This window comes from Paenibacillus baimaensis, from assembly GCF_025567575.1.
In genome coordinates this window covers 173,014-219,779 of sequence record NZ_JAOQIO010000110.1, presented here as the reverse complement: position 1 = coordinate 219,779, position 46,766 = coordinate 173,014, and the positions used below count along the sequence as shown (strand labels likewise).

The window sequence follows — 46,766 nt, the reverse complement described above, 5'->3', positions numbered from 1 at the left end:
GCCCTTCAGCGCCAATGGTACTTGAACCGCAGGGTTCTGGGAGAGTAGGACGTTGCCAAGCACGATGAAGCAGTTGATCTTAGTGATCAGCTGTTTTTTTGTATTTGGGTTTGTATTTGCCTTCGATCTAAGAAAGAACAAAGCAAAATAGTCTCGATCCGTAGTAATAACGGACCGAGACTATTTTGCGTATAGTATTTTCAGTTTTACTGAATGGAACGTCCACCGATCCAGACCCGTTCTAACTCGAACTCTGAATTAACGAGCAGTACATCAGCCTGCAAGCCAGGCTGTAAGCTGCCGGTAATCTGATCTATGCCAAGCTGTCTAGCCTGATTACCACTGGCCATTAGACTCGCATGCTCGACGCTGACACCAACCTGATGAACAACAAAGCGGAATGCATCGATCATCGTTAAGGTACTGCCAGCGAGACTATTGCCTTCTTTCAATCGAGCTACACCGTCACGAACAATAACAGCAAGTCCACCAAGTTCATATTCTCCGTTGCCCAGACCGGCTGCTGACATCGCATCAGTGATCAATAGTACGCCGTCTGGTCCTTTGGCTTGCACGAGCAGACGAATAGCTGTGGGGTGGACATGATGTCCATCTGCAATGACTTCCCCAAGAATAGCCGGATTCGACATAATAGCGCCGACAGCGCCTGGTTCCCGATGGTGCAGCCCACGCATAGCGTTATAGGTATGGACGGCTTGACTTAACCCGTGCTCAATAGCTGAATTGACTTGCTCGTAGTTGGCATCGGTATGACCGAGTGCAGCAATAATGCCATGCTCAACCAAGGCTTCAATGTATTCAAGAGCACCTGCTGTTTCAGGAGCCAAAGTCTGCATACGGATAAGCCCAGGAAAACGCTGAGTCCAATCCGAGAGCCAATCCGGTTGGGGCGGTACGATAAAGGCAGGGTTTTGTGCACCACACCAGTTGGCATTAATAAAGGGACCTTCCAAGTGAACGCCAAGCAGTTGAGCATAAGGCATTGTCTGATTACGGTATGAACCTATCCGCTGCAATACATGGTCAAGCTCCTCTTTGGCAGCAGTTACAGTCGTAGCCAGCATGGTGGTGGTACCATTCATGCCGTGGAAGCGTGTAATCGCATCGATGCCTTCAGCATCGGCATCCATGAAGTCATGGCCATAGCCGCCGTGCACATGCATATCTATAAAACCGGGCAGCACCCAGCTCCCGTGTGCATCTATTTTTTCTGTATCTGCTCCAAGCTTACTTGAGTAGATATCATATTCCTGTTCAGTTCCGATTGTATGAATAAGGCCGTTAACGAGATGAATCCAACCTTTTTGCAAAGTGATTTGAGGGGTTATGATTGCAGCATTATAAATAAAAACATCGGGTTGGGATAGGGTCATTACAATAACCTCCCTGCTTCGGAATCCAGAAGTACGACGAGATGTGGATGTGTTTGCAGCAGGGATGCCGGACAATCGGTAGTGATGGGACCTTTCAGAGCGCGTTGAACGATCTCGGCTTTGTCGCCACCTTTGACGATGAGCAGGATCATTTTGGCTTTCAAAATCGTACCTACACCCATAGTTAATGCATGTGTCGGTACCTCGTCGATAGAATCAAAATAACGGGCATTTGCCTTGCGCGTTTCCTCGCGAAGCTCCACAATATGTGTGCACCCGGTCAAGGCATGGTCAGGCTCGTTGAAGCCGATATGTCCGTTGTGTCCCAGACCCAGCAACTGGAGATCAATTTGGCCCGCTTGCTCAAGCAGCTTATCATAGCTTTGGCATTCCGCTTCAAGATCGGCTGCATTGCCATCAGGAATGTGGGTTTGGCTGCGCTGCAGCTGAATCAAATCGAACAAATGAGTATTCATATAATTGTGGTAGCTCTCCTGGTGATTCTCAGGCAGCCCGACATATTCATCGAGATTAAAGGTTGTCGTATCCTTAAAACTGACTATTCCTTGTTGATAGCTTTTAACGATTTCCTGATAAATGCCTATTGGCGTACCACCGGTAGCAAGCCCCAATACAGCTCTTGGATTGGTTTGTACCATGCCGATGATAATGCCTGCACCGGATTCATGTAATTTTTGATGAGAATCGAAGGTTAATATATGCATAGTAGTGGTGCTCCTTTGTTAACGGTATTTGCGGACCATTTGGTATGAAGTTTCGAGCCGTGGGACGAACTGGTCAAATTGTTGACTCAACAAGCCTACAAATAAAATATCAACGACGTGCAGCTGAGCAATTCGGGACGCCATGTCACCACGGCGCATGCCTTCCTCAAGTGTGGATGTGAACAGGCAAATATCTGCAAGTGAGGTAAGCGCATGGGTGCCGAATTTGGTAAGTGAAATCGTGGTAGCTCCGTGCTCAGAAGCACATTTTAACGCGGCGATGGTTTCTGTAGTTTCCCCGGAATAGGAGATGCCAATGGCGACATCGCCTTTGGTCAGGTTGGATGCAGATGTCACCTGCATATGCGGATCGGAAAAGGCGACACTGCGCTTGCCAATCCGTATCAGCTTTTGATAAAAATCTTGTGCTACCAGCCCTGATGTAGCTACACCATAGAGATCAATTTGCCTAGCAGCGGCAATTGCATCGATCGCTCTCTGAAGCTGCTTCATATCGAGCAGGCGAGTTGTATCTGTGATGGACCGCACATGATTTGCCTCCATCGCCGCGACGATATTGCTGAGCGAGTTGTCGGCGATGATGTCCTGATACGATTGGGCGGCTGCTGGTGGTTGGGCGAGCTCGGCTGCCAGCTTGATTTTAAATTCGGTGAAACCGGCAAAGTGAAAAATCTTGCAAAAACGCGATATGGTAGCTGTACTGCTGCCCGAGTCTTGGGCCAACTGCGTAATTCCGATCTGAGTCATACTGGCTGAATGGTCAATAATATATGCGGCGAGTTCTTTTTCTTTGCGGCTCATGGAGCCCATTTGTTCTTGAATAGCGCTTAAAATTCCCGGCATAGTGACCCTTTCTTTTTGAAAATAATTTACTTAATATTTATTTATTAAAGAAAATAATTTACATATTTACTATACCGAATTAAGATCATATTTTCAAGTGAAAAGTTGGAAGGGACGCTGTCTGACTAGGTATCGTATGCAAATTGATGGTATGCTATATTAGTGTTCTCAGTTCCATAGAAAATCGTGCATAACCAGCTTATTATAGTAGGGAATCAAGTATTAGAAAGGAATGAATGTTCGTGGCCACCCTATTGATCGTCGATGACGATATTCATATTCGTGAGTTAATTAAGGTATATTTACGGCAGGAAGGTTTTGATGTTGTAGAGGCAGGCCATGGTAAGGAAGCTTTGCAGGAGATGGAGAGGACCCGAATTGATCTCGTTATTCTGGATATTATGATGCCGGAGATGGATGGATGGGATTTGTGTGTCGAGCTGCGCGCAGCATATCCGAATCTGCCGCTGCTCATGATAACGGCCAAGGGCGAGACCGGTCACAAGGTAAAAGGATTTCAACTGGGTACCGATGATTACTTGGTAAAACCGTTCGATCCGGAGGAGCTGGTTGTACGAGTTAAGGCCTTGATGAAAAGATACCGGATCGTAGCTTCGCAAAAGGTGCAGTTCGGAGATATTGAATTAAATCGGCAAAGCTACGAAATCATTATCAATGGGGTAAGAACCACACTGCCGCTAAAGGAATTCGAGCTGCTGTTCAAGCTGTTTAGTCATCCTAATCAAATTTTTACGCGTAATCAGCTCATCGAACAAATCTGGGGGATGGATTACGAAGGGGATGACCGGACTGTCGATGTCCACATCAAGAGAATCAGGGAGCGTTTCCCAGAAGCTGGTGACAATTTCAGTATCGTGACGATTCGCGGGTTGGGCTACAAGCTTGAGGTAAGGTCATGATTAAAACGTTGTATGTACGTGTGGTGCTTACTTTTTTGGCGGCTGTTCTGTTCGGGTTGGTATCGGCGTTTTTTTTGTCATCTTTAATTTATACGAACCTGGTTAGGGAAGAGATCCAGGATACGATGATGAGAAATGGTAAGGACGTGGTACATACGTTGAACTTGCTGCAAAAAGATAAAACCGATGAATATTTGACTAGTGTCAGTCGAATAATTGATTTTTATATTACTCTATATGACGATGACAAACATAAAAGCGTGTATGGGGAAACCGAGCCCAAAGAAAAGGTGGATATTGCTGAGCAGGTGGTCGATCTGGTGCGAGGCGGAGAGATGTACCGAAGCGAGACCGGTTTTCCCGATCAGATCTTAGTGGGCATTCCATTCCAGATGGATTCGATGCGTTATGCGATATTTTTTCAATATTCAAGGCACAACAAGGAAGGTGCGCTGCAGAAGGTGGTTGGTACTTCGTTACTAATTACGCTGATGATGGGAAGCTTGTTCATTTTCGTGGCTGCACGTTATGTGGTTAAACCGTTGAGGGTGATGACTGAGGCGACCAAACGGATATCCAAGGGTGATTTTAATATGGATTGGAAGCTGAGAAAGCGTAAGGATGAGCTGGGAATGCTTGCACAAAGCTTTAGTGAAATGGCTCTGGAGCTCAAACAGCTGGAACAGATGCGGCAGGATTTTGTATCCAATGTGTCGCATGAGATTCAGACGCCGTTAACGTCGATTTCCGGGTTTTCAAAGGCACTTCGCAGCAATAAAATGCCGGAAGAGGAGCGGTTGTACTATCTGGAGATCATCCAATCGGAGAGTGAGCGCTTGTCGCGTATGAGCGAAAATTTGTTAAAGCTGGCTTCGTTGGAATCCATGCATCATCCTTATCAGCCGCATACCTACGACTTGGATGAACAAATTCGTCATGTGATTGTTGCTTGCGAGCCACAATGGTCTGCGAAAGGAATCGAATTTGAGTTGAATATGCCCAGTATCAAAATATGTGCCGATGAGGATTTACTCAATCAGGTGTGGACGAATTTAATTACGAATAGCATTAAATTCTCGCATCAAGGCGGATGGATCCATATCCAGGTAAAGCAAACCACAAATGAGATCACAGTCAATATCTCTGATCAAGGGATCGGGGTTTCCGAGGAAGATCAGGTGCGAATTTTTGAGCGCTTCTACAAAGCGGACAAGTCACGGACAGGCGAGCATAGCGGCAGTGGTCTTGGTCTGGCAATTGTTAATAAAATAGTGCTGCTGCATGGAGGGAAAATCAGTATTCAGAGTGCGCCAGGTAATGGCTCATCATTTTCAGTTACTTTGCCAAGTATGCCAATCGCGAGTATCGGGCATTAAATCGATAGCGGTAAATGTAATTAATTAAAATATTTAGGATATGAATACTTTGCAATATCAAAGATTAATGCCATGGAGCAAGCTCTCCATGGTTTTTTTGCATTTGGTAGAGAAAGAAAGCGCTACCGTTCATATTGAGTTCATATTGGTTATGTATGCTTGGCTGCAGATAACAACGAAATTAGTCGTTTTGCTAGTTAACTTAGCTTGCGCTAATTGATGTCAGTCATACATTTCGTTAGAAAAATCACTGTTAATGCGAACGAAATCAGTTTTACTACAGAAAAAGCTCAGCTTACATTCATGCTGATGCAAGACTCACAGGAGGGAAACCCATGAACAAGCTTACAAGCTTCTCAATGAAAAATGTGGCGGCGATTTTGATTATAGTCGCTATTCTGTTAGGTGGAGGGCTGTATTCGGCTTATACGATTAAAGTTGAAAATATGCCGAACATCTCTTTTCCGGTAGTATTGGTTTCCACGACCTATCCGGCATCCCCTACAGACGTGATGAAGGAGGTCACGAAGCCGATTGAGGATAAGATTTCCAATGTTGAAGGCCTGGACACATTAACATCCACCTCCAGCGATAATATTTCAACGGTCATCGTTCAATTCGAGCAAGGAGTAGATATCGATAAGAAAAAGCAGGAGATTGAGAGTCTCGTTCAGGAAGTGAGACTGCCTGCAACGGCGGAAAGACCTAAGGCTTCCACCTTCGGTTTTGCTTCGATTCCGGCCTACTACTTGGCCATTTATGCCGACAACGGGATGAGCCAGACCGAGCTTGATAAAATTTATGAGGATCAAATCAAGCCGGGCTTGGAGTCTATACCTGGTATGGATCATATCGATTCGATTGGTGCGCGAGAAACCTCACTTGATATTGAGCTGGACGCCGATGCGCTTACCAGTTTCGGATTAACTCCCGTTCAGGTGAGCACGACTTTGAAAAACACATTGGCTAACGGTGCCATCGGAACCGTGGATTTTAACGGTAATACGAAGGTAGCTCGTGTAACAGGTAACATCGATAGTCTGTATAACCTGGAAAATATGGAGATCGCCGCAGGCAATGGCAGCACATTGATGCTGAAGCAGGTAGCGAAGGTTCAGGCTGTGACCGATTCAGAATTTATTGCACGTCTGGATAATAAGCCTGCACTTGGGATTCATTTATTTAAAACAAGCAATGCGAACGCAGTCGATTTTTCGGATGCGACCGACCTGTTGATCAAGAAATGGGAAACGTCTATTCCTGATATAACTTTTAAGTCGGTATATAACAGTGCCGATGAAGTTAAGGAATCGATTAGCGGCATGTTAAAGGAAGGTATAACAGGAGCTTTATTGGCCTCCTTGATGATTTTGATCTTTTTGCGAAATGTAAGAATGACGCTGATTGTTCTTGTGTCGATTCCTTTATCGATTATGATCACATTGCTCGTTATTTCGCAATTCGGGATCACCTTGAACACGATGACGCTCGGAGGCATATTTATTGCGGTAGGCCGGGTCGTCGATGATAGCATTGTCGTTATCGAGAATATATATGCATCGCTGCAGAAGGCACAGGAGCGTAACGAATCGGTCATCAAGCTCGCAACGAAGCAGGTAGCGATGGCGATTACTTCATCAACGCTTGCAACAGTTGGCGTATTTGCTCCAATCGGGATGGTAAGTGGTATCGTGGGTGAGCTATTCCGACCTTTTGCAATCACGGTTGCTACTGCAATGCTGGCTTCTTTGCTGGTAGCCTTGACAGTAATCCCGATGATGGCCAAGCTGCTCGTGCTTAATAATAACAAGATTGTCCATCACGACGAAAACAAAAAAGGCAGATTCATGACACTGTACGAAAAGATCTTGAAAGCATGCTTGTCCCATCGCTTTAAAACATTAATTATTTCAGGATTGTTGTTTGTCGTATCGATAGCTGCGATTGTTCCGAATTTGGCTGTCAGCTTCATACCAAGCAGCGGTTCCGAACGCCAGATGTATTTTCAGGTCAAGCTGCCTAATGAAACCTCGATCAATGGAACCGATCAGATTTCTAAGGAATTGGAAGCAATGATGCAGGAAGCCAAGGATAGCAAGGGTCAGCCGCTGTTTACGTTTGTTGAAGCACTTGTAGGCTACGGTGGTGGTAAGGATCAGGTAGCCAATATGGCCGAGATTTATACGGAGGTTAATGCCCAGGCCGATCCCGATGAAGTGAAAAAGGATTTCAAGGAACGTATTCTGTATGAGCTGCCGAAAGGATCAGAAGTAACGCCCAAATCGCTGGCTGGTGGTGGCGGTGGTGTCTCATCAACTGATTTCTCGTACTCCTTAAAAGGTGATAATCAACTTTTATTACAAGAAGCAGCCGTCACAATCAAGCAAAAACTGGAGGAGTATCCGGAGCTGAGCGAGGTTGAAGATTCACTCAGTGATTCCAAGACTCAGGTGCAAATTACAGTTGACCAAAGTAAAGCTAGAACCTTTGGACTCAGCACCTCACAGGTTCGTGATACCGCAAGAAGCTGGATTATGAAGGACCAGCTTGGAGATATCCAGTTCGACAATGTAACTTATACAACAACTGTACAGCTATCCAAAGCAGATAAAAATTCAATCGAAAAGCTGGGAAAAATCCCGCTCAAAACAGCTCAAAACTCAACGATTTATTTAAATGAGGTTGCGAAGCTGACGGAGGTTGAAGCTCCGTTGTCCCTTCAACGTGAGAGTAAGGAGCAAGTACTGAAGATCACAGCCAAGATTGATTCGGTCAATAAATCGGCGGTCAGTACGAAGATATCTAGTGAGCTTGGCAAGGTGGCACTGCCTGATGGCATATCCCGCGAAGTTAAGGGAGTAAGCGCCGATATCAATAAGAGCTTCTCACAATTGTTTGTAGCTATGGCAGTAGCTATCGCTGTCGTATATCTCGTAATGGTATTAGCCTTTGGTAATGCGGGTGCTCCATTCGCGATTCTGTTCTCCCTACCGTTGGCGGCAATTGGCGGGTTGTTGGGATTGTTAATCACCCGGCAGTCGCTCGATGTGACCTCAATGATCGGTTTTATGATGTTAATCGGTATTGTCGTTACCAATGCCATAGTGCTTATCGACCGCGCCCAGCAGCTGCGTGAGGAGGGATACACTGTACGCCATGCGCTTGTAGAGGCAGGGATGGTTCGGTTCAGACCGATTATTATGACAGCAGGGGCTACGATTATGGCGATGATGCCTTTGGCACTTGGATTGACAAAAGGCACATTGATTTCAAAAGGTTTGGCCGTTGTTGTAATTGGGGGGCTGACGACATCCACGATTCTAACGCTGGTTGTTGTGCCAGTCGTTTATGAGTTAATTGAATCGAGCAAAAAGCGTATGGGTCAATGGAGGCAGCGCAAGCCAAAATCAAAAGCTAATACAACTATAGAGATGTAAGGGAGAGAAGGGATATGAATAATCAAATGTCAAAGAAAAGCTTCGGCAGTGGCTCAAGGACCGTCGGCATTCTTCTAGTAGTCACCGCATTGGCGGCGGGGTGCTCAAGCCCGGCACAGCCGCAGGCAGCGGCAGCCGTGCAGTCGCAGAACAGACCAGTTAAAGTAGCTGCCATTGTACAGCAAAGTATGGGTGATCCCAAGGAACAAATCGCGGATGTCAGCGCCGCAGTACAAATTGATGTCATACCCAAAGCCGACGGACAGGTTTTGGAGGTTTTGAAGAAAAAGGGTGAGCTTGTTAATCAGGGTGATGTTATTGTCCGTCTGGATGCTAGAGATGCCCGACTGCAAATGCAAAAGGGCGAGCAATCACTTAAAGGTGCGGAGGAATCACTTCGCAAATCGATTGAAGACCAGAACAACAGCCGGGTTGATCTGCAAAGCTCGCTGGTCAAGGCTAATGAGCAATTAAGTAATGTGGAAAAGGACTATAACAAAGCTCGCAATGACTTTGAGGCCGGTACGGTGACCAAACGTCAAGTGGATCAGGCGGAAACGCTCGTGACTAACGCGCGGCTGGATGTGCAATCTGTTCAGAACAAGCTGGATGCCCTAGATAAAACCAACCCGATTGCCTCTCAGGAATCACAGGTAGCGACAGCGCGGCTAAGTGTAGAGGACGCGGCCAATGCTGTCGGCAATTATGAGATCAAGGCGCCAATTACGGGTGTTTTAACAGATCTGACAGCTGAGGTGGGTATGAATATGTCCCGTACTGCCAAGATTGGTCAGGTACAACAGCTTGACCCGCTCAAAATCAAAGCCGATTTGACAGAGTCAGCAGCCAAGCTGGTTAATAACAAGCAGGAGCTCACCTTCTATAGTGCAGATAACCCTGCCAACAAAAAAACAGCCAAGGTGACGTTCCTTGCCAATCAGATGAACAGCACGACAAAAGCTTTTCCGATTGAACTGGATTTGGCAAATCCGGATGGTTCGATCAAGCCCGGCAGCCGTGTTCAGCTGCAATTGACCAGTCCTCAGGAGGAGCAGGGGCTTGCTGTTCCAAGCTTGAGCATCGTCAGAGAGGGCAATGAAGCCTTTGTTTTCATACTGAATGGTGATCAGGTAGAGAAACGTGCGGTCAAGCTTGGACGCGTCAAAGATGCATTTCAGGAGGTGTTGGAGGGTGTGAAAGCAGGAGAATCTGTAGTTGTTTCCGGTCAGCATCAATTGAAAAATGGGCAAAAGGTTGAAGTTGCCAAGTAACCAAACCGTTAGAAATCCGTAAAAGCAATTATAGAATGATAAAGATAGAGATAGATAAATAGATAAATATACAGAGGAAGATATGAAAAGGTAGAAAAACGGAATACGGATTAACCAGTCAATATTCATACAGAAGCCCATATGTCGGAACACGGATTTAATCAGATTGAACAGAGCAGTAAGGATAGAAGTCAGCAGCGTCGATTTCTGTCCTTGAACTTAGAGGAGGCTATACAAACATGAGAAAGAACTTAACTGCAGCACCGAAATGGAAAACTACGCTCGGCAGCACCTTGCTGTCCATGTCTTTAGTCATATCAGCTGTCCCTTCAATGGCACTGGCAGACGCTGTACCTGTACAGGAGTCAGGAACACAGGTACAGACACAAGTACTTACGCCAACTGCAGCCGCCTATCCGTTAACAGACTCGATTCAAGCGAGCATAAAAAGCTTGTCCATCAGTAAATCAGCTGAGGGCACACGTATTGGTACGGTTGTCCGTCTTCATAATAATACGACTCAGATGAAGCGGGTTCCCGATTATGAAATTCGCGTCCAAGCTTCTGACGGCAGCGAATATAAGGTTACACCTAGTGCATCCAACCCGAAGTCGATGCTGGCGATGGAAAATGTGGAGCTAACGGGTATGGTTACAGTAGACCGTCAGGACGATATTACGTTAACAGGAATGTCTTTTGTGGAAGTGGATGAATATGTGTATCCCAAACAGGAAACAGTTCGGTTGAGCCTGCCCATAACGTCCGTGTGGAATGCCGCCAAGCCTGATATTACCGATCCTGCTTTTATAAAAGCGTGGGGAGATACGTTTATGGTTCCTGAATCTCCATCTCCAATTAAATTCACAACGACCAGTTTGACCGAGCAGACGGATGAAAAGGGTGTGCATACCCAGGTCGTAACTCTGCTGGCAGAAAATCCGGGTACAGCTAGTGAAACGGTGCCTGGCTTCCGTTTGGATGGCAAAGCTGGAGATCAAATTTATGCCGGTAAACGAGCTGATGCGAATCCAATTGTACTGGCCGCGGGTGACCGCAAATATATTCAATATTTGATCCCGACAGATAAAGGCATCAAGCTGCAAAGCTTGCTGATGATGACGACAGAAACTTTTGCGGCTTCCACCGGAACTGCCGGAGCAGGAGCAGCAGGGGGTTCAGCGGGTACCGCTGCGGCAACACCGTCCAGCACGCCTGGGTTTGATGTCGGACGCTTGAAAATCGAAGTGGCGGCAGATGCTGTTGCTTTACCTAACACGCTGCCTGCATACGCAATAGGCACTCCGATTGCCTTCGATCCATTGAACCGTTTATTGGATTCCAGCACGCAGGTCTCTTTAATGGAGCTTCATATGCATGAGAATACAGGGTCAGGCTTTAAAAGCGTAGTCGCCAAATTCAGATTGCAAAATAAAAGCGATCAAACCGTTACACTTCCCGCTTTTCAAACAGAGCTGGTAGGCAGCGACGGCTCCAGCTATGCAGGTTCTCGCCAAACGGCAACAGCAGCTAATTTGATGCCGAACCTGAGCTATGTAGTGAGCTATTCGTTTATGGTTCCAGCCTCGGAGAAGGGTGAACAGCTTGGTATCAAGCTGCTGGACAATCTGACTTCTGCACCTTACAGTACGACGATTGCCGGATTCCAAACCGCTGTACAGATCGATGATGTGGATAGCTCCGTGATGGCGTTCTATCCATTTAATGTCACACTAAACGATTGGACGATGTCTGCATATACCAATGCCGGATTACCTGTAACCTATTCATATAAGATGAAGATGAATTTGACTGTGGACCGAGTTGAGGATGTCGTCGTTGATGACAACTTCCCGAAATTCACTATTGAGCTTGTTGATGGGTTGGGTCGGACACTCGGTTCGCAATCGGTACCGTTCACAGGAACCGACATGCTGATCAGCGGCGAGCAGACGATTCAGATCAGCAACATCAAGAGCGAGCAGCAGGAATATCCATTGACCATTAAATTATATGAAACTATTGAGACGCCTAATGGTGTGGCCAAACGGCTTGTGAAGACATTACAGCAGTAAGGTACAGCACCAAATTAAATGGAATTTATATGGAAAATATGTACATCCCTCCTTGCATACTGCGAAGAGGGATGTATTTGTGTATATTCAGGAGTCTACAAACCAAATTCACATAGGAAATGTATGAAATTTAACAATGGAAATACAGATTTCTTTCTAAAAATAAGATAAACTAGATAGTAGATATCATTAACAATAATCATCATTAATAGTTTATATAGAAAGAAGGAATGACAGGGCTATGCGTACATACTTGGGTTTCAAATTCAAACGGAGGTTAGCGGAAACATTGGTTTTGAAAGAGGCAATGGCCATTATTGGCTGCCTGATTGTTGTATTGGCAGGGGTGATGCTGTTATATGTGGACAAGGCACAGGCTGTGGCAGGCACTTCTGTCAGTTCGCCTACGGTTTCTACCTATCCGGAAACGATACTTGCAGGAAATAACAATACATGGGACTTTCAATTTACAGCCACAAACGCATTGAGTAGCAGTAGTGTGATTACCGTTAATTATCCAGCAGATTTCAAAATTAATAATGATGAGGATCATAAATATATTAATTTTGCTACTAATCAAATCTATCAGTATATTCCTATCGTTACGGTTAACGATTTGGCAGCAAGCTCCATTGTTGTTAGCGGACAGCAGTTACAAATCCAGATTGCAAATGTTGTCTCTGCCGGATCTGTAGTGAAATTGTCTATTATCAAAGAAGCATTATCGAATCCTGCGACAGGGGGTACCAAAAATATTCTCCTGTGGACTTCGTCGGATATAGATCCTGTTAGTATTCCGGTAACCATAGAAAGCAGTTCATTAGCAGTCGTTCTGAGCAATCAGTACGAGGGCGCACGGAACGTAAGCTATAAGCTTACCTACAGGACTCGGGAAACAATAGATTATGAAAATCCTATATATCCGGTGCTTCCGTCTGATTTAATTAGTGCTCTGTACTCCATGGACCCATCCATGGTAACTCTGAACGGTATCGCGGTAAACGAAATCTATGATGGTGACGGCATAATTATGATTTATCCTAGTTCTGCTACCCATATTGAAGCAGGCCAGACTGTAACTCTGGAATTTACTGCGGAAGCAGGTTTGACCAATCCGCTAATCGAAGATGTGGCGGATACTACACAAAAGATAGGAATAAAATTTGAAAGCGGCTTGTACGAGTGGGCAGATATTACATATATCGAGGATAACATAGCTCCCACAGGATCTATAGCCGTTCATGGCATAGCTGCGGGGGGTACAACTTTCAGTCGCTCTATCCTGCTTGATTTGTCAGCTACAGATGTTGGTTCAGGAGTAGTTGAATATGTGTTATCGGAGACTGAGTACTTTTCTTTCCAGAATGTTTTAGAATATAAACCTCTGGAATCGCAGGTTCCTTATCAGGCCCCGTATACTCTTTCAAATGGAACAGGTCCCAAAACCATTTATATTAAATATTACGATGGTGCCGGAAATTCAAGTGAAGCTAGTCAAATCACGGTTAATTATGATGATAAGCTTAGTTTTGGAAGCTTGACGGTAAAGGATGATAACTCTGCAAATGTGGCTTTAAGTCCTACATTTTCAAATGCACAAAATGTATATGATGCAGTGGTAAGTCCTGTAACAAATACACTCAAAATCAACATTTCCAAGTTAGCAGCAGCTAATATAGGTTTGGGTGATTCAAGAGCGGTTTATACACCTGTGAATGCTACCAATGGGGAAATCACTTTTTCCAATCTGACATACGGCAGCAACGATTTGAACATTCGAGTTTCAGGTTCGGAAGGTTATAATGACTATCATCTAGTTATTTTCAAAGAAGGACCTGTTCTGCAGCATGCGAACAACACGACTGTTATCAACAATGGTAGCATCCTCTCATTGGGTGGAAAAAAATGGATAGTAACGGATTCAAATAAGCGGCAGTTGACTCTTCTTGAAGCGTATAGAGGTTGCGCTTATGGATATGAGTCCAGTGAATGCGACTGGGATGGTTATGGTTCTGAATGGAGCTCAGAAGGTGAATTGGTAAATGACGGATATCGATTTGATCCTCAGCGCACTTACAGTATTGCACATTACTTGAATCATTCATTTTTAAATAGTCTGGGCAACGGAAAAAATCTTATTTCCTTGTATCCATTTGATAATACAATCTATTCGACAGGGTCAGTATCCAGATGGAGTGATGAGCATAGAGTCATGGCAGCGGTAGGGCTGCTATCGATACCGCAGTATCAATCATTAGCAGGGACTGGCGTGTTGAATCGGTTTTTGGGTTCGGATTGGTTTTTGATGAATCCTGCTCATGCTGGTAGTAATATCTATATGTATAGTGTTGACTCTGAAGGCTTTCTGGCAAGTAATTGGCAAAGTAAGAGAGTTCACCCTGTTGTTTATTTGAAGTCTGGCTTATTCGTCAGCGGAGGTAATGGAGAAGAGGCCAATCCATATACGCTACCAAGTAGTGCAAGTATTGAATCGATCAAGCTTCAAACTACTGCTTTAGGCTACTCAGACACTGTCGAACCACCAGTTTTTAGTTTAAGTGTCAGCAATGAAATTAAGAATACAGCGCTTGATGTCACTATGACAGATGCAGCAGCAACTGTTGTATTTGACAGTATTGATCAGCCATCAGGGGGAACGGCCCAAGCCTCTGTGACGAATCCGATGACTATTAAGGTTACTGATCTTACAGAAGGGGTTACGACGGTACACGTGCATGGACTTGCCGCTGATAACATATCTAGAAAAAATTATGATATCAAGATTACACGTGCGGCTCCTGCATCGTTCAATAATGCTACTTTAGGCTCGTTGAAAGTTGAAGGCGTAACAATCTCTCCAGATGCCAATAGAAATTTATCTGCGAGTGTATCGAACGCAGTGTACACGACCACGATAACGAACGCTGTTTATGAATTGGGAGCTCGGATAACCATCAAATTGAGCACAGGCGTTGAAGTGACTTTGGGTCAACCAGTCAATTTAAATGAAGGGGCGAATGTGTTTACAGTTGTAGTGACTGCACCTGACGGCACTACTAAACTAACCTACTCATTAACCATCACAAGAGCTGTTAGTGGATCGACTGGTGGTCAACAGGAAGTCGCTGTAACAGCAGCACAGCCGATAGTCACGTTGGCAGGTGGCACTACAATTGATTTTACAGGATCGACTTTTGGGCCTAATGCCAAAGTGTCAGTAACGGAAGTAACCCCGCTGAATACAAGCGGTACAGGTATGGTATCTGCAGGTAAGACTTTGGAGTTCACACTGACAGGGATTATAATTGATCCTTTAAAGCCTGTGAAGTTCACGATTCCTACGAATACCAATGCGAATCGAAGTAAAATAGGCGTCTTCTACTATAATCCATCAACTCTAAGTTGGGAGTATCAGAAAACAGAGATCGATAACACGGGAGTTGCGTCTGTAAAAGTCACACATTTTTCAACATACGGTGTGTTCGAAGCGAATAAAGTAGCGACCCCTACATTGGATTCTTTATACATAAATGACACGACGAAGCAGGTTACTCTGTCTACATCAACATCGGGTGCAGCAATCTACTTTACACTGGATGGCTCGGAACCGACTACAGCAAGCAGCTTGTACAACTCAAGTAACAAGCCTAATTTGTTATCGACCCAGACTCTGAAAGCCATAGCTGTCAAAAACGGAATGGTTACGAGTGAAGAACTCATGTTCCCACGTAGAACGATAAACAAGGTATTAATAGATATTAATAATAAAACTGATCAGAACGGTGACAATAAGTTTGATGAAACCGATGTACGGATGCTCCTGAAACAAGTGGGAGCGGTGCTCATCCAATAGAAATAGAATTTCTTACGAGAATCCGTGGAACCATAGCTTAGGGAATATCCCTGGTCGATGGTTCTTTTTTTGTCTCATCATGACTTTTTCATTCGTCTCCCCAATAAGGTACAATGGATGTATACGACTCATAGTTGGGAGGAATCACTTTGTACCAACGGGATTATTTGATGCGAATGATCGAACAGTTTACGATGACACTGGGTCAGGTGATGTTCAAGCGGCGAAACCAGCAATTTGCGGAAGCGATGGAACTGTTGACACAGGCAATGAAACAGCTACTGGGGCTGAATTCCAAGCTAGTGCTTGCTTTATCTGTGAAGGATCTGATGGCTTTGCTTTCGACTCAAGGTCAATTCGATGCCGGTAAAGGCCTACTGCTCAGTGACATGCTTAAGGCAGAGGGCGATTTACTGGTTGATGCCGTGGAAGAAGCTGAAGGTATGGCATGTTACATGAAGTCACTGGAGCTTTTGCTCGAAATGAGATGGATGCGAGAAGCTTCTGAAATAGAGCAGGAGATGGAGGATCGGATCGAAGACCTGCTTGCTGTCGTCAAGTCTGGAATGATACCGCTGCGGGTTCTGAAGCCTTTGGTCCATTATTATGAGAGTACGGGGCGGCTGGCCAAGGCGGAGGACATGCTATTTTTCATACTGGATGCAGATGTGGACCAGACGCAGTGGATCGATTCTGGCTTGCACATGGTGGAGCGTTGGCAAAAAATGTCGACGGATGAGCTTGCACAAGGCGAGTTGAACGCAGAGGAAGTCCAAGAGACCTATAACCAACTAGTTAAAATGAAGCAAAAAGCGAGCAAGATCGAGAGAATGTAGCAAACTGCTATAGAAATGCGAACTTTTCATATGATTAATTCGTATAATGTTCGTCTTCTCAGGTTGACAGCCGCTCTCTATCCCTGTAAACTAAACACGTAAAAGCTTTCTTTTTTTGATCTAAACTTGTCGAAATAACGAAAATGAAAGGTCGGCGCTTCGGTGTTAGGCCTTAGCTTGCGCTTGGGATTATTTTACCGTCCTGTGGGTCAATGATAGTGATCTTGGTCTGCCGGACTTTTCATATTATACACATTCAAGCTTGCACGTATTTCAAAAGTAACCATTTATGGAGGTCGAAATGTCTGTTCTTGTTGGAGTCATTATGGGAAGTCAGTCGGATTGGGAAACCATGAAGCACGCCTGTGACATGCTGGAGGAGCTGGGAGTTTCTTATGAGAAAAAGGTTGTTTCCGCCCATCGTACGCCAGATTTAATGTTTGACTATGCAGCATCTGCAGTAGAACGAGGTTTGAAGGTTATTATAGCAGGAGCGGGAGGCGCCGCTCATTTACCCGGTATGGTTGCCGCAAAGACGGAGCTGCCGGTTATTGGTGTTCCCGTTAAAACGTCTACGCTGAATGGGCTGGACTCCCTACTGTCTATTGTTCAGATGCCAGGTGGTGTTCCTGTAGCCACCGTAGCGATTGGCCATGCGGGAGCCACGAATGCAGGCTTGCTGGCAGCGCAAATATTGGGAGCGTTCGATCCTGAGCTGCAGCAAAAGGTACGTGAGCGTCGTGAACGGACTCGTGAGAAGATCACAGAAAGCAGCGTGCTGGAATGAGTGAATATGATCGAAGAGACACCAAAAAGATAATACGTCCTGGCAGCACCATTGGTGTGTTAGGCGGTGGACAGCTTGGGCGCATGATGGCACTGGCGGGACGCGCGATGGGCTATCGGTTTATTACACTGGACCCGACGGTGGATTCCCCTTGCGGTCAGGTGGCTGACAGACAGATTGTGGCCGCTTACCATGATATTGAGGCAGCGAGGATGTTATCCGAGCAGTCGGATGTGATCACCTATGAATTCGAAAATGTCGATGCCGAAGTGACTGAGCTTCTTATGGAGGAATCCTACGTGCCTCAGGGCAGCCGACTTCTCTATATTACGCAGCACCGCTTGCGTGAAAAGCAGGCGATTGAATCAGCTGGCGTCAAGGTTGCGCCTTATGCGCAGATTGCGAGCAGTGCACAGCTTCGTGAGGAGCTGCAGCGGTTGGGCACACCTTGTGTGCTGAAGACAGCGACAGGCGGCTATGATGGCAAAGGACAGTGGGTAATACGTTCGATTGATGAAGCTGATGAAGCTTATGAAGAAATCAGCCGGGCTGGAACTGAACTGGTTCTCGAACAATTTATCGACTTTGACAAAGAAATATCCGTGATTGCGGCGCGAAGCCCAAGAGGAGAAGTTAAGGCATTTCCCGCAGCGGAAAATATACATGTGAACAATATTTTGCATCTGTCGATCGTACCTGCCCGCATGGATGAGGCTGTGCAGCAGGAAGCCGAGCAACTGGCCATTCAAATTGCGGAATCATTAAATGTGGTTGGACTAATTGCAGTCGAAATGTTTGTCACACACGAAGGCGAGCTTTATGTGAATGAATTAGCGCCGCGGCCTCATAATTCCGGTCATTATACAATGGAAGCTTGCAAAACCTCGCAGTTCGAGCAGCACATGAGAGCGATTTGCAATCTGCCGCTGGGCTCGACGGAGCTGCTTACACCGGTTGTCATGGGTAACATTCTGGGTCAGCATGTTGAGCCTGCGATGGACTGGATCATGCAGCCTGAATCGGAGCAGGTTGGCAGTGGTATCACAGCAAAGCTACATATGTATGGTAAGCAAGAGGCCAAGGACAATCGGAAGATGGGTCATTTGAACGTGCTTGCACCTTCAGTTGATGAAGCCTTGCAATGGATTGAAGCCTCAGGCATATGGAGTACGAAAGAATAGCTAGCACGAAGAACGGGGGATTAATCAATGATTGAACGTTACAGCAGGCCGGAAATGGCCCGGATTTGGACAGAGGAAAATAAATTTAATGCTTGGCTGGAGGTCGAGCTATTATCTTGCGAGGCATGGGCTGAGCTTGGGGTCATCCCGAAGGAAGATGTAGTGGAGCTGCGCAAAAATGCTGCTTTTGACATCGACCGTATTTATGAGATTGAGCTGGAAACGCGCCATGATGTGATCGCATTCACGCGCGCGGTATCCGAAAAGGTAGGACCTGAGCGTAAATGGGTACACTATGGCTTGACATCGACTGATGTTGTCGATACGGCACTCGGTTACTTGCTGAGACAGGCTAACGAAATTTTGGAAAAAGACTTGCTTAATTTTATTGAAATATTGCGGAATAAAGCAATTCAATATAAAGATACACCAATGATGGGACGGACACATGGCGTACATGCCGAGCCGACAACCTTCGGTTTGAAAATGGCACTGTGGCTGGAAGAAATGAAGCGGAACCTGGAGCGTTTTCGCTTCGCAGCAGACGGCGTACAGTACGGTAAAATTTCCGGAGCAGTAGGTACCTATGCGAATATCGATCCTTTTGTTGAAACCTTTGTATGCGAGAAGCTGGGTACAAAAGCGGCTCCAATCTCGACGCAAACCTTGCAGCGTGACCGTCATGCTGAATATATGGCGACACTGGCGCTGATTGCAACGTCCATGGATAAATTCGCGACTGAAATTCGTGCATTGCAGAAGAGTGAAGTTCGCGAAGTTGAGGAAGCTTTTGCCAAAGGTCAAAAGGGTTCATCCGCTATGCCGCATAAGCGTAATCCAATCGGCTGTGAAAGCATTTCAGGCTTATCCCGCGTCATTCGTGGTCATATGGTCTCAGCTTATGAGAATGTAACCTTATGGCATGAACGCGATATCTCGCATTCGTCTGTAGAACGGATTATTTTGCCGGATGCAACGATTTTGCTGAACTATATGCTGAACCGTTTTGGGACGATTGTGAAGAACCTGACCGTGTTCCCGGAAAACATGAAGCGCAACATGCAAAGCACTTATGGCGTACCGTTCTCCGGACGTGTTATGACCAAGCTGATCGACAAAGGCTACAGCCGTGAGCAAGCATATGATACCGTGCAGCCTCGTGCCATGCAGGCATGGGAAGAGCAGCGTTCGTTCCGCGATATTATTGAGAATGAGCCTGTAATCCGTGAGCAGCTGAGTGCGGAAGAAATTGATGATTGCTTTAACCCAACCTGGCATTTGAAGCATGTTGATACGATATTCAAACGTTTGGGCTTAACCGAATAATAAATTTAGGGGAGGACCACAAACGATGGTCTCAACAAAGGCGATTTCGAGCGCCGAATCTTATCTGAGCGCACCGCTGATCTACAAAGGTAAGGTTCGTGAGCTGTATGATTTAGGGGAGCATTATTTGATCGCGGTAACGGACCGGATCTCGGCATTCGATTGGGTGCTGTCACCTGCAGTGCCGGACAAAGGTAATGTGCTCAACTCTTTAAGTAAATTCTGGTTTGAGCAAACCGCGCATATTCAACCGAATCATGTCGTACATGGCGATGTTGATCAATTGGGCGATATTGTCAAAGACCGTGAGATCATGAAGGATCGCTTCATGGTCACCAAAAAAGCGGAGCGTATTGATATCGAATGTGTCGTCCGTGGTTATATTACGGGTGGAGGCTGGCGCCAGTATATACAAACAGGCGAGATCAATGGACAAAAGCTGCCGAGCGGCTTGCGTAAAAATGAACGCTTCGAGAAGCCGATCTTCACGCCTGCAGCCAAAAACGATGTTGGTCATGACGAAGATATTTCGATCGAACGGATGAAAGAACTGGTCGGAGCCGAATTGACCGAGCAGCTGCAAGCCAAGAGCATTATGCTGTATGAATTCGCTCATCGCTTTTGTGAAGAGCGTGGCATCATATTAGCCGATACCAAGTTCGAGTTTGGACTCATTGACGGAGAAATCATCCTGATCGATGAAATCTTCACACCGGATTCCTCACGTTTCTGGGCCAAAGAAAAGTACGCCTTCGATATCGAAATCGATGGTATGGATAAAGAACCGGTTCGTACGTATCTGTCCAGCACGAATTGGGATAAAAACAGCGAGCCCGACCCGCTGCCCGCCGATGTCGTTGAGGAAACCTCCCGCCGCTACAGAAGCATCTATGAGCTGCTAGTTAAGTGAAAAATTTAAAAGTTCGGTGAATAAGTTCCGCTGCGCGGCCAAAGATTCTTACGATTGCTGTTGTTCAAGGATTTCTTATATTTTATAAGATATTTAGCTGTAGAAATTCTTGAACAAAGGCACCGCTTCGCTATCTCCAGAACACTTTGGCCGCTCCGCTTATGATTCACCAAACTTTTAAACCAAGCTCACAAGCCTCTAATATAAGTATCATAATTATATAGAACATTCTCAAGCAGGCGCTTGCGAAGCGAGTGCTCTGCGCAACATAGAAGATGCTTACAAAGTAGGTCTTCTACGAAAACTAAGTAGATGCTTACGAAGTAAGTTTTCTACGAAAACTCTAAGGAGGATTCATCCCCATGTTAAAAGCAACCGTATACGTCACGATCAAACAAAGCGTTCTCGACCCTCAGGGAGTAGCCGTACAAGGCGCACTTCACTCCATGGGCTTCGGTGAAGTGGATAAAGTACGTGTAGGCAAATATTTAGAATTTGAACTAGGCACAGCTGATCGTGCAGAAGCTGAGCAGCGTGTTAAATCGATGTGTGAAAAGCTTCTAGCGAACACAGTAATCGAAGACTACCGCTACGAATTAGTTTAATCTCTTCAACCCCAGCCGTCAGGCCAACCATCAGCGAGCGAAGCTATGCTGATCTGTTTAAAGCAGTTGATGTTAAAGAGTTAACACTCGGCACCAAAAGTTCAGCGTGTCCCGATAGGGACGGAAGCGCTCATCATAAGCACACAGTATGCGTACGAAACGTATCACCCAAGTCAAGCGTGTCCCGATAGGGACGATAAGCGCCCCGAGAACACTCCAGCTTGCACACGTGCCAAGGGAGTCCAGAGGGCAACGCCCTTTGGGGCCCTCCCTATAGGGAGGGTTTGGGAGGGTAAACTTCGGGTGAATAAAGGGAGGATTAGAGTATCATGAATTTCGCTGTATTGGTGTTTCCAGGCTCCAACTGTGATATCGATTGCTACAAAGCGGTTGAAGAAACGATTCAGCAGCCTGTTGAATATGTATGGCATACCGAAACCGATTTGTCCAAGTATGACTGTATTATTGTACCGGGTGGCTTTTCGTACGGAGATTATTTGCGCACAGGCGCTATAGCTCGTTTTGCTCCTGTTATGACGGCACTTGTGCAAGCGGCTGAGAAGGGCACCTACATTATCGGGATCTGCAATGGTTTTCAAATTTTGCTGGAATCGGGTTTGCTGCCTGGTGCCATGCTTCGTAATAATTCGCTTAAATTCCGCTGTCATGCGGCTATGCTGCAGGTGGACAATAACGAAAATCCGTTTACAAAAGAGTACAACAAAGGTGAGCTGGTTAACATTCCAATCGCTCATGGCGAAGGCAACTACTATTGTGACGATGCTACTCTTGCGGAACTGCAAGCGAACAATCAAATCGTTTTTCGTTATGAAGCAGGCAATAACCCGAATGGTTCTGTGGATGATATCGCAGGCATTTGCAACAAAGCGGGCAACGTACTTGGTATGATGCCGCATCCGGAACGCGCAGTAAAAGAATTGTTGGGTTCGGCGGACGGCAAGCGGATGTTTACATCGATCTTGAGCACTTGGAGGGAACAACATGGCGCAGCAGTTAACGGTTAAGGAACCAAACGCGGAACAAATTGCAGAGCAGAAGCTTTATAAGCAGATGGGTGTCACAGACGCGGAATATGATCAAGTATGCGGATTTCTCGGACGTAAACCGAATTATGTGGAAATTGGCGTATTTAGCGTTATGTGGTCCGAGCATTGCTCCTACAAAAATTCGAAGCCAGTTCTTCGTAAGTTTCCTGTAACAGGGCCACGGGTATTAATGGGTCCAGGTGAGGGTGCGGGGATCGTCGATATCGGTGATAATCAAGCTGTTGTTTTCAAGATTGAAAGTCATAATCATCCGTCTGCTATCGAGCCGTTTCAAGGCGCGGCTACAGGCGTGGGCGGAATTATCCGTGATATTTTCTCCATGGGCGCACGTCCAATTGCTGTTCTGAACAGTTTGCGTTTTGGTAATCTCAAGAATGACCGTGTTAAATATTTGTTCGAGCATGTCGTATCGGGGATTGCCGGTTATGGTAACTGTATCGGGATTCCAACGGTCGGCGGCGAGGTTATGTTTGATGAAAGCTATGAAGGCAACCCGCTCGTTAATGCGATGTGTGTAGGGTTGATCGATCACGATAAGATTCAAAAGGGTGTTGCCAAAGGCGTCGGCAATCCGGTGTTTTATGTCGGACCGGCTACAGGTCGCGATGGTATTCATGGTGCGACTTTTGCATCGGAGGAACTGACTGCGGAGTCCGAAGCGAAGCGTCCTGCTGTACAGGTAGGCGATCCGTTCATGGAGAAGCTGGTATTGGAAGCGTGTCTGGATTTGATTAACTCAGGTATCGTGTTAGGCATTCAGGATATGGGCGCAGCCGGGCTTACTTGTTCGAGTGCCGAGATGGCGAGCAAAGCAGGTAACGGTATGGAATTGTATCTGGATGAGGTGCCGCAGCGTGAGGAAGGCATGACGCCTTATGAAATGATGCTGTCCGAATCACAGGAGCGGATGTTGTTCGTTGTTGAGCCTAAGGATGAGGCGCAGGCTAAAGCGATTTTTGAACGTTGGGGATTGCATTGTGCAAAGGTTGGTAAAGTAACCAATGACGGAGCGCTTAAGCTGTTCCACAAGGGTGAGATGGTTGCGGACATGCCGGTTACGGCATTAGTTGATGAAGTTCCTGTATATAATAAGCCTTCTCAAGTACCTGCGTACTATCTGGCTAATGCTGAGGTGGATACGAATCGGTATGCTGAAGTAACGGATCTGAATGATGCTTTGAAAAAGGTGTTGGCTTCCCCGACTGTAGCCAGCAAGGAATGGGTTTATAATCAATACGATTACATGGTGCGTACAAGCACTGCGGTTCGTCCGGGTTCGGACGCAGCGGTCGTAACGATTCAAGACTCACGCAAGGCGCTTTCCATGTCGACCGATTGCAATGGACGTTTTGTTTATCTGGACCCAGAAGTGGGAGGCAAGATTGCGGTTGCGGAAGCAGCTCGTAACAATGTATGCTCCGGCGGCGAGCCGCTGGCGATTACAGATAACCTAAACTTCGGTAGCCCGGAAAAACCGGACATTTTTTGGCAGCTGGAGAAAGCCGCAGACGGAATTTCAGAAGCCTGCCGCAAGCTGGATACACCGGTAATCGGTGGAAATGTCAGCTTGTACAATGAAAACTCCAAAGGTGCTATTTACCCAACACCTGTTATCGGAATGGTTGGATTGGTTCATGATACCGATCATATTACGACACAAGCCTTCAAAAAAGAAGGCGATGTGATTATCCTGCTCGGCGACACCAAAGCAGAATTAGGCGGCAGTGAGTTCCAATATGTACTCCATGGAGTTACAGAAGGACGTCCGCCTCAAATTGATCTGGATGTTGAGAAAAAGCTGTTAAGCACCGTGCTTGGCGGTATTCAAAAAGGTTTCGTTGCTTCGGCGCATGACTTATCCGATGGTGGCTTGGCTGTAGCTCTTGCTGAGAGCTGCATCAGTGGTAACCTGGGTGCTCAAGTCGACTTCTCTACGGAGCTGCGCAATGATATTGCAATGTTCAGCGAAAGCCAATCCCGTATTTTGCTCAGCGCTTCGCCTGAAAAAGCGGAAGCTTTGAAGCAATGGATTTCCGAACAAGGCGTGCCATATCAGCAATTAGGTCAAGTTCAAGGAACAGAGTTGCATATCCACATTAACGCTAAACCAGTCATCCAGTCACCGGTTGAACAACTACAAAAGGTTTGGAAGGATGCGATTCCATGTCTGATGAAATAAAGACATTGCAGGAGCAGCAGCTATGGACAGGCAATTATTATAATGAAGATATGGGCAGCCGTGACGGGCTGCTCGATAAGCTAGGGGAGGAATGCGGCGTTTTCGGAGTGTATGGTCACTCCGAAGCCGCTTCGCTCTCCTATTATGGTCTGCATGCGCTGCAGCACCGCGGTCAGGAAAGTGCAGGGATCTGTGTAGCAGATGGTGATAGCTTTAAATACCATCGCGGCATGGGACTTGTAAAGGAAGTTTTTAATAATGATAATTTAACCACTTTAACTGGAGCCAACTCCATTTCGCACGTTCGTTATTCGACAGCGGGTGAGAGCAAGCTGGCTAACGCTCAGCCTCTAGTGTTCAAATATCGTGGCGGCGATTTGGCGATAGCCACCAACGGCAATTTGACTAACGCGGCCGAGGTGAAAAGAAAGCTTGAGGACATGGGTTCGATCTTTCAGACAACAAGCGATACCGAAGTTGTAGCTCACTTGATTGCACGCTCCAAGCATACGGAAATTGAACTGGCTGTTAAAGAAGCATTACTGCAGGTGGAAGGCGCGTACGCGTTTTTGTTTCTGACCAAGGATAAGCTGGTTGCAGCTTTAGACCCACATGGCTTACGTCCTTTTGTTATGGGCCGACTGGGCAATGCTTACTTGTTCGCTTCGGAAACCTGTGCGTTTGACGCGGTGGGGGGAACCTACTATCGTGATGTGATCCCGGGTGAATTGCTTGTACTTGATGCGAAAAACGGTTTGGTTGAGGATCGGTTCTCACCGATCAAGCAGCGTGCTATTTGTTCGATGGAGTATATTTATTTTGCTCGGCCCGACAGCGATATGGATTCGATTAATATTCACTCTGCACGCAAACGGATGGGTAAGCAGCTGGCACAGGAAGCGTTCGTTGACGCTGATGTGGTCACTGGCGTGCCAGATTCCAGTATTTCAGCGGCTATCGGCTTTGCTGAGCAAACCGGTATTCCTTACGAGTTGGGCTTGATCAAAAACCGCTACAGCGGTCGGACCTTTATCCAGCCGAGTCAGGAGCTGCGCGAACAGGGTGTGAAAATGAAGCTGAGCGCTGTACGCAGTATCGTTGCGGGTAAGCGGGTTGTGATGATCGACGATTCCATCGTCCGTGGCACGACCTCACTGCGGATCGTCAACATGCTTCGTGAAGCAGGTGCAACCGAAGTTCACGTAAGAATCAGCTCACCGCCTTTTATGAATCCTTGTTATTATGGAATCGACACACCGGACCGCAAAGAACTAATCGCGGCTCAAAAGTCGATCGAAGAAATTCGGGTTGCGATCAATGCCGATTCACTTTATTTCCTTAGTAAGGAAGGCTTGTTAAACTCAATCGGCCGTCCTAAAGGCGATGTGAATCAAGGAAATTGTACGGCCTGTTTTGACAATATGTACCCTACACGGATTACTGAAGAGTCGGAAGTCGGATGTGGGTGCGACTAAGGGTCTGAGTGAGAAAAGTGCAGCGCAGTGCAGTGATTGAAAAACAGTGAATTTGGATTCATACGGACGGTTACTCTGGAAAAGGGATGCCATTCCACCGCTGTTGAAAGAAAGCTACCAGAATTAATTCCTTATAGGAAGCAGCTTTCTTTCAAAGGCGGCCGTTACACTTTCCATGGCATTCCCTTTTCCTCCATACACCTGGATGAATCCAAATTCACATGCACTTCTCTCTCACAGAACCTTGTCTGTGAGTAGAAAGAAGGCGGAGGCATTCACCGTCTCCGCTAGGCTGGCAATACCGGCCAGCCAAGAAAGAACTGGTGTGGCCGTGAGCACGGCCTACCGCGCAACAACTTAACGCGGCCTTAGTCCGGCCCGTCAACTGAACAACTAGCGGGGCTAGTACTGCCCCGCAGCCATTAATAAACGCAGGTTGTGTGGACTGCGTTGAGCCTTTCGAACTTGTGCTTGTAAGATGTGTGCCTGATCGCCTTATAGGCGGAGGGCTGTGTGCTTGCCGGAGAGTTTACGGGACGCCTTTGAAAATGGGTTATCACCACCAAGTCTAATCACAATAACCCATTTTCAAGAGCGGCCGCAGGCAAGCAGCACAGCCCGGAGCCGACCTTAGGCGATCAAGCATGCACTTAATCTTACTCCCACAACTGCGAACAGCCCAACCCTCCCACCAACCAAGTTAAAGGAGTGTAACAAGTGTCGGATGCATATAAAAAGGCCGGAGTCGATATCGAGGCTGGCAATGAAGCAGTAGAACGGATGAAAAAACACGTAAAAACCACATTTCGTCCCGAGGTTTTAACGGAGTTGGGTGGATTTGGTGGGCTTTTTGGATTGAATAAGGATAAGTACGACGAGCCGGTACTGGTATCAGGTACGGATGGCGTAGGAACGAAGCTCAAGATTGCTTTTGCTATGGACAAGCATGATACGATTGGTATTGATGCTGTAGCGATGTGTGTTAACGATATTATTGTACAGGGCGCAGAGCCTTTATTTTTCCTTGATTATTTGGCTTGTGATAAAGTCATCCCAGAAAAAATCGAATCGATTATCAAAGGGATCAGCGATGGTTGCGTTCAGGCAGGCTGTGCATTAATCGGCGGCGAAACGGCTGAAATGCCGGGTATGTATGCGGAAGGTGAATATGATATTGCCGGATTCACGGTCGGTATCGTTGATAAAAAGAAAGTCATCGACGGCTCCACAATCCGTCCGGGTGATGTCGTACTAGGTCTTGCTTCAAGTGGCGTGCATAGCAATGGTTTCTCGCTAGTTCGCAAGCTGTTGTTAGAGGAAAAAGGCTACAGCCTGCATGACACCATTGACGTATTGGGCGGCAAGCTGGGTGATGTGGTGCTGGAACCAACCAAGATTTATGTCAAATCCGTACTTGCTGCATTGCAAAAGGTAGAGCTTAAAGGCTTGGCGCATATTACGGGTGGCGGTTTTATCGAAAATATTCCGCGGATGCTGCCTGCTGATGTCAATGTAGAAATCAATTATGGCTCTTGGCCGATTCTACCGATTTTCCAGCTGCTGCAGGAAACAGGCGCAATCAGCAATAACGATATGTTCCGTACCTTCAATATGGGTATTGGCATGGTAATCATCGTGCCAGAGCAGCAGGCTGCTGAAGCCGCAGCTATTTTTGCTGAGCAGGGTGAGCAGGTGTATACGCTGGGTCATGTAACCTCAGGAGATCGGGTGGTTACGTTTAGCGGAGCCGTTGTATGAGTAAGTCCTTTCGCATTGCCGTGTTCGCTTCCGGGAGCGGGTCCAATTTCCAGGCTATTGCGGATGCGGTGAATGCTGGCAGGCTCGATGTTCACATCGGGCTTCTTGTCTGTGACCGCCCCAAGGCACAGGTAGTGGAGCGGGCGAACAAGCTTGGGATACCTACATTTGTGTTCCGGGCGAAGGATTATGCAAGCAGAGAGCAGTATGAACGAGAGATTGTACAACGGCTAGAGGAAGAGCAGATCGATCTGGTTGTAATGGCAGGCTATATGAGATTGATTACATCTGTGCTTGTCGAGCCTTGGTATGGGAGGCTGATTAATGTTCACCCTTCCTTGCTTCCTGCATTTCCAGGTCTGGATGCTATCAAGCAGGCGTTGAATTACGGGGTAAAAGTAACCGGAGTCACGGTACATTATGTAGATGGCGGCATGGATACAGGACCGATAATTGCCCAGCAAAGCCTGGACATTACTCCGGAGGATACAGAAGAAAGCTTGGCAGCGCGTATACACCCAATCGAGCATGTGCTGCTGCCGCAGGTCATTGCACAGATTGCAGCCGGAAAAATAAAGCTGAACCCATAGCTCCCATCATAAGAATAAGATTCAATGGAGACTCTTTAAAGCTAAAGTCATTTAACCAGTAAACACACGTATCGCCCCATCCCGTGCTTGAGATCTGCAAGCGGTACAGAAGGTTCTGCTGCAGTGTTCATCAATAAGCTATTGAGTTCAAATGTTCCATCTATATAAAGCCAGATAAAGCCAGTTCCACCAATACAGCTGCATAGGAAAGGAATTAAACGATGAGTAACCCTAACGAAATCCATTTGCGCTACGGTATGAATCCGCACCAAAAAGAAGCCAAGATCTACAGCGAGAACGGCAACCTGCCGCTGCATGTTGTCAACGGTGACCCAGGCTTCATCAATCTGCTGGATGCTTTGAACAGCTATCAGCTGGCTCGTGAGCTGCGCTTGGCTACAGGTCTTCCAGCCGCTGCTTCCTTCAAGCATGTAAGCCCTGCAGGAGCGGCTGTATATGCCCCTCTTAGCCCAGAGCTGGCGAAGGCTTACTTTGTAGAAGGCTTGGAGCTGTCTCCCCTGGCAACTGCTTATGCAAGAGCGAGAGGTGCTGACCGGATGTCTTCCTTCGGAGATTGCGCGGCGCTAAGCGATATCGTGGATGCATCCACGGCACGTTTGCTGAAACGTGAGGTTTCCGATCTCGTTGTAGCTCCTGGCTACACGGAAGAAGCTTTGGAGATTCTGCGTTCGAAGAAAAAAGGCGGTTTTTTGGTTCTTGAGATCGATCCGGAATATGCAGCTGCACCTATCGAGAAGCGTAATCTGTTTGGCATGACCCTGGAGCAGCAGCGCAATAATGCCGTGATTGACAGCTCAGTACTGACTCACATTGTAACGAACAATAAAGAGCTTCCAGAAGAAGCAAAACGCGATATGCTGATTGCCCTGATCACTTTGAAATATACGCAATCCAACTCGATTTGCTATACTTTGGATGGACAAACCATTGGTATTGGTGCGGGTCAGCAATCCAGAATTCATTGTACGCGTCTTGCTGGTGATAAAACCGACCGTTGGTTCCTGCGTCAGCATCCGGCAGCTCTTGCCATGAAATTCCGTCCTGGTATTACCCGTCCTGAACAAAACAATGCGATTGATCTGTGGCTGGAGGAGGAAGTAACCTCTTTTGAAAATGCCAGCTGGGAGCAATATTTTGAGGAAGTACCTGTTCGTTTGACTCGTGAAGAAAAGCGCGAATGGCTGAATAAGCTGCAAGGCGTTACCTTTGGCTCGGATGCTTTCCTGCCGTTCCGTGACAATTTGGACCGTGCAAGCCGCAGCGGCGTGAAATACGTCGTTCAAGCAGGCAGCTCGATGCGTGACGAGGAAGTCGTCCAAGCTGCTAATGATTACAACATGGTTATGACCTATTCCGGCGTTCGTTTATTCCATCACTAAAATATACAGCCAGTAAATATGCATACAGCAGATATCGATTTAATTATAAGGGGGATCTATCTACGTGACTGCAAATGATAAGCTTACAGCTGAGCACAACCTGGAGGGTTTGCAACACAATCCGTATCCGGGCCGGGGGATTGTAATTGGTCTGACACCAGATGGCACCAAACTTGTCCAGGTATACTGGATTATGGGGCGCAGCGTGAACAGCCGCAATCGGATTTTTGTCCAAGAGGAGAATGGTTTTCTGCGTACAGAAGCCAAGGATCCTGCGCTATTGACCGATCCTTCACTGATTATTTATTATCCACTCAAGCACACCGAGGGCTCGCACATTGTAACCAATGGTGATCAAACCGATACGATCTATGATGCTTTGCTTGCAGGAGGTACTTTTGAGCAGGCATTGACGACAAGAACCTTTGAACCGGACGCACCTAACTACACACCGCGTATTTCCGGACTAATCGAACTGAACAATCCACAGTGCCAGTACAAGCTGTCCATCTTGAAATCCAATGCAGGCAATCCTGAGCAAACGTTCCGTCAATTCTTCCATTACGAGCAAGCAATTGCAGGCTACGGACATTGCATCCACACGTATTCCGAAGACGGTGATCCATTGCCATCGTTCCAGGGTGAGCCTAAGCTGGTTCCTGTATACGATAATATCGACCAGACCTTGCATGCTTACTGGGATCGGCTGAATGAAGATAACAAAATTTCACTGCTGGTCAAAACCATTCAGCTCGATAATGGCCAAACCGAATTAAAAGTCATTAATAAGCAGTAATCTTGAGCAGAGTCAATAGGAGGGATGTAAAGTGCGGATTTTAGTTGTAGGCGGAGGCGGCAGGGAGCATGCGATCTGCTGGGCACTGAAAAAAAGCCCCAAGGTGCGCGAGTTGTACTGTGCGCCGGGTAACGGAGGCATCGCCGGAGTAGCGGAATGCGTACCTATCCAGGTGAATCAATTCGCGGAAATCGCTGAATTTGCAGTGGATCATGCGATTGATCTCGTCGTTATCGGCCCAGATGACCCTTTATCTGAGGGAATCGTCGATTTCCTTGAAGCAAAGCAATTAACTGTGTTCGGCCCGCGTCAAAATGCAGCGATTATTGAGTCGAGTAAAGTATTTTCCAAGGAATTATTTAAAAAATATCACATTCCAACAGCAGCCTACGAGTCATTTGATAATTACGAAGCAGCGCTGGCCTACCTGCACAGTCAGCAAATTCCGATTGTTATTAAAGCAGATGGCTTGGCTGCAGGCAAAGGTGTCATTATTCCTCACTCCCTGGAGGAAGCAGAGAAGGCACTTCATGATATTATGGTTGCCAAAATCTTTGGCGAGTCCGGTAATCAGGTTGTGATTGAGGAATTTATGACCGGTCAGGAAATGTCGATTTTATCGTTCGTTGATGGCAATGTAGTACGTCCGATGGTCGCTGCACAGGATCATAAAACGGTGTTTGACAATGATAAAGGTCCAAATACAGGAGGCATGGGTACATACTCACCGCTGCCGCATATTGACCCATCTGTTATCGAAGAAGCGATTGAGAAGATCATTAAGCCGACAGCGGCGGCAATGGTTAGTGAAGGCCGTCCGTTCCGCGGCATCCTGTTCGCCGGTCTGATGCTGACTCCGCAAGGACCGAGGACGATTGAGTTCAATGCACGTTTTGGTGACCCGGAAGCGCAGGTCGTGCTGCCGCGGCTCAAAACAGATTTGCTGGACATTTTTCTGGCAGCGATCAATGGTCATTTGGGACAAATGGATATTCAGTGGAGTGACGAAGCCGCAGTATGTGTGGTTATCGCGTCTGAAGGGTATCCGGGTCCTTATCCTAAGGGTCTGCCGATTGAAGGGCTGGACGATGTTCAGGATGCACTTGTATTCCATGCGGGTACTGCACTGAAGGATAACCAGATTGTTACTAATGGAGGCCGTGTGCTCGGTGTTACGGCACTGGGAAGCGATATTGCGGATGCTCGTGCAAAGGCTTATGCAGCCGTCGAGCGCATCACGTTCCCCGGCAAGCACAGCCGTACCGATATTGCGAAGAAAGCACTGGTCGTACAACCATAATAAAAGCAAGAAGGCGGGAGCAATTCCGTCTTCTTTTTCTTTTGATCCCTGTCGTGACTAGCATGGTGAAGGTATGGTGATTTAGTGTATGATGATACAAATGGGTGATTTTAAATGAAAGCGCTAGCCTGTACATAGTGAGGTACGATATGGAAAAAAGAATAAGCCGTAAAAATTTTCGGGTGCGATTGGATGAGATGATTGCGACCCTGCGTCAGGAAATCATTTCAGGCCAAACCAGTATCGGTGAGTATTTGCCATCCGAAAGTGATCTGGAAAAGCGATTCAGCCTCAGCAACGCATCGGTGCGCAATGGCCTGAAGGTATTGGTGCAAGAGGGCTTAATCGAGAAAATACCACGGGTGGGCAATCTTGTTAAACCTCCTTCCCCCGACCAGACGAGAACTATCAAATTTGGATATGTACACTCGATTGCTGCCCTTGTTGAGATGTCGGAGCTGTTGGCCGGATTCAGCGAACAATACCCGCACATCCAAGTAAAGCCTGTTGAGCTGCCCTCTGGGAGTTATGCCAAAGTGCTTAAGGAATACATGGAGTCTGGAATCCTGGATGTGGTCCTTATTAATAACAACAATTTTCAGGATTTTCTGGAGTACGACTGCACGGACTTGCTGGAGCCCCTAAAGCCGGCGCAGCACTGCTACCCGTTGTTGCTGGAGCCCTTTCGACAGGGTGAGCACACGCTGGTTCAGCCCTTTATATATTCGCCGGTCGTGCTGTGCTACAATAAACAGCATTTTGAGCAGTCGCAGGTGCCATTCCCGGACAGCAGCTGGACCTGGCACGATCTTTTCGAATATGGTCACCAGCTGGCTGTGAACGAGGATCGATTCGGTTTTTATTTTTATTTGCCTTCTCTTAATCGGTGGCCGATCTTTATTCTTCAGAGCGGTCAAATATTTGAAGCGGATGAGAATGGGAGGTACAGCTTGTCAGATAACAAGCTTCTGGACGGCTTGGATATCTGCCGCGAGCTGCTGACCATGTCCGATGTGTTTCCAAGAATTCTCTCCGAAAGCAACGCCGATGCAGAAGCCTTGTTTTTAGAAGGAAAAGTATCGGTTATTATGACGACCTACTACTTTTTGAATCAGCTCCGACAATCATCGATTCCCTTTGATATTTCGCCTTTACCGGGGCTGCAGGATACGAGCACACTGCTGATCATTAACGGCTTGGCTGTGAACAGCAGATCACGCGATAAAGAAGCAGCCGGATTGCTGGTTGATTATCTTGGTTCCTACGAGACACAGCTCATCGTCCGCCGCAAGACACTGAATATCTCGGCCCATCGCCACGCCATGGAATGGGAAGGAGAAGAATCGGTATACCGGCCTTCCCGATTTTACATGTATCGCGAGATTTTTCCGACCTTGCGGCTCATTACCGAGCTGGGGCTGGAGAATGCCCAGTTCAGGGCGATTCAGCGGGAAGTCATGATGTTTCTGTCAGGATTGCAGGATCGTCAAACGATGAGTGAACGTCTGGAAGGGATACTTACTGAAGCGAAAAAGAAGCCTAAGTTAACTATAAACCACATACTGGTGTCCGATGAGCGGCCCAAGGTGTGAAGTGCATGAAGCTGCCGATAGGGCAGCACATAGAGAGACCGTCCGATGCACTTCGGACGGTCTTTGTTAGTTCACGGCTGAACGAGTGCAGGGGCTTCATGGTTATGAATAACGGATCGAAAATAAGATCGACAAGCATATTTGACTCATAAAATCACAAGTCGACCTAAAAATAACCAATTGACTGCATTTTTAAATGTGAAATACTATAGATATGAGTTAGATGTAAGTCAATAAATAAAAAATGTTGGAGTGGTCATGAATATGCTGCATCAAAACATCTATTTCCATAATGTTACCGAGCTGGAAACATCGTCTCATACACCTGGCTGGAAATTACAGCGGTTCCCGAAGGAGGTTCGATATTCATTAGAGGAGAAGGGCAGGACGAAGGCTGTACAATCCAATGGCTGTGAGTTGCGATTTGTGACTGATGCCAAGCATGTACGTGTTATGGTGTCTTCGCAGGAAAGTGACGGTCAAGTGCTGGTGTTCAAAGGGGACTTCCTTCATTCCTCCCATCAGCTGAAAGCGGGGGTGATTCATACACTTCAATTGGAAGCTCCGGAAAGGTTTCCCGACGTGCATCCAGAAGTGCTGAATAATTCCGCATTTTCATCGAAGGTATGGCGTGTTTTTTTTGAAAGAATTAATGGTGTATTCCATGGGATTGAAGCGTTCGGATTCGAAGTGCGTCCACCGCATTCACACGAACCCCCCCGTTTGACGATGTTCGCGTACGGTTCTTCGATCACGCAGGGTGCCGGTGCGTTAAGCAATTACAACTGTTACGTCCAGCAGACGGGAAGGCGTTTGGGGATCGACGTTCTGAATCTCGGTCTGAGTGGTTCCTGCTATTGCGAGCAAGGGTTGGCAGATCATATTGCGGAGCGAGATGACTGGGATATCGGTTTTCTTGAAATCGGTGTCAATATGCGCGGCGTATACACAGTCGAGGAATTCCAACAAAGGGCTGTTTATTTGTTGGACCGGATCATTGAACGGCATCCGGAAAAGCCGTTGTTTGTGACCACGATGTATCCGAATCGGGCCACGTACAGCCAGGAGGGAAGTGCGATATTTGCTTACAGGGACAGTGAGCAGCAATTTAATGACGTGTTGATACGGTATGCCGCCGATAAAAAGCATGCAAACCTGCAGCTGCTGCAAGGGGAGCAGATCATGAGCGATTTCACTTCGCTTACCAGTGACTTGATTCACCCATCGGATTATGGTCATATACGGATGGCGGAAGCACTCTCCGGTATGATTCAACCTGTAATAGACAGGCTTCGTACCGAGCAGATCCAATTAACTATGAATACAACCTATAGAGGAGGCTCCATATGAAAAAGCTTTTAACAATTGTAAGCGTTCTCTCGATTGCGTCAACAACTATAGGCTGCTCGCAAGCAGGCGACAAGGCAGCCGAAGGCTCTGCGGGACCACAAGGAAAGGCCGCTTTCTCAATCTCTTTCAGATCTGGCAATATCTCTTATGCCGAGCAGCATCCCAACATTAACGAAGAGAAGTGGGTTAAGCGGCTGGAGGCGTTAACGAATACGGATCTGGATATACGGCTCATGCCGCATAAGGAATTTGACCAGAAAATGATTCAGATGTTCGCCATTAACGACATTCCCGATGTCGTGCAAGCAAGCTCCGGCTTGAACAATCCGCAGCTAGCCGGTGCTGTAAAGGCCGGAGTATTCATGCCGCTGAACGATTTGCTGGCCAAGCATGGGCAGAATCTGTTGAAGAAAATACCGAAGGACGCCTGGGATACAGAAACGGATGCCAAAGGCAATATTTACGGGATTCCCGAATGGCTGTCCAATCCCGCCCGCAGAGCAACGTGGATTCGGTCTGATTTACTGGAGAAGACCGGACTGCCGGAACCGAAGACGGTTGAGGATTATTTGAATGTGATGAGAGCGTTCAAGAAGCTGGGAGTCGAAAATCCTTTTATGGGCCGGGAGGATTTTGTATATTCCGATGCTTTTTATGGTGCGTATGATGTATTTGGCAACTTTTTTATGAAGCAGGGTGACCAGGTCGTTCCGAAGTTTTTTAATGTGGACGGTATGCAGAAGGCGATTCAAACGTATAAAACGATGCTTGATGAGGGCCTGATCAATAAGGAATTTGCTACGATCAACCCAACTCGCTTCAAAAATGACATCATCGCAGGGAAGGCCGGAATCTGGAACATGAACGCCAATCTGCTAATTCAATGGGATTCACAGCTTAAGGAGAGTAATCCGAGTGCCCAAATGAAATTAATTGCGTCTCCAACCGGACCTGACGGCAAGGGAGGACTCAGGCTTGTCGGCAAAGTGACCAGAGCCTATCTGATCAATAAAAATGCAAAGGACCCGGCGGGCATCATTAAGTTTTTTGATTGGATGGTCAGTGATGAGGCGGAGAAATTTTTTACCTTTGGTGTCAAGGGAGAAAATTATACCGAAGAAAATGGCAAAATCAATTACAAAACCCCGGCAACAGCTGCTGAGGTTGATGAGGAAACGTACAGACAAACGCTGCTATGGCTGGTTCAGGATACGACGTACAACAAAGGATCATTGAGTCTGACCCCGGAAGGCCAAAATCTGATGAAGCTGTATGATACGGTTCTTGCCAAGGAAGGCCGTGATGGTATTCAATTCGATCCTCAGCTGCAGGCGTATGCCAAAAATCCGGACATCGCTCCTACCGGAGACAAATTGCCACCTGTTATCCTGACTCATGTTCTCAAAATGGTATATGGCAAAGAGCCGATCTCGGATTACCCGAAGGTGTTGGAGGAGTGGAAGCAAAAGGGCGGCAATAGTGTGATCCAGGAAGCTACGGAAAGAGTGAAGAATAATGAAGGTGTCATTCAGTCGAAACGATAAGAACGACAGTATCATCGAGAATGGTTCTCATCTGTAAAAGGGCAGGTACCTGAAGAGGAGGTTTGTGTATGAAGCTATGGATTCGTGATGGTATTTTCAAAGCTTATTTATCCGCACTGTTGGTTATTACATTAATTTTTCCACAGATGGATCTGAAAGCGGTTTCGGCAGAAACTGTTGACAAGCAGCTATTTTATGATGGATTTGAATATGGGGATAATGTGACAGTGCCGACGGATACCACGCCATGGACTCAGGATGGAGGAACCAGTGTCGTCAAGACTGCGGCAAGCGGCAAGCGGACGGGCAGCTATGGTGCCAAAATAGATTCCAAGGACTCGCTAACGCTGCATTTGAGCACTGTAAGCTATAAGGATATCTACGTGAGCTATTGGTATAAAGCCAGCAGTGTAACGGCTGGGGGCATCAAGGCAGAATATTCGGTGGATGGTGGTACGAACTGGTTATTGCTGCAATCGATTACGGCCAACCAGAGTACATTTGTGCAGAAATCCTATACGCTCAGCGCACCGGCGTATACATCGGCCGACAATCTTGCAGACGTCAGGGTGCGTTTTCGTGTAGACCCAAGCATCACCCTTGCGGGAAATATTTATTTGGACGATGTTGAGGTCAGGGGAACGTCTATGACGGAGGCACCTCCATTACCAGACCCGGAAGGACCGGAGCTTGAGATTTATACAGAAAATTTTGATGATCCCGACAATTTCGGATCAAGCGGAGGCGTTGTTGTTCCAGCGCCATGGGTGCAGGAAGGTGCCAATGGGAGCGTAGCCAAGACATCTTCATCATCAAGTGCTCCTTCTTTACCCAATATGGTCAAAATGGATAGCAGCGATGCATTGGCACTACCGCTCGATTTAACTGGATATGGCAACATCAAGCTGAGCTATTACACGAGAGCATCCTCCTATACGGCCGGAAGCATCATTACCGAATGGTCTGCTAATGGAGGCGTGACCTGGACAACACTTGAAGAGTATAAGCTGCCAGCAGGAACGACCAGCGAGCCCAATACCCAAAAGCTATGGACACTCGGAAAAGGAGCCAACAGCAATACGAGCGTCAAAATTCGGTTTCGGGTTGGAGATGCTGTAAGCGCCAATATGTATATCGACAGCGTGTCGATATCAGGTCAGGCCATTCCTGGTATTCCACCGGCAGCATCGCCAGTTCCTGTCACGCCGCCACCTACGGATCCGACTCCCTATATCCCTCCGGCAGGTGTGAAAATGTATGAGGATGTGCAGATTGGCACAGCAGGGACCCGGCCCCTCTATGCATCGATTGCAGTTCCTGATACAGCTCCGGCTGCGGCAATGCCCGTTATGGTATATATCCATGGAGGAGGCTGGAATCACGGAGACCGGAAGCAGGCGCTCAGCAACATTAGCAGCTATGTCGCCAAGCGTGGGTATATCGGTGTCTCGCTTGATTACAGGTTAACGCCTGAAGCGCCCTACCCGGCGCAAATTCAGGATGTAAAGCTTGCTATTCGATACTTAAGGGCGAATGCGGCGTTGTACCATCTTGATCCTTCCCGGATCGGAGTTTGGGGCTCATCCGCGGGAGGGCACCTGGCATCTCTGCTGGGAACGACGGGAGATTTGATGACCACCGACCAAGTTCTTTTGGACAACGGGCATACGGTTCCTGTACCTGATCTTGAAGGCTCCGGCGGATGGCCGGAATACTCGGACAAAGTGCAGGCCGTAGCTGATTGGTTTGGACCTGCGGATTTCACGACCGAGTTTGCCAACAGCTACAGCTCGGTGACGGCGCTTTTGGGTGGACGTAAGGCTTTCACTGTACCGGATGAGGCAAGGACAGCGATGCCCGGTACGTATGCTACCCCTGACGATCCACCGTTCTGGATTCGCCATGGCGATGCCGATGCAACCATTCCCTATACGGATAGTGTGAAGTTTGCTGGTCAACTGAGAGCGGCTGGAGTCAATGTTGTCGATTTCAGTCTTGTGCCGGGTCAAGGCCACGGTTTTACCGGAGATGCATCGGATCAAGCGAATGCCGAAGCCTGGGTTTTTATGGATAATTATGTGAAGAATCGAACCGTTACGGAGCCTATTATATATAAAACGGGAAATCCGCCTTCTGGAAATCCTTCGATCACTCTGAATAAGACTGCGCTTACATTACAACCGAATGAATCAAGCGAGCTTACAGCAATCATGACGCCCTCTGACCCATCGGGATCTGCATTCATCTGGACGTCTTCAGATAGCCATGTGGCTGCGGTAACCTCTAACGGGTCTTCAACTGCCACTGTAACGGCGTTAAGTGCTGGCAAAGCGAAAATAAGAGCAGCATCAACGGTCACCCAGCAGGTATACGCGGAGAGTGAGATCACGGTCAGCCAGCTGCCTTCCGAGCCAGGGAATATCGTTTACTTGGATAAGGGCAGCCTGACGCCAACAGATGACGCAGCCATTGACAGCAGCAAGGCCGATATCAATTTTGATTCTACAACCGGCAGCAGTGCCGGACTATTCAGTGTTTCCTCTGGAGGTATGAACAAGAAGTATGTTTACTTCAAATACGATGTGTCGGGTTACAGCAGCCCGGATTACAAATATATTTTTCATGTCGCAGCTAAAAAAGGCACATCCAACTCTGACGCGGCATTATCTCTATATGGAATCGAAGATACAGGGTGGACAGAATCGGCACTGACCTGGAGCAATGCACCCTTAACGGATTTGGCTTCCGCGTCTTATATTGACAAATTTACGGTTACAGCCGATAAAACGGAGAGTCCAAAATTATATAGTGTGGATGTAACAGCCTACGTGAGGAGCAAGTTGTCCAAGGGCGGCAAGGTAGCTTTTGTGCTTGGGGATGCTTTGAACACAGGGATATCATTAAACATATATTCCAAGGAAGCGAATGGCACGAGCAATCCGCGGCCGAAGCTTGTTGTGCAGGAGCCTGTCGATCTTTCAAGCGATAAGGAGCCGCCATCATGGCCGAACAGCAGCAGCTTGTCCGCAGCTAATTTGGGAACGGACTTCATTCATTTGTCATGGCCAGCAGCTACCGATAACAAAGCGGTAACGCAGTACCGGATCTACAAAAATGATGTATTGCTGACTACCGTTAGCGGAACAGCATACAATGTCACGGGACTAATCCCTGGGACGGCCTATACCTTCAAGGTAGAAGCCGGAGATCTCTCAAATAACTTTACTCCGTCACCGCTAACCTTGAGCAGGACGACATTATCAGCACCTATTACGCCGATTCCAGTCGAGGGTGTAGTGGCAGGAGGCAGTGATGGCAATATAGAGATCAATACTATCGATAACAATTTGTTCACCCGCTGGTCAGCTTCCGGAGACGGACAGTGGATCCTATATGATTTGGGTGAAAGCAAGCGAATTGGCTATTTAGGAATTGCATTCTACAAGGGTGACCTGCGTGCAACAAATCTAGCCATTGAAACGTCTGACGATGGGAAGGTCTGGTCAGAACGGTTTGCGGGTTCGAGCAGTGGCAAAACGACCGACATGCAGGCTTTTGATATACCGGATCAGGATGCGAGATATGTGCGGATTGTCGGTCGCGGCAATTCGGATGGGAGTGCATTTACAAGCATAACCGAAGTGCATATTTACGCACCGTTTGCTAACGGAGACACACCGGTTGCGAGCATTCCTTATTTTATCCCGGGTCCTCCCCCGGGTGCTGTGCCCTTTACAGTACCAGGAATGAAAAATGCAGATGGCACGGAGCATCCCATTCATACGGCTCATGCAGTAACGGGCCGGACACTCAATGTGCTTGATTATGGCGCGAATCCTGCCGACAATGCAGCTGACGATCGCCAAGCGATTCAGGCAGCGATTAATGCAGCTGTAGCAGGCGATGAGGTGCTGCTGCCGAACGGAACCTACAATTTGAATTCGTCCCCCGATGGATTGATTAACTTGACGTTAAAGACGGGTGTTAATCTGCGTGGGGAGAGCCAGTCCGGGACTATTTTAAAAACAGCATTAAACAAAATCAAAAATAGTGCCATGCTCAAAGTGTCCGGACAGCATGATCTGATGATTTCCAATCTGACCTTAACGTCTACCTGGGACGGAGCGTATTCTACGGATCATAAAGTCAATAACCCAGCCTCAGGCGGGCCTGACAGCATGCTGGTCATTGCCAACTATGGAGATACACCTTCCTATAAGGTAACGATGGATCATCTGATCGTGGAAAAGTTCACACGTATGGGCATACGGATTGATAACAGTCACGACGCCGTTGTCCGAAACAGTATCTTCCGTAATGCCACCGATGTTGGCCCTGGTGGTTCAGGCTACGGTGTTGCCATTCAGGGTACTGCCAAGGTCGATCGATTGGGCTTCGATAACGATACCCGGTGGAATCTTGTAGAGAATTCATCCTTTGAAGGTCCTTACCTCCGACATGGAGCTCTTATACAATTTGTCGCACATAACAATTTAATCAGGAACAATCTTTTTAGCCGAACCAAGCTGGATGCCATCGATCTTCATGGCGAGCTTGAATATTTAAATGAAATTTCAGGAAATACCGTTACCGACATTCTTACCGGTGGGGCAGTGGGTCTCGGCAACACTGGGGGTACTGCGCCAAGCAACCATAGCAAATCGGGCCCAAAAAACTTTATTCACGATAATACGATCCGTAACACGCGGGAAGGTGTCGTCGTGACGATGGGTACGCCGGATACGATCATTCACAACAATTTGATTGAGCTTACAACCAACATCGATGGAGCCGCGGGAATTCGGATATTGAACGGACCCGGCACTGTCATTACAAACAACCTCATTCGCGGGAACACGGCTAACGGCTATTGGGGCATCCTGCTGGAGCACGATAACGGAGATCAAAATGCCGGTTATATCGGAGCGGGTGATCCAAGTCATGTACAGATCATCGGCAATACATTAACTGGGAATTCCAACGGTATTCAAATTAAAGCAGGCACAGGCATCGAAGTACGCAGCAATAAGGTGAACAGTCTCAATGTCAACTATGTGAAAAGCGAAAGCGCACAGGTTGTCGAAGAGTGGCCGTCTGGGAACACGGATACAACACCACCATCCTGGCCAAATGGCCTGACGTTAAGTGCAGCGAATATTACAAAGACGGGGGCGGTGCTAAGCTGGCCTGCGGCAGTGGATAATATCGGCGTGAGCGGATACAAGCTATATAAGGACAGCGTGCTGTTGGCTACGGTCACAGGAAACACCTACAGCTACACGGTCAGCGGATTGAGCGCAGGCATAACGTACAGTTTCAGTGTTAAAGCGACTGATACGGCTGGCCTTGATAGCCAGCCGCTCAACGTGAGTGTGACGACGGAGCAAGGGACAACAACGCCACCAATTGTGCCGCCAGCTGATGGGGACTCGACACCACCGTCCTGGCCGAATGGCGCGGCGCTAAGTGCAGCGAATATCACACAGACGGGGGCAGTACTAAGCTGGCCTGCGGCAGCGGATAATATCGGCGTGGGCGGATACAAGGTTTATAAGGATAGCGTGCTTGTGGTTACCGTGACAGGTACCACCTACAGCTACTCAGTCAGTGGATTGAGCGCTGGTATGACGTATGGTTTCGGTGTTAGAGCAACTGATGCTGCTGGTCTTGATAGCCAGCCGCTCAACATGAGCGTGACAACGCAGCAAGGGACAACGCTTCCTCCGGTTGTACCGTCGGACACAACACCACCGTCCTGGCCGAGCGGAGCGCTGCTAAGCTTAACGAATGTCTCGCAGCGAAGCTTGACCTTAAGCTGGCCTGCAGCAGTTGATAATATAGGGGTTACAGCATATAGAATTATCCAGGATGGTGTATCATTAGAGACCATCAAAGAAACGAGTTATAACGTGACGGGATTAATCCCAAGCAAGACCTATGACTACAGTATTATCCCACTGGACGGAGCGGGAAATGCAGGCGGTGCGTTAACAGTTTCTGCAAGAACGATTCAGAATCGTTCGAATAATTCAACCTCCTCAGGCTCTGCCTCAGCTGGATCTGGTTCGGCTGTAGGCGGAGATAATACCAGCACCAGTGCACAAGTCGATGGCACTCCGGGACCTAAGGGTGCAGAAGTAGAAGGTTCAACGATTACGCTCATCCCAGAAAAATCCGCGGAGGGAGCAACGACAGACCATTTTATAGTGGATACAGCGGCACTATCAAAAGCTTTGGAGAGCATTAAAGACAAAGATGCCTCCGATCAGATCATTTCAATACAAGTAAAAGGTACAGGAACAGCAGCCACCGTAGAGCTGCCGTCCGCAGCTATTCATGAAGCCATGCAGCATGTACCTAATGCCATGATCTCCATTCAGTCTGGCGCAGTTACCTATGACCTGCCCGTTAAGGTGATTGATATTGCAGCGGCTGCTAAGGCTCTGGGAAGCGATGCAAAAGATGTGCAAATCCATCTAACAATTGAAAAAGTAGCGGGTCAGATGGCTGATGAAGTACAACAAGGAGCGCTCCATGCAGGGCTCACTCTGGTAGGCGGCGACAAGCCTAAGATCATCCGGTTTGACTTAACTGCTTCAGCAGGCGGCAAAACCATAACGATTCATAGCTTTGGTTCCACCTACGTCTCAAGATCCATCACACTGGATCACAGCGTTGATTCAAGCAAAGCGACAGCGGTGCTGTATGACCCAGTGAACCACGAGATGACCTTTGTTCCGGCTGTTTTCAGCAGTGATAACGGAAGTGGAGGCACACAGGTCATAATCAAAAATCATTCTAACAGCATCTATACCATTGTGGAGTCCAATAAAACCTTTGTCGATGTAAACAATCATTGGGCTAAGGCTGATATAGAGCTTCTTGCCGCTAAGTTATTGGTTCGGGGGGAGACAGACACTACATTCGGTCCAGACCATACGATCACCCGTGCACAATTTGCAGTCTTGTTAGTTGGGGCGCTTGGACTTGGTTATGAGGCTCGTACCGATTTTGCCGATTTGAATGGGAGTGAGTGGTTTACAGGTGCAGTGGGAGCTGCAGCACAAGCTGGTCTCGTCACGGGTTATGAAGATGGAACCTTTAAACCGGATACTGGGATAACCCGTGAACAAATGGCGTTGATGTTAGTGCGAGCCATGGCTATTGCCGGTAAAACTTATAATGAACTAGGAAATCGAACCGAATTATTATCGAAGTTTGACGACAAGGGCGAGATCAGCAGTTGGGCGCAATTGGCTGTTGCTCAAGCAGTCGGAGCGAGTATACTTAATGGACAGAGTGACAATAAGTTCGGTTCATTCGCGCATGCGACCCGAGCAGAGGCAGTAGTAATGTTAAAACGCTTTTTACAATTTGAAGGATTCATCAATTGAATATCCAGTGTATCCCTCGCTTCCTAGTGAAGCGGGGGTGACTTTTGCAAAGGCAGTTTATCCTCTTGACAGAATCAACTGTAATCGATATAATAACAGTATAAGGTGAAGGCAGCAAGTAGTATCGTCAGGGAGGATATCTAATGAATAGCGAATTTACAATAGCGGTTCATAGTCTGACGCTTCTTGCTTACAAGCCTGAGCATATGGCAACCAGCGATATGATAGCACACAATGTTTGTACCCATCCGGCAAGAGTGCGCAAAGTCATGGCGCTGCTTCGCAAGCAAGGTTATGTTGGAGCAAAGGAAGGTATCGGCGGCGGATTTATTTTGAAATGCGAGCCTGATCAAGTCACATTGGGTGAGATTTATCAGCTAACTTCACTCGGCTCTGTGAAACCGGGTTGGTGTTCAGGTGATATTGAGCAGGAATGTATGGTTGCATGTAATATGGCTTCAGTTATGGAGGGTATTTTTATGAACGCAGAGCGTCAGATGATTGAGTACTTCAATCAGTGGACCATACTTGATGTATTGATCCAGGTCCGTAAGGAACAGCAGAGTAAGACTTAGCGTATAATAATGCCTGTATAGCATAGGCAAAACCAATAGTATTCTATACCAAAACTGTAACTGATATCATTATAGTTATGGGGATGACATGCCTTCATGAAAATATTTACAATTTAACACTTTCTATTGATTAAACATAGGTTATAAATGGGTAATCTTGTAACAGAAAGATTTTGGAGGGGAGAGTGGCAAGCATGGAATGGGCAAAACAAACAATGATCGGCGTTGGGGACTGGGTTGGAGGGACCTCAATGGAGGACGAAAAAATTATCGGTTACGTAGATTCAATGGATGCGTATGGAACTGTGAAAGTGATGGTCACGCAGTCAGATCGTCAGGAAGCTGTCGGGCACACCGTCAACAGCAAGAGGTTCAAGCTGGAAAAGCTTGATGAATACACACCTACCAATGAGTCTGATGTACTCAGTATGATGGATTTGGCATTGATGACGAGGGATCAATTGTGGTTTGATGAGCTGGGCTCCACTCTCCGCAGCATTCAGTCCAAGAGACAGAATGATTCTTCCAAAGAAACGACAGGATTTAAGCATGCTTCAAGAAGAATAAAAATCGATTAATACTGAATCATATAAATAAGGAGTGATAGTTATGGCAATCGTAAAAGTAGCAGATGATAATTTTAAAGAAACCATTGGTCAGGATGGATTGGTACTCGTAGATTTCTGGGCGCCCTGGTGCGGTCCCTGCAAAATGATTGCACCCGTACTGGAAGAAATGAATGGGAAATTGGGAGACCAATTGACCATTGCCAAAATGAATGTTGACGATAACCCGGAAACTCCAGGAGCTTATGGTATCATGAGTATTCCAACTCTCAAATTGTTCAAAAATGGTGTAGAGGTTTCCAGTGTAGTTGGCTTCAAACCGCTTCAGGATATGCTAGCATGGGTTGAACCACATTTGGCATAAATTTGTTACTATACTCACGGATTAATCATACTGCAAATCGCTATAATAGAAGTTGCCGGAGCCATCCAGCTGCCCTTTACAGAAGCAGCGGACACGGGTCCGGTTTTTGCCGTTTATTTCGGAATTAATAGCTACAAACTTGGACCAGAGCTGTGAAAATGGCATTAAAGTTAACTGAATATTCCGATTGTTCACGTTAACATAGATTAATTGTTTGCACTTTGCTATACTTTTAATCGTAGGATAAGTCCATAATAAGGCTGGGAGGGTTCGCCATGAAATTGTCCGTTTTCACCGTAGTAACGCCTGATTTGACACCGGAAGAGCTGGCAGCAGCCGCTAAGGAAGCAGGAATTGAAGGTATTGAGTGGCGGTTTAAAGAAGTACCACAGGATGCGAAAGATGAGTCGCCCTCTTTTTGGCGCAACAATCTGTGTTCCATAGATCCAGCAGCAACCGATGCTGAGCTGGAGCGGTTTGCCAGTGCTGCACGAGATAACGGATTGCAAACCGTTAGCGTTACTCCATACTTGCAAGCTGGAGATCTACAAAGCACAGAGCGTGTGCTGCAGGTAGCCCAAAAACTGGGTGCAAGTACGATCCGTGTTGGTGTTCCGAGTTATGATGGCACAAAGCATTATAACGAACTGTTCCAATTGGCTAGTGAGTATATCAAAGGTGTAGAGCCGTTGGCCAAGCAGTATGGCGTAAAATGCTTGGTTGAAACGCATCACAACACGATTACGGCGAGTGCTTCCGCGGCTTATCGGCTGGTTAGCAACTCCGACCCTGCTCATATTGGCGTCTTGTTTGATCCAGGCAACATGGTCCACGAGGGGTATGAGAATTTCCGGATGGGTATGGAGCTGTTGGGACCTTATCTGGCACATGTGCATATTAAAAATACAGGCTGGAAAAAGGCCGACATACGTGAAGACGGATCGCAAGCATGGGCTTCATACTGGGAGCCCAATCTGCAAGGTATCGTGAACTGGCGTCAAGTATTAACGGATTTGAAGGCAGTGGGTTACGATGGCTATCTTGGTGTTGAGGATTTCAGCGGGTTGTACGGCTCGAAGGAATTATTAAAGAAATATGGCGAGCAAACGCGTGAAATATTGGCCAGCATTTAATTAATTAAGCAAAAACGCATACCATATGAGTGCAAAATAACCTTCCAAAATCACGGTTAAAGTGAAATTGGAGGGTTATTTGTTTTGAACTGCATTCCTGTTGTTGTTCTGGCTGGTGGAATTGGA

General features: G+C 47.1%; 31 protein-coding genes. 28 read left to right on the top strand and 3 right to left on the bottom strand.

Annotation, left to right across the window (positions count from 1 at the left end):
- Positions 1 to 206 precede the first annotated feature (206 nt).
- The 3 genes from nagA to OB236_RS32855 are packed head-to-tail and all read right to left on the bottom strand — an operon-like array spanning position 207 to position 2,983.
- Positions 207 to 1,394 carry an N-acetylglucosamine-6-phosphate deacetylase gene (gene nagA / locus OB236_RS32865; protein WP_262687800.1) on the bottom strand — a complete coding sequence of 396 codons (1,188 nt, stop codon included), beginning with the start codon at positions 1,392 to 1,394 and terminating at the stop codon, positions 207 to 209.
- A complete protein-coding gene (gene nagB / locus OB236_RS32860) occupies positions 1,394 to 2,119 on the bottom strand; it encodes a glucosamine-6-phosphate deaminase (RefSeq protein WP_262687799.1) in 726 nt (241 codons plus the stop codon). The genes nagA and nagB overlap by 1 nt, the downstream gene beginning before the upstream one ends.
- An 18-nt stretch (positions 2,120 to 2,137) precedes the next feature.
- Complete coding sequence (locus OB236_RS32855) at positions 2,138 to 2,983, bottom strand: MurR/RpiR family transcriptional regulator (protein WP_262687798.1); 846 nt, start codon at positions 2,981 to 2,983, stop codon at positions 2,138 to 2,140.
- 242 nt (positions 2,984 to 3,225) lie between these two features.
- Between OB236_RS32855 and OB236_RS32850 the strand changes: the two genes are divergently transcribed.
- The 28 genes from OB236_RS32850 to OB236_RS32715 all read left to right on the top strand — a co-directional run bounded on the left by OB236_RS32850 (position 3,226) and on the right by OB236_RS32715 (position 46,640).
- Positions 3,226 to 3,903: a response regulator transcription factor gene (locus OB236_RS32850; RefSeq protein ID WP_262687797.1), complete on the top strand. Its 678-nt coding sequence runs from the start codon at positions 3,226 to 3,228 to the stop codon at positions 3,901 to 3,903.
- Entirely contained in the window at positions 3,900 to 5,279 is a 1,380-nt protein-coding gene (locus tag OB236_RS32845) for a HAMP domain-containing sensor histidine kinase (RefSeq protein ID WP_262687796.1), read from the top strand. Before OB236_RS32850 ends, OB236_RS32845 begins: the two co-directional genes overlap by 4 nt.
- A 335-nt stretch (positions 5,280 to 5,614) precedes the next feature.
- The gene (locus OB236_RS32840) at positions 5,615 to 8,716 is read left to right on the top strand and encodes an efflux RND transporter permease subunit (protein ID WP_262687795.1); all 3,102 of its coding nucleotides are present in this window, start codon (positions 5,615 to 5,617) and stop codon (positions 8,714 to 8,716) included.
- 14 nt (positions 8,717 to 8,730) lie between these two features.
- Complete coding sequence (locus OB236_RS32835) at positions 8,731 to 9,987, top strand: efflux RND transporter periplasmic adaptor subunit (protein ID WP_262687794.1); 1,257 nt, start codon at positions 8,731 to 8,733, stop codon at positions 9,985 to 9,987.
- A 239-nt stretch (positions 9,988 to 10,226) separates the two neighbouring features.
- The gene (locus OB236_RS32830; RefSeq protein ID WP_262687792.1) at positions 10,227 to 12,059 is read left to right on the top strand and encodes a hypothetical protein; all 1,833 of its coding nucleotides are present in this window, start codon (positions 10,227 to 10,229) and stop codon (positions 12,057 to 12,059) included.
- Between the two features lie 289 nt (positions 12,060 to 12,348).
- The gene (locus tag OB236_RS32825) at positions 12,349 to 15,912 is read left to right on the top strand and encodes a chitobiase/beta-hexosaminidase C-terminal domain-containing protein (protein ID WP_262687790.1); all 3,564 of its coding nucleotides are present in this window, start codon (positions 12,349 to 12,351) and stop codon (positions 15,910 to 15,912) included.
- Positions 15,913 to 16,061: 149 nt separating this feature from the next.
- Positions 16,062 to 16,748: a DUF6483 family protein gene (locus tag OB236_RS32820; RefSeq protein WP_262687789.1), complete on the top strand. Its 687-nt coding sequence runs from the start codon at positions 16,062 to 16,064 to the stop codon at positions 16,746 to 16,748.
- A gap of 301 nt (positions 16,749 to 17,049) precedes the next feature.
- The gene (gene purE / locus OB236_RS32815) at positions 17,050 to 17,535 is read left to right on the top strand and encodes a 5-(carboxyamino)imidazole ribonucleotide mutase (RefSeq protein ID WP_076237756.1); all 486 of its coding nucleotides are present in this window, start codon (positions 17,050 to 17,052) and stop codon (positions 17,533 to 17,535) included.
- Positions 17,532 to 18,716, top strand: coding sequence for a 5-(carboxyamino)imidazole ribonucleotide synthase (gene purK, locus OB236_RS32810; protein WP_262687788.1), 1,185 nt, complete (start codon positions 17,532 to 17,534; stop codon positions 18,714 to 18,716). The genes purE and purK overlap by 4 nt, the downstream gene beginning before the upstream one ends.
- Positions 18,717 to 18,743: 27 nt before the next feature.
- Positions 18,744 to 20,042 carry an adenylosuccinate lyase gene (gene purB, locus OB236_RS32805; protein WP_262687787.1) on the top strand — a complete coding sequence of 433 codons (1,299 nt, stop codon included), beginning with the start codon at positions 18,744 to 18,746 and terminating at the stop codon, positions 20,040 to 20,042.
- A gap of 25 nt (positions 20,043 to 20,067) precedes the next feature.
- A complete protein-coding gene (locus tag OB236_RS32800) occupies positions 20,068 to 20,952 on the top strand; it encodes a phosphoribosylaminoimidazolesuccinocarboxamide synthase (protein WP_262687786.1) in 885 nt (294 codons plus the stop codon).
- A 362-nt stretch (positions 20,953 to 21,314) separates the two neighbouring features.
- A complete protein-coding gene (gene purS / locus OB236_RS32795) occupies positions 21,315 to 21,557 on the top strand; it encodes a phosphoribosylformylglycinamidine synthase subunit PurS (protein ID WP_076237752.1) in 243 nt (80 codons plus the stop codon).
- Positions 21,558 to 21,886: 329 nt separating this feature from the next.
- Entirely contained in the window at positions 21,887 to 22,582 is a 696-nt protein-coding gene (purQ, locus tag OB236_RS32790; protein WP_262687784.1) for a phosphoribosylformylglycinamidine synthase subunit PurQ, read from the top strand.
- Entirely contained in the window at positions 22,560 to 24,803 is a 2,244-nt protein-coding gene (gene purL / locus OB236_RS32785) for a phosphoribosylformylglycinamidine synthase subunit PurL (RefSeq protein WP_262687783.1), read from the top strand. The genes purQ and purL overlap by 23 nt, the downstream gene beginning before the upstream one ends.
- The gene (purF, locus tag OB236_RS32780) at positions 24,788 to 26,278 is read left to right on the top strand and encodes an amidophosphoribosyltransferase (RefSeq protein WP_262687782.1); all 1,491 of its coding nucleotides are present in this window, start codon (positions 24,788 to 24,790) and stop codon (positions 26,276 to 26,278) included. The genes purL and purF overlap by 16 nt, the downstream gene beginning before the upstream one ends.
- Positions 26,279 to 26,995: 717 nt before the next feature.
- Positions 26,996 to 28,036, top strand: coding sequence for a phosphoribosylformylglycinamidine cyclo-ligase (gene purM, locus OB236_RS32775; protein WP_262687781.1), 1,041 nt, complete (start codon positions 26,996 to 26,998; stop codon positions 28,034 to 28,036).
- Positions 28,033 to 28,626 (top strand): phosphoribosylglycinamide formyltransferase, encoded by a 594-nt coding sequence (gene purN, locus OB236_RS32770; RefSeq protein ID WP_076237747.1) that lies wholly within the window; start codon positions 28,033 to 28,035, stop codon positions 28,624 to 28,626. The genes purM and purN overlap by 4 nt, the downstream gene beginning before the upstream one ends.
- A 221-nt stretch (positions 28,627 to 28,847) precedes the next feature.
- Positions 28,848 to 30,026, top strand: coding sequence for a phosphoribosylaminoimidazolecarboxamide formyltransferase (locus OB236_RS32765; protein WP_262687779.1), 1,179 nt, complete (start codon positions 28,848 to 28,850; stop codon positions 30,024 to 30,026).
- 64 nt (positions 30,027 to 30,090) lie between these two features.
- A complete protein-coding gene (locus tag OB236_RS32760) occupies positions 30,091 to 30,822 on the top strand; it encodes an IMP cyclohydrolase (protein ID WP_262687778.1) in 732 nt (243 codons plus the stop codon).
- Between the two features lie 31 nt (positions 30,823 to 30,853).
- Complete coding sequence (gene purD / locus OB236_RS32755; protein ID WP_262687777.1) at positions 30,854 to 32,122, top strand: phosphoribosylamine--glycine ligase; 1,269 nt, start codon at positions 30,854 to 30,856, stop codon at positions 32,120 to 32,122.
- A 149-nt stretch (positions 32,123 to 32,271) separates the two neighbouring features.
- A complete protein-coding gene (locus tag OB236_RS32750; RefSeq protein ID WP_262687776.1) occupies positions 32,272 to 33,714 on the top strand; it encodes an extracellular solute-binding protein in 1,443 nt (480 codons plus the stop codon).
- A gap of 264 nt (positions 33,715 to 33,978) precedes the next feature.
- On the top strand, positions 33,979 to 35,064 hold the full coding sequence (locus OB236_RS32745; protein ID WP_262687774.1) for an SGNH/GDSL hydrolase family protein: 1,086 nt from the start codon (positions 33,979 to 33,981) through the stop codon (positions 35,062 to 35,064).
- The gene (locus tag OB236_RS32740; protein WP_262687773.1) at positions 35,061 to 36,608 is read left to right on the top strand and encodes an extracellular solute-binding protein; all 1,548 of its coding nucleotides are present in this window, start codon (positions 35,061 to 35,063) and stop codon (positions 36,606 to 36,608) included. Before OB236_RS32745 ends, OB236_RS32740 begins: the two co-directional genes overlap by 4 nt.
- A gap of 68 nt (positions 36,609 to 36,676) precedes the next feature.
- Positions 36,677 to 44,002, top strand: a complete 7,326-nt coding sequence (locus OB236_RS32735) for a fibronectin type III domain-containing protein (protein WP_262687772.1) — start codon at positions 36,677 to 36,679, stop codon at positions 44,000 to 44,002.
- Between the two features lie 143 nt (positions 44,003 to 44,145).
- Positions 44,146 to 44,577 (top strand): RrF2 family transcriptional regulator, encoded by a 432-nt coding sequence (locus OB236_RS32730; RefSeq protein WP_076237739.1) that lies wholly within the window; start codon positions 44,146 to 44,148, stop codon positions 44,575 to 44,577.
- Between the two features lie 194 nt (positions 44,578 to 44,771).
- Complete coding sequence (locus OB236_RS32725) at positions 44,772 to 45,155, top strand: group-specific protein (protein WP_262687770.1); 384 nt, start codon at positions 44,772 to 44,774, stop codon at positions 45,153 to 45,155.
- 31 nt (positions 45,156 to 45,186) lie between these two features.
- A complete protein-coding gene (trxA, locus tag OB236_RS32720; RefSeq protein ID WP_076237737.1) occupies positions 45,187 to 45,507 on the top strand; it encodes a thioredoxin in 321 nt (106 codons plus the stop codon).
- A 275-nt stretch (positions 45,508 to 45,782) separates the two neighbouring features.
- Positions 45,783 to 46,640, top strand: a complete 858-nt coding sequence (locus OB236_RS32715) for a sugar phosphate isomerase/epimerase family protein (protein ID WP_262687769.1) — start codon at positions 45,783 to 45,785, stop codon at positions 46,638 to 46,640.
- Positions 46,641 to 46,766 lie beyond the last annotated feature (126 nt).

Bases quoted from the DNA above. Each gene is read 5' to 3' on its own strand.
- nagA (WP_262687800.1), bottom strand. From the start codon at position 1,394: ATGACCCTATCCCAACCCGATGTTTTTATTTATAATGCTGCAATCATA.
- nagB (WP_262687799.1), bottom strand. From the start codon at position 2,119: ATGCATATATTAACCTTCGATTCTCATCAAAAATTACATGAATCCGGT.
- OB236_RS32855 (WP_262687798.1), bottom strand. From the start codon at position 2,983: ATGCCGGGAATTTTAAGCGCTATTCAAGAACAAATGGGCTCCATGAGC.
- OB236_RS32845 (WP_262687796.1), top strand. From the start codon at position 3,900: ATGATTAAAACGTTGTATGTACGTGTGGTGCTTACTTTTTTGGCGGCT.
- OB236_RS32840 (WP_262687795.1), top strand. From the start codon at position 5,615: ATGAACAAGCTTACAAGCTTCTCAATGAAAAATGTGGCGGCGATTTTG.
- OB236_RS32835 (WP_262687794.1), top strand. From the start codon at position 8,731: ATGAATAATCAAATGTCAAAGAAAAGCTTCGGCAGTGGCTCAAGGACC.
- OB236_RS32830 (WP_262687792.1), top strand. From the start codon at position 10,227: ATGAGAAAGAACTTAACTGCAGCACCGAAATGGAAAACTACGCTCGGC.
- purE (WP_076237756.1), top strand. From the start codon at position 17,050: ATGTCTGTTCTTGTTGGAGTCATTATGGGAAGTCAGTCGGATTGGGAA.
- purK (WP_262687788.1), top strand. From the start codon at position 17,532: ATGAGTGAATATGATCGAAGAGACACCAAAAAGATAATACGTCCTGGC.
- purB (WP_262687787.1), top strand. From the start codon at position 18,744: ATGATTGAACGTTACAGCAGGCCGGAAATGGCCCGGATTTGGACAGAG.
- OB236_RS32800 (WP_262687786.1), top strand. From the start codon at position 20,068: ATGGTCTCAACAAAGGCGATTTCGAGCGCCGAATCTTATCTGAGCGCA.
- purS (WP_076237752.1), top strand. From the start codon at position 21,315: ATGTTAAAAGCAACCGTATACGTCACGATCAAACAAAGCGTTCTCGAC.
- purQ (WP_262687784.1), top strand. From the start codon at position 21,887: ATGAATTTCGCTGTATTGGTGTTTCCAGGCTCCAACTGTGATATCGAT.
- purL (WP_262687783.1), top strand. From the start codon at position 22,560: ATGGCGCAGCAGTTAACGGTTAAGGAACCAAACGCGGAACAAATTGCA.
- purF (WP_262687782.1), top strand. From the start codon at position 24,788: ATGTCTGATGAAATAAAGACATTGCAGGAGCAGCAGCTATGGACAGGC.
- purN (WP_076237747.1), top strand. From the start codon at position 28,033: ATGAGTAAGTCCTTTCGCATTGCCGTGTTCGCTTCCGGGAGCGGGTCC.
- OB236_RS32765 (WP_262687779.1), top strand. From the start codon at position 28,848: ATGAGTAACCCTAACGAAATCCATTTGCGCTACGGTATGAATCCGCAC.
- OB236_RS32750 (WP_262687776.1), top strand. From the start codon at position 32,272: ATGGAAAAAAGAATAAGCCGTAAAAATTTTCGGGTGCGATTGGATGAG.
- OB236_RS32745 (WP_262687774.1), top strand. From the start codon at position 33,979: ATGCTGCATCAAAACATCTATTTCCATAATGTTACCGAGCTGGAAACA.
- OB236_RS32740 (WP_262687773.1), top strand. From the start codon at position 35,061: ATGAAAAAGCTTTTAACAATTGTAAGCGTTCTCTCGATTGCGTCAACA.
- OB236_RS32735 (WP_262687772.1), top strand. From the start codon at position 36,677: ATGAAGCTATGGATTCGTGATGGTATTTTCAAAGCTTATTTATCCGCA.
- OB236_RS32730 (WP_076237739.1), top strand. From the start codon at position 44,146: ATGAATAGCGAATTTACAATAGCGGTTCATAGTCTGACGCTTCTTGCT.
- OB236_RS32725 (WP_262687770.1), top strand. From the start codon at position 44,772: ATGGAATGGGCAAAACAAACAATGATCGGCGTTGGGGACTGGGTTGGA.
- trxA (WP_076237737.1), top strand. From the start codon at position 45,187: ATGGCAATCGTAAAAGTAGCAGATGATAATTTTAAAGAAACCATTGGT.
- OB236_RS32715 (WP_262687769.1), top strand. From the start codon at position 45,783: ATGAAATTGTCCGTTTTCACCGTAGTAACGCCTGATTTGACACCGGAA.